Here is a 55,655-nt window from a genome sequence, read left to right as displayed (position 1 = left end):
TTGGATGTAAAAGTAATTGGAGAGGAAATCGGAGAAATTGAGTTGAAAGAATCAGTTGACGATGACCTTACGGACCTTGACCTAATGGGTGGAGATGCTCCAAGGGAAAAGCTCTTTGTAGATGACAGAGGAAAAGAAGACGGCGATGAAAATGACAAGGAAGAAACAGGAGAAAAAAGGGAAGAAGATTCTACAGAAGAGATTCCCGCAGGTTTTATAATCGAGGAAGAAGATGATGACTCTGACTCCTACAACGATGAGGATATGGACTAGGCTATTAACAAACTTTATTATGAAAGGAGAGAATGCTCCTTGTTTGAATTAAACACATTTGATTCAATTAAAATTGGGCTAGCTTCCCCTGAAAAGATCAGACAATGGTCAAAGGGAGAAGTAAAAAAACCGGAAACAATAAACTACCGTACTCTTAAACCGGAAAAAGAAGGTTTATTCTGCGAAAAGATATTCGGACCTACAAAGGACTGGGAATGTCATTGCGGAAAGTACAAAAGGGTAAGATATAAGGGAGTAGTATGTGACAGATGTGGAGTTGAGGTCACCAAAGCTAAGGTGAGAAGAGAGAGGCTTGGACATATTGAACTTGCAGCTCCAGTTTCACATATTTGGTATTTTAAAGGAATTCCAAGCAGAATGGGACTTATTCTTGATATGAGTCCTCGAGCTCTTGAAAAAATATTGTATTTTGCATCCTATGTAGTGATTGAACCTGGGGATACCCCCATGTATGAAAAGCAGCTCTTAACTGAAGCTGAATACAGAGATGCAGTAGATAAGTATCACAACAGCTTCAGGGCAATGATGGGTGCTGAGGCAGTTAGATCGCTTCTTGAGAAGATCGATCTGGAATCAGAATCAAAGGAACTAAGGGGACAGCTTAAGGATGCGACAGGACAGAAAAAGGTAAGGATTACAAGAAGACTTGAGGTTGTTGAAGCCTTTAGAAATTCAGGGAACAGACCTGAATGGATGGTCCTGGATGTTATACCGGTAATTCCACCTGACTTAAGACCAATGGTACAGCTTGATGGAGGTAGGTTTGCAACATCAGACCTTAATGATCTTTACAGAAGAGTCATAAACAGAAATAATAGATTAAAGAGACTACTTGATCTTGGAGCTCCAGACATCATTGTAAGAAATGAGAAAAGGATGCTTCAGGAAGCGGTGGATGCTCTAATAGACAACGGTAGAAGGGGAAGACCTGTAACAGGTCCTGGAAACAGACCTTTGAAATCACTTTCTGACATGCTTAAAGGAAAGCAAGGTCGTTTCAGACAGAACCTTCTTGGTAAAAGGGTTGACTACTCGGGACGTTCAGTTATAGTTGTTGGTCCAGAGCTTAAATTCTACCAGTGTGGTCTTCCTAAAAAGATGGCATTGGAACTGTTCAAACCATTTGTTATGAAAAAACTTGTATCAGATGGACATGCGCACAACATCAAGAGTGCAAAGAGGATGGTAGAGAGAATCAAGCCACAGGTATGGGATGTACTTGAGGAAGTAATAAAGGATCATCCGGTACTTCTTAACCGTGCACCTACTCTTCATAGACTAGGAATCCAGGCATTTGAGCCGGTTCTTGTGGAAGGAAAGGCAATTAAGCTCCACCCACTGGTATGTACGGCATACAATGCTGACTTTGACGGAGACCAGATGGCAGTTCACGTTCCACTATCATCAGAGGCGCAGGCAGAAGCCAGGCTTCTAATGCTTTCAACAAACAATATCCTTGCACCAAAGGATGGTAAACCAATAACCACACCTTCACAGGATATGGTTCTAGGTGCATACTATCTTACTGTTTACAGGGAAGGCGAAATCGGAGAAGGCAAAATATTCAAGGATTACGATGAGTTGCTTCACGCCTATGCAAACGGAGATGTTGGAATTCACGCAAAAGTCAAGGTTAGAATGAAGCATGGAAAAGATGACCGTGGCCAACTTGTAGAAAGTACAGTTGGAAGATTTATCTTTAATGAAAACCTACCTCAGGACCTTGGATTTGTAGACAGAAGTGAAAACGAGTATGGTCTTGAGATCGACAAGGTAATTGACAAGAAGCAGCTTGGTATTATTATTGACAAGTGCTTCAGAAAACACGGAAATTCTGTAACTGCTGAAATACTTGACCATATCAAAACAATGGGCTTTAAGTATTCAACAATAGGTGCAATTTCGATTTCCATGGGTGATGTTGTAATCCCTCAGGAGAAATACGAAATGATTAAAAAAGCGGAGATTGTCGTCGACAGGTTTGAAAAATCATATCGAAGAGGACTTATATCCGACGAAGAGAGATACGAGAGGGTTATCGAGACCTGGAACCAGACAACTGAGGATGTAACGGAAATCCTGATGGATGGTCTTGACCCTATGAACAATATATATATAATGGCTATCTCAGGAGCTAGAGGTAGCAAGAACCAGATCAGACAGCTTGCAGGTATGCGTGGTCTTATGGCCAGTGCATCAGGTAGAACTATCGAGGTTCCTATCAAGTCAAACTTCCGTGAGGGACTTTCAGTGCTTGAATTCTTTATTTCAACACACGGTTCCAGAAAGGGACTTGCTGATACGGCACTAAGAACAGCTGACTCAGGATATCTTACAAGGAGACTTGTAGATGTCAGTCAGGATGTAATTGTAAGGGAAGAGGACTGCGGTACCGAGCAATACTTCCTTGTTAAGGCCTACAAGGATGGTAAGGAGATTCTTGAGGAACTTAAGGACAGACTCGACGGAAGATATTCATTCGAAGATATAGTTCATCCTGAAACAGGCGAGGTAATTGTCAAGAAGAATGAAATGATCACCGATGAACAAGCTGAGTTTATACAGGAAATTGGAATTGAGGAAGTCAAGGTAAGATCTGTACTTGGATGTAAGGCTAAGTTCGGAGTATGTGCCCACTGCTATGGAAGAAATCTTGCTACAGGCAAGGAAATGCATATCGGTGAAGCTGTTGGTATCATAGCAGCCCAGTCAATCGGAGAGCCGGGAACACAGCTTACCATGAGAACTTTCCATACTGGTGGAGTTGCAGCTGCGGCTGACATCACTCAGGGTCTTCCAAGGGTAGAAGAGCTTTTCGAAGCTAGAAAGCCAAAGGGACTTGCAGTTATATCTGAGATTGATGGTAAAGTTGAAATAAAAGACAATAAGAAGAGAAAAGAGATTGTCATAAGAAACGAGGATGGCGAAGAGGCTAGTTACAACATCGTGTTTGGCTCAAGAATAAGGGTTAAAACAGGAGATGTAGTCGAAGCCGGAGACGAGTTGACTGAAGGATCTGTCAATCCACATGACATTCTGAAAATAAAAGGCGTTAAAGGAGTACAAAATTATATTGTAAAGGAAGTACAAAGGGTATATAGATTACAAGGTGTAGATATAAATGACAAGCACATAGAGATTATCGTAAGGCAAATGCTGTCAAAGGTTAAGATTGAAGAATCCGGAGATACTGAATTGTTGCCAGGTAGCCTTGTAAATGTAATGGAATTTGAAAAAACCAATGAAAAAACAGTCAAAGAAGGTGGAGAGCCTGCGGTAGGAAGAATGACACTTCTTGGAATCACCAAGGCATCTCTTGCAACTGATTCATTCCTGTCAGCTGCATCCTTCCAGGAGACAACCCGAGTACTGACTGAAGCGGCAATCAAAGGTAAAGAGGATTTCTTGGTGGGTCTTAAAGAAAATGTTATTATCGGTAAGCTTATCCCAGCGGGTACCGGAATGAGAAGGTACAAGAATGTGGAAGTTATTGATGATGAGATAATCCCCCAGAAGGAGGAAAATTTAGTTGACACTGATATTCTACAATGATAGAATACTATAGTGTGCGAACTTAAGAAGACTCTTGATGACATAAAGATTATGTGGTCTTTTGGCCACATAATCTTTGATATGTTTAAAGGAGGATAGAGTAATGTTTACAGAATTGAATACAGAGGGCAAGGTAGTAGGGGCCAAACAGGTCAAAAGAGCCTTGTCAAAATCAGAGGTCCAGACGGTCTTCATAGCTCGGGATGCCGAAAAAAAGGTAACTGAGGAAATTGAGGATTTGTGCAAATCAAAGGAAGTCGTGGTTCAGTATATTGATACCATGGAAGAACTTGGAGAGGCCTGCGGAATCGATATTAATGCAGCAGTCGCTGCGTTATTAAATAAAAATTAGAAGGAGGTGCCTTAATGCCAACTATTAACCAACTTATTAGAAAAGGAAGAGAAAAGGTTGTTTACAAATCAAAGTCACCAGCTCTTGGTATGAATCTTAATACCTTGAAAAAAAGGGAGACTGAATCCAATTCACCTCAAAAAAGAGGAGTTTGTGTTGCTGTTAGAACAATAACACCAAAGAAGCCTAACTCAGCGCTTAGAAAAGTCGCAAGAGTAAGACTTACAAACGGAATGGAAGTAGCTGCCTATATTCCAGGAATTGGACACAATCTACAAGAGCACAGTGTCGTTCTTATCAGAGGTGGAAGAGTTAAAGACCTACCAGGTGTGAGATATCACATTGTAAGGGGTACTTTAGATACTGCCGGAGTGGAAAACAGAGCTCAATCCAGATCTAAGTATGGTGCTAAGAAACCTAAGGTTAAGAAGTAAACGACAAGAAGTGCTTGAAATGCTAATAATACTTTAATATAGATGCATTTTGAGGCACAACGGCGCACGCCGAGTACCAATGAATCTACTCTATATAGTTAAGGAGGGAAGAAAAGTGCCTAGAAAAGGACATATACCAAAAAGAGAAATCATGCCAGATCCAATTTACAATGATGTGGTAGTAACAAAATTAATCAACGGCATTATGCTGGATGGGAAAAAAGGAATATCACAGAATATAGTTTACGGGGCTTTTGATCAGATTGCTGAAAAGACAGGTGAAGACCCATTGGAGGTATTCTACAAAGCAATGAATAACATCATGCCTGTTCTTGAGGTTAAAGCAAGAAGAATAGGTGGAGCAAACTATCAGGTGCCAATAGAGGTTAGACCTGAAAGAAGAGAAACCCTTGGTCTTAGATGGTTAGTAACCTTCTCAAGAAAAAGAGGAGAAAAGACTATGGTTGACAAGCTTGCAAAAGAGCTTATGGATGCATCAAATGGTCTTGGAGCAAGTGTTAAAAAGAGAGAAGAAACACATAAAATGGCAGAGGCTAATAAAGCTTTTGCGCACTACAGATTCTAGTAGAACGTTTAAAATGTGTGGATGGGATTTATTAATTAGTACGTAAGGAGGAAAAATTGTGCCAAGACAAGTGTCACTTGAGAAAACTAGAAATATCGGCATAATGGCTCATATAGATGCAGGAAAAACAACCACCACAGAAAGAATATTATTTTATACCGGTAAAATACACAAGATAGGCGAAACCCACGAGGGTGGAGCCCAAATGGACTGGATGGAACAAGAGCAAGAGAGAGGAATCACTATCACCTCCGCTGCGACAACAGCTTTCTGGAAAGATCACAGAATCAACGTTATAGACACACCAGGACACGTGGATTTCACCGTTGAGGTTGAAAGATCACTGCGTGTACTTGATGGAGCCGTTGCATTGTTCTGTGCAAAAGGTGGAGTAGAGCCTCAATCTGAGACCGTTTGGAGACAAGCTGATAAATATCACGTACCACGATTAGCTTTTGTTAATAAGATGGATATACTGGGTGCAGATTACTTCAGGGCAATAAATATGATGAAGGACAGGCTTAAGGCCAATGCAGTCCCAATTCAATTGCCAATAGGAAAAGAAGATTCATTTGTTGGTATTGTTGACCTTGTAGATATGCATGCCAGAATATACAAGGATGACCTTGGACAGGAAATTGAAATTACAGATATTCCTGCTGATATGGTCGAACTGGCTAATGAATACAGAGAGTATCTTATTGAATCTGTATCAGAGTCAGATGAAGAGCTTATGATGAAGTACCTTGAAGGAGAAGCGCTTACTACCGAAGAGATTATGAGCGGTATTAGAAAAGCTACCCTAGAGGTTAAGATGACACCAGTACTTTGTGGTTCATCATACAAGAACAAGGGAGTTCAGATTCTACTTGATGCTGTAATAGCTTATCTTCCATCACCTTTGGATGTTCCTGCAATTCAGGGAATTCTTCCAGATACAGAAGAGGTAGTAGAAAGACATGCTGATGACAGCGAGCCTTTTTCAGCGCTTGCTTTCAAAATAGTAACAGACCCATTTGTTGGTAAACTTGCATACTTCAGAGTTTACTCAGGAAGCGCAAAAGCCGGAAGTTATGTTTACAATTCAACTAAAGGCAAAAGAGAAAGAATCGGTAGAATTCTTCAGATGCACGCCAATAAGAGGGAAGAAATAGATGAAGTATTTGCAGGAGATATAGCAGCGGTTGTTGGTTTTAAGGATACTTCTACAGGAGATACGCTTTGTGGAGAAACAGATCAGGTAATCCTTGAGAAAATGGTATTTCCAGAGCCGGTAATTCACGTAGCTATTGAGCCTAAGACCAAAGCCAGCCAGGAGAAGATGTCAGTTGCACTTGCAAAACTTGCAGAAGAGGATCCGACATTCAGAACATATACTGATGATGAAACCGGACAGACAATCATCGCTGGAATGGGAGAGCTTCACCTTGAGATCATCGTAGACAGACTTCTTAGGGAATTCAAGGTCGAGGCAAATGTAGGTAACCCTCAGGTTGCTTACAAGGAATCAATCCAAAAGCCAGCTGACGCAGAAGGTAAATATGTCAAGCAGTCTGGTGGTAGAGGACAGTATGGACACGTTAAACTTAAAGTTGAGCCACAGGAGCCAGGTAAAGGTTATGAGTTTGTTAATGCAATAGTCGGAGGATCAATTCCGAAGGAGTATATCAACTCAATAAACAATGGTATTCAGGAAGCGCTGGAGACAGGAATTCTTGGAGGCTACCCAGTTCTTGACATTAAGGTAATACTTTATGATGGATCATACCATGACGTTGACTCTTCAGAGATGGCGTATAAAATAGCAGGTTCAATGGGAGTTAGAGAAGCTTTGAGAAAAGCCGGTCCAACATTGCTTGAGCCAATGATGAAGGTTGAAGTTACAGTTCCTGAAGAATACATGGGAGATGTAATCGGAGACATCAACTCAAGAAGAGGAAAAATGGAAGGTATGGAGCTTGTAAGTGGAGCTCAGATAATCAGAGCACATGTGCCATTGGCAGAAATGTTCGGTTATGCTACTGACCTGAGATCAAATACTCAGGGAAGAGGCCTTTATACAATGCAATTCGACCATTACGAACCAGTACCAAACAGTATATCTGAGAAAGTATTGGGCGGAAAATAATTTTTAATTAGGAGGAATTGAGAAATGGGTAAGAAAAAGTTTGAAAGAAACAAACCACACGTTAACGTAGGAACAATTGGTCACGTAGACCATGGTAAGACAACTCTTACAGCAGCTATAACATTTGTACTGAACAAGAGATTCGGTTCAGGAGAATTCATAAGCTATGACAACATAGACAAGGCACCAGAAGAGAGAGAAAGAGGAATCACAATCTCAACAGCACACGTTGAGTACGAAACAGATGCAAGACACTACGCACACGTAGACTGTCCAGGCCATGCTGACTATGTAAAGAACATGATTACAGGAGCAGCACAGATGGACGGAGCAATATTGGTAGTAAGTGCAGCAGACGGTCCAATGCCACAGACAAGAGAGCACATTCTTCTTTCAAGGCAGGTAGGAGTACCTAAGATAGTAGTATTCCTGAACAAGGAAGACATGGTGGATGACCCAGAACTGATCGAGCTTGTAGAGATGGAAGTAAGAGAGCTTCTTAGCGAATACGAATTCGACGGAGACAACGCTCCAATAGTAGTGGGATCAGCACTTAAGGCCCTAGAAGATCCAGACGGAGAATGGGGAGACAAGATTGTTGAATTGATGAAGCAGGTAGACGAGTACATTCCACAGCCAGTAAGAGACACAGACAAGCCATTCCTAATGCCAGTAGAGGATGTATTCTCAATAACAGGTAGAGGAACAGTAGCAACAGGAAGAGTGGAAAGAGGAGTCGTTAAAACTGGAGACAACGTAGAAATAGTTGGACTTACAGAAGCACCAAGAACAGTAGTAGTAACCGGAGTAGAGATGTTCAGAAAGCTACTTGATGATGCACAGGCAGGAGACAATGTAGGACTGTTGCTAAGAGGAGTACAGAGAACAGAGATCGAAAGAGGTCAGGTACTTGCAAAGCCAGGATCAATCAAGCCACACGTAAAGTTTGATTCAGAAGTATACGTATTGAGCAAGGAAGAGGGAGGAAGACACACTCCATTCTTTAACGGTTACAGACCACAGTTCTACTTTAGAACAACAGATGTAACAGGCGATATCCAGCTAGAAGAAGGAATAGAGATGGTAATGCCAGGAGACAACGCAAGATTTGCAATTGAGCTGATTACACCAATCGCGATGGAAGAAGGACTAAGATTCGCAATCAGAGAAGGTGGAAGAACAGTAGGAGCAGGCGTTGTAACAAAGGTTTACGAATAATATAAAGCGACATAAGGAACGACACTTGGAAGAAGGAGATAGCTCCTTCTTTTAGTGTCGTAATAAACCTTATGAGAATTGCTCTGAAATCTTGCAATTTAGATAAAAAAGTCTTGTATTATGGTTGCATATGGTATAAACTATACTAGTGTTTAAATTTATGACATTGCGATGATGCAAAAGGTTGCTGCCCATGCAGGGAATTTTTGCTGAGAATGTCCGGTTTTAAATCGGGCGGCTGGGATACTGGAAATATTTTAAAAAAAATATAGAACACCCGGGAGGGTGTATCGGTGTCTCGAGTCGCATGTATAGTGTTAACATGCGATAGAAGGAGGGAAATAACATGTCAAACAAACAAAAAATTAGAATTAGGTTGAAAGCGTATGATCATGAGTTATTGGACTCTTCAGCTCAAAGAATTGTTGAGACTGCCAAGAGAACAGGAGCAACTGTATCAGGTCCAGTACCATTGCCGACAGAAAAAGAGATAGTTACTATCCTTAGAGCGGTTCATAAGTACAAGGATTCCAGAGAGCAGTTTGAACAAAGAACTCACAAAAGACTTATAGACATTCTTAATCCTAATCAAAAGACGGTTGATTCACTAATGAAGTTGAATTTACCTGCAGGCGTAGACATAGAGATAAAATTATAATAATTTATATGATTGCTTAGGCAATCCGCTATAAAACGGAGGTGTAACAATGAAAAATATGCTAGGTAGAAAAGTTGGCATGACTCAAATCTTCAAGGAAGATGGTGAAGTTGTACCTGTTACAGTAATCTCAGCAGGACCACTTTTCGTAGTACAGAAGAAGACAATGGAAAAAGACGGATATAACGCAATTCAGATTGGATTCGGAGATATCAAGGAAAAAAGAGTTACAAAACCTTTGAAAGGACATTTTGAGAAAGCTAATGTTGCTTACACGAAGTTCCTTAGAGAATTCCACGTTGAAAATCCAGATGAATTTGAAATAGGACAGGAAATCAAGGCAGATGTTTTCGCTGAGGGAGATATGGTTGATGTAACAGGTACTTCCAAAGGTAAGGGAACAGCCGGAGTTATAAAGAGACACCACTTTTCAAGAGGTAGAGAGACTCACGGTTCAAAGCACCACAGAATGCCAGGAGGTATGTCAGCTGGTACTTATCCAGGAAGAGTATTCAAAGGCCATAAGATGATGGGTAGAATGGGTCACGAAAGAGTTACCGTTCAAAATCTGGAAGTTGTCAGAGTAGATGCAGAAAAGAATCTTATCCTTGTCAAGGGAGCTATACCTGGACCCAAGAAAGGACTTATATCAATAAAAGCAACTGTGAAAAAGTAATAATCCAGGCGGAAAGGAGGATGCAAAATGCCTAAAGTTAATGTATATAATATGTTAGGTGAACTGATTGAAGAAATGGAATTAAGCGATGCTGTATTCGGAGTAGAAGTGAATGAGCATGTAGTATATGAAGTGGTAAAGAATCAACTTGCCAACAAGAGACAAGGTACTCAGTCAGCTAAAACAAGAGCTGAAGTTAGAGGAGGGGGAAGAAAACCCTGGAGACAGAAGGGTACCGGTAGAGCAAGACAAGGAAGCATAAGATCACCACAATGGAAAGGTGGAGGAGTTGTATTTGCACCGAAGCCCAGAGATTATAGTTACAGCGTGCCTAAAAAGGTAAGAAGACTGGCTATGAAATCAGCGTTGACTGACAAGCTTCAAAACAACGAAATAATCGTAGTTGATGGAATGAACTTTGACGCTCCAAAGACTAAGGAAATGAAAAACATGCTGAGCAATCTGAAAGCTGACAAAAAAGCTCTTATCGTAATGGATGAGAAAAACGTAAATGTGATCAGATCGGCAGGAAACATTCCAAATGTTGCAACTACACTTGTTAATACTTTGAATGTTTACGACATATTGAAATACAATTCATTTATTATTACCAAGGAAGCTGTTAAAAAAGTGGAGGAGGTGTATTCATAATGCGTAATCCACACGATATTATCATTAAACCGATAATTACTGAAAAGAGTATGGAAGACATGGCATTCGGGAAATATACTTTTGCTGTAGACAAGAGGTCAAACAAGACTGAAGTTAAAAAAGCTGTTGAAAGTATATTTGGAGTAAAGGTTGAAAAGGTAAACACTATGAATTATCTTGGAAAGGTCAAGAGACAAGGCATTCACAGTGGTAGAAGATCAAGCTGGAAGAAAGCAATCGTTAAACTAACAGATGACTCCAAGAAGATAGAATTCTTCGAAGGGATGGAATAATTAGGAAGATAAAAGGAGGGACAACCAATGAGTATCAGGAAATTCAAACCTACTTCCCCTGCTAGAAGACAAATGAGTGTTTCAACATTCGAAGAAATCACTAAAAAAGAACCAGAAAAGTCACTAGTGATTAGTTTAAATAAAAACAGCGGAAGAAACTCACAAGGTAGAATAACCATCCGTCACAGAGGCGGTGGAGCAAAGAAGAAGTACAGAATAATAGACTTCAAGAGAAACAAAGATGGTGTGCCAGGAAAGGTTGCTGCAATAGAGTACGATCCAAACAGATCTGCTAATATAGCATTGATTCACTATGTTGATGGAGATAAGAGATACATTCTTGCACCTTACAAAATTAAAGTTGGCGACATGATTGAATCAGGTGAAGAAGCAGACATCAAAATTGGAAATGCACTTCAGTTGAAGCACATTCCAGTAGGTACAACTATACACAATATTGAATTAAAGCCTGGAAAAGGTGCTCAACTTGTTAGATCAGCTGGAGCCGAAGCACAGCTTATGGCAAAAGAGGGTAAAAATGCTCAGCTTAAGTTACCTTCAGGCGAGTTCAGACTGGTATCTGTAGATTGTAGAGCTACTATCGGACAAGTTGGAAACATCGATCATGAGCTTGTTACAATAGGTAAAGCTGGACGTTCAAGACACATGGGAATCAGACCTACTGTTAGAGGTAGTGCCATGAACCCAGTTGATCACCCACACGGTGGTGGAGAAGGTAGAGCTCCAATAGGAATGCCTTCACCAGTAACTCCATGGGGTAAACCTGCTCTTGGATACAAGACCAGAAAGAAAAACAAGAAATCTGACAAATATATCGTAAGAAGAAGAACAAAATAGTACTTCTGAAAGGAGGAATTAAGTATGGGTAGATCCCTTAAGAAAGGACCATTTATCGATGATCATCTACTTAAGAAAGTAGAGGAGCTTAATAAAACAAATGATAAGAAAGTTATAAAGACTTGGTCACGTCGTTCAACTATTTTCCCTCAAATGGTAGGGCATACGATTGCGGTATACGATGGTAGAAAACACGTGCCAGTATATGTTACCGAGGACATGGTAGGACATAAATTAGGAGAATTTGTAATGACCAGAACATTCAGGAGTCACATGGGCAAGAGTGAAAGATCATCTGGTTTAAAAAAATAGATGAAGGAGGTAGAATTCGTGGAAGCTAAAGCTATAGCTAAATACGTTAGGATTTCACCATTGAAGGTTAACTTCATATGTGCAGAAATCAGAGGCAAGCAAGTGGATGAAGCTCTTTCAATATTAAAATTTACACCAAAAAAAGGTGCAAAAGCTCTTGAAAAGGTGCTTAACTCCGCAGTTGCAAACGCAGAGAACAACTTTAATATGGATAGAGAGAATCTTTATGTATCAGAAGCATACGCAAACGAAGGTCCAAGAATGAAGAGATTCAGACCTAAGGCAAGAGGTATGGCATATCCGATAATAAAAAGAAGCAGTCATATAGGAATAGTTGTAAAAGAAAGCAATTAGAAAAGGAGGGATAGTTAATGGGTCAAAAAGTAAACCCACATGGTCTTAGGGTCGGTATAATCAAAGATTGGGATTCAAAATGGTATGCTGACAAGAAGACTTTCAATTTATACTTGGTGGAAGATTTCAAAATAAGAGAATATCTGAAAGAGAAATTATATATATCAGGAATATCAAAAATAGAAATTGAGCGTGCTGCCAGCAAGATCAAGGTTTCCATCTTCACTGCAAAGCCAGGAATGGTAATCGGTAGAGGCGGATCTGGAGTTGAAGAACTTAGAATTGCTATCGAAAAGATGACTAATAAGAGCGTTGTAATCAACGTTGAGGAAATCAAGGTTGCTGAACTTGACGCACAATTAGTCGCTGAAAACATTGCATCACAGCTTGAAAGAAGGGTTACCTTCAGAAGAGCAATGAAGCAAGCAATCCAAAGAACAATGAGATTCGGAGCTAAAGGTATTAAAACACAGGTGGCAGGAAGACTTGGTGGAGCTGACATGGCTAGAACAGAGGGCTATAGTGAGGGAACAATTCCTCTACAAACACTGAGAGCTGACATTGACTACGGTTTTGCGGAAGCTATGACAACTTACGGGAAAATCGGTGTTAAAGTTTGGCTGTACAAAGGAGAAGTACTTCCTACCAAAAAAGTGGATAGAAGCAACAAAAGAGAAGGATCAGCAAAATAGATTAACGTCGTAGGAAGGAGGAAAGTTAACATGTTAATGCCTAAAAGAGTGAAATACAGAAGAGTTCATAGAGGTAGAATGAAGGGAAAGGCAATCCGTGGAAACTCAATAACATATGGTGAGTTTGGTTTGCAAGCTCTTGAGCCAATATGGATTACTTCAAATCAAATAGAGTCCGCAAGACGTGCTATGACAAGATACGTTAAGAGGGGCGGAAATATCTGGATCAAGGTTTTCCCAGATAAACCAGTAACTGAAAAGCCTGCTGAGACTCGTATGGGTTCAGGTAAAGGTTCACCTGAGTACTGGGTAGCAGTAGTTAAACCAGGCAGAATATTATTTGAAATGGGTGGTGTATCTGAAGAAGATGCAAGAGAAGCAATGAGACTTGCAGCTCACAAACTACCTATCAAAACAAAATTTGTTACACGTGAAGAAACGCAAGATAAGGGTGGTGAAGCTAATGAAAGCTAAAGAAATTCGCCAAATGTCAGACAAAGAACTAAATACAGAACTGCTGGATCTTAAAACAGAGCTATTTAACTTGAGATTTCAATTGGCTACTGGTCAATTAGATAACCCTATAAAAATAAGTTCTGTAAGAAAAGATATTGCTCGTGTAAAAACTATCGTTCGAGAAAGAGAATTATCTATAGGGAAGGAGGTTTAATCTCTAATGGAAAGAGGAAATCGTAAAGTAAGAATAGGTACTGTTGTAAGCGATAAAATGGACAAGACGGTTGTTGTTTCAATAGAGACTTTCAAAACTCATCCATTGTATAAGAAGCAATCAAAAAGAACTACAAAGTTCAAGGCTCACGATGAGAACAATGAGTGCGGAATTGGCGACAAGGTTGAAATCATGGAGACTAGACCACTAAGCAAAGACAAATACTGGAGAGTTATAAACGTAATAGAAAAAGCAAAATAAGATATATTAGGCGAAGGGAGGTATTCTGAATGATTCAAACGGAAAGCCGCATGAGAGTAGCTGATAATTCCGGAGCAAAGGAAGTATTGGTTATCAGAGTGCTCGGAGGTACCAATAAGCAGTACGCCAGCATCGGAGATGTAGTTGTATGTACGGTTAAAAGTGCAACACCTGGTGGGGTTGTAAAAAAAGGACAAGTTGTTAAGGCGGTTGTTGTAAGAAGCAAATTCGGGGTTAGAAGACAAGATGGTTCATACATCAAATTTGACGACAACGCAGCTGTTATTATAAAAGATGATAAGAATCCAGTAGGAACTCGTATTTTCGGACCTGTAACAAGGGAACTGAGAAGAGGTAACTACATGAAGATTATATCCTTGGCACCGGAAGTACTATAAGAGGAGGTGTATAGTATGAATGTTAAAAGTGGAGATATAGTAGTTGTAATTTCAGGAAAAGACAAAGGTAAGACCGGAAAAATCATGAAGGTTATGCCTAAAGATAATAGAGTAATTGTTGAAGGCGTTAACATGTTAACTAAGCATAAGAAACCTGCAGGACCTAAAAAACCAGGTGGAATCATTAAGCTTGAAGGCCCATTGAACAGTTCAAAGGTAATGTTTTACTGCCCAAAGGACAAGCAGGGTGTAAGAGTGGGATATCAGGTAAAAAGCGACGGACGAAAAGTTAGAGTCTGCAAGAAGTGCGGAGAAGTATTAGATAAATAATCACATGAGAGAGGAGGTAATGGAATGACTTCCAGATTAAAGGTAAAATATAATGAAGAAGTTGTAAATGCTTTAATGGAAAAGTTCGAGTACAGCAGTGTTATGGAAGTTCCGAGACTAGAGAAGGTTGTTATCAATATGGGAATCGGAGAAGCAAGAGACAATCCTAAAGCTCTTGAGTCAGCAGTAAAGGAACTTGAAATAATTACTGGTCAAAAGCCACTTGTTACTCAAGCAAAAAAATCCATAGCGAACTTTAAACTTAGAGAAGGCATGAAAGTTGGAGCAAAGGTTACCCTTAGGGGAGAGAGAATGTTCGACTTTTTAGATAAATTGATGAATATAGCCCTACCTAGAGTAAGAGACTTTAGAGGCGTTAGCGCTACTTCCTTCGATGGAAGAGGTAACTATGCCATGGGATTGAAAGAGCAGTTGATTTTCCCAGAAATAGAATATGATAAAGTTGATTCTATCAGAGGTCTTGACGTTGTTATTGTAACCACTGCACAATCAGATGAGGAAGCTAAAGTATTCTTAGAGAAAATGGGAATGCCCTTTAAAAAGTAGACAAAGGAGGGGAAAATCTTGGCAAAGAAATCAATGATTGCTAAACAAAAGAGAAAGCAGAAGTTTAGCACACAGGAATATAATAGATGTAAATTATGTGGTAGACCTCACGCCTACCTGAGAAAATATGGCATTTGCCGTATATGCTTCAGAGAATTGGCTTACAAGGGTCAAATACCCGGAGTTAGAAAAGCTAGCTGGTAATTCCAGGATTATGAGAGGAGGTAACAAACATGATGACAGACCCAATCGCGGATATGTTAACTAGAATTAGAAATGGTAATAATGCCAAGCACGATTCTATTGATGTTCCTGCGTCAAAAATAAAAAAAGAAATCGCTCAGATTCTTCTCAACGAAGGTTTCATCAAGGGATTTGATGTTATTGAAGACGGAAAGCAAGGAATCATGAGAGTAGATTTGAAATATGGTCAAAACAATGAGAAGGTTATAAGTGGTATCAAGAGGATATCAAAACCTGGTCTTAAAGTTTATGTAAAAAACAACGAGATACCTAAGGTACTTGGTGGTTTAGGAATAGCTGTAATATCCACATCAAAAGGAATGATGACAGACAAGTCTGCTAGAAACGAAAATGTGGGTGGAGAAGTAATTTGTTACGTTTGGTAATAAATTACTAGATTATTGGAACAGGAGGTGCACTCATGTCAAGAATAGGATTAAAACCAATTGATCTACCAGCTGGCGTTGAAATAACAGTAAGCGAAAAGAACCTGGTAGAGGTAAAAGGACCAAAAGGTCAACTAAGTCAACAAATTGATCCAGAAATGGTAATTAATATAGAAGATGGCGTTCTTAATGTTGCAAGACCATCAGAACAAAAAAGACACAAGTCCGTGCACGGATTGTCCAGGACTTTGATTTGGAATATGGTTGTTGGTGTAACTGAAGGCTACCAAAAGTCATTGGATATTGTCGGTACAGGATACAGAGCTGCAAAGCAAGGAAACAAACTGGTACTTTCACTGGGATATTCACATCCGATTGAACTTGATGACCCTAAAGGTCTGGAAGTAGAAGTTCCTGCGCAAAACAAGATTGTTGTTAAGGGAATCGACAAGCAACAGGTTGGCAACTTTGCTGCAAAAATAAGAGACTATAGAAAGCCTGAGCCATATAAAGGCAAAGGAATAAGATATACTGGAGAACACGTTAGACGTAAGGTTGGTAAAACAGGTAAGTAGAAGGGAGTGAACAAATTTGCTTAAAAAAATAGATAAAAATAAAACCAGAAAAGTCAGACACGCAAGAGTAAGGCAAAAAGTATATGGCACTCCTGCCAAGCCAAGACTAAACATCTACAGAAGCGGTAGCCATATTTACGCTCAGATCATTGATGATGCAGCTGGTAGCACATTGGCAGCAGCTTCTACTCTGGATAAGGACCTAAGCCTTACTTCAACGAAGAATAAGGAAGCAGCTAAAGCAGTAGGAATGGCAATTGGCAAAAAAGCTCTTGATAAAGGTATCGAAGAAGTTGTTTTCGACAGAGGCGGTTACCTATATCACGGAAGAGTTAAAGAACTTGCTGATGGAGCCAGAGAAGCTGGACTTAAATTTTAATAGAAGGAGGGAAAATTATGGAACGCTCATATGTTGATGCAAGCGAATTAGATTTACAAGAGAGAGTTGTTAATATAAATCGTGTTACAAAAGTAGTTAAAGGCGGTAGAAACTTCAGATTCAGTGCATTGGTCGTTGTTGGAGACGGGAACGGTAATGTTGGAGTCGGAATGGCGAAAGCTCTTGAAGTACCTGAAGCTATCAGAAAAGCAGTTCAGGATGCCAAGAAGCACATAATAAAAGTGCCATTGGAAGGAACTACAATCCCTCACGAGATTACTGGAGTTTATGGAGCAGGAAGAGTATTGATGAAGCCATCAAACGAAGGTACCGGAGTTATCGCAGGTGGAGCTGTTCGTGCCGTATGCGAGCTTGTTGGAATCAGGGATATCAGAACTAAATCACTTGGAACTAATAACCCAAGAAATGTTGTAAATGCTACAATGGAAGCTCTTAAAGGCCTTAAGACTGCAGAAGAGGTTGCCAGATTAAGAGGTAAGACAGTAGAAGAAATACTAGGTTAGGGGGGAGAATAATGACTATGCTTAAAATCAAGTTGGTTAAGAGTCCCATCGGGAGACCTGATACCCACAAAAAAACAGTCAAAGCCCTTGGATTAAGGAAAATCGGACAAGTAGTTGAAAAGAATGATACCCCTCAAATCAGAGGTATGATACATCAAATAGACTACATGGTTGAGCTAATAGACTAATAAAGGAGGTGTACGGATTGAAACTTAATGATTTAAGACCAAATGATGGTGGCGGATCCAAAGCCAGAAAAAGACTTGGTAGAGGAATTGGATCAGGAACTGGTAAGACATCAGGTAAAGGACATAAAGGTCAGAACGCAAGATCAGGTGGAGGAGTAAGACCTGGATTCGAAGGTGGCCAAATGCCTTTGTTTAGAAGGATGCCAAAGAGAGGATTCACTAACATCTTCGCTACAGTATATGCGATAGTTAATCTTGAAGATTTGAATAGATTCGAAGAAAACACCGTTGTTACTCCGGAGCTTCTTTTTGAAGAAGGCGTCGTTAAAAAGGGTAAAGCCAAGGATGGAGTAAAAATTCTTGGAGACGGTGAATTAAATGTGAAATTGACAGTACAAGCACATAAATTTAGCAAATCTGCTGCTGAGAAGATCGAGGCTGCAGGAGGAAAGGTTGAGGTGATTTAATATGCTTTCAACCTTAAGGAATGCTTGGAGAATTCCAGACATCAGAAAGAAGATGACCTTTACGATTCTTATGTTATTGGTTGTAAGATTGGGGGCAGCAGTGCCCGTACCATTTATGAACAAAGACATAATCGAAGGTATATTCAATGCCAGTCAGGGTGGAATATTGCAATTCCTTGATATGATGGCCGGAGGAACATTCAGTGACTTCAGTATTTTTGCCACAAATATCTACCCATACATCACTGCTTCCATTATTCTTCAGCTTTTGACAATAGCAATCCCTAAACTTGAGGAGCTGGCTAAGCAAGGAGAAGAAGGAAAGAAAAAAATCAATCGTTACACCAGATATGGTGCGGTTGTGCTGGCAGCTGTTCAGGCAATTGGATATACATTTGGTCTGTTCAGAAATGCTCTGGAAACTCAAAATAGTATGCAGACAGTTATAGTAATATTGTCTATGGTTGCTGGAACAGCATTTCTTATGTGGATTGGTGAGCTAATTACTGAGAAGGGAATCGGAAATGGTATATCACTGCTAATATTCATTGGAATAATATCAAAATTACCGTCTGATCTAATCAGTACATTCAAGCTGGTGAGCATAGGACAATTAAACTTGTTTACAGTATTGTTGTTTGGACTCGTAATGCTTATTATCATTGCTTTCGTAGTTGCTCTTCAGGAAGGACAGCGTAAGATTCCTGTGCAGTATGCAAAAAGAGTTGTAGGTAGAAAAATGTATGGTGGACAAAGTACTCATATTCCCATCAAAGTATTGATGGCAGGAGTTATCCCTGTAATATTTGCTTCCTCACTTCTAGCATTACCACAGACATTCGCACTGTTCTCACAGGGGGGGATTACTCAGTGGGTGGAGAAGTACCTTACACCGGCAGGAAGTGTCGGAATATGGGTATACTCAATTCTGAACATATTGCTGATTGTATTCTTCACGTATTTCTACACAGCTGTACAATTTAATACTGTAGAATATTCAAAGAATCTTCAGCAAAACGGTGGTTTTATTCCGGGTATCAGACCTGGAAGGCCTACATCAGACTATCTGAATAAAGTTGTAAATAGAATAGTATTTGTTGGTGGTATGTCACTTGCATTACTTGCATCAATGCCAATATTTCTGTCAAAGATTTTTGGAATGAACGTAAACTTTGGTGGAACTGCTATAATAATTGTAGTAGGTGTTGCGTTGGAGACTGTAAAACAAATAGAATCACAAATGTTGATGAGACATTACAAGGGATTCTTGAACTAACCTATAGGAGATGATTTAAAATGAGATTGGTATTACTAGGTCCTCCAGGAGCAGGTAAAGGAACTCAAGCATCAGCTATAGTAGAAAAGTATAATATTCCGCACATATCAACAGGGGATATTTTCAGAGCCAATATAAAAGAAGGTACGGAATTGGGGCAGGAGGCTAAGGGATATATGGACAAAGGTCTCCTGGTACCTGACGAATTAGTGGTATCTATAGTAAAGGATAGGCTGCTTAAAGATGACTGCAAAGATGGATTCCTTCTGGATGGCTTCCCAAGAACTGTAAAGCAGGCAGAAGCGTTGGATTCCGAACTAGACAAAATGGGTATAAGTTTAGACAGGGTTATAAATATCAATGCAGATCCTGAAATTCTTATTGAGAGAGCCGTGGGGAGACGCATCTGCAAGGAATGCGGTGCAACTTACCATGTTAAATACAACCCACCAAAGGTTGAAGGCGTATGCGATAAGGATGGAGGAGAACTCTATCAGAGAGATGACGATACAGAAGAGACTGTTACCACAAGGATTAACGTATACATGGAACAAACGGAGCCATTGATAGATTATTACAAGAACCAGGGATTGCTGTTTGATGTTGACGGAACTAAAAAAATTGATGAAGTTTTCAATGACATAACTAGCGAACTCGACAAAGAAAGGGTTTAAGCCCTTACTCAGCAGAACGAAGAGGTGAATATAATGGATTCCACTAGTGACATATCCATCGGACAGGTGGTAAAGTCAAGAGCTGGCCGTGATAAAGGAAGAATATTCTTGATATACGATGTAGCAGATGATCAATACGTATATGTAGTTGATGGAGACTTAAGAAAGCTTGACAGTCCGAAAAAGAAGAAAATCAAGCACTTGATTGTATTCAATACTGTTATGCCTGAATTCAAGGATAAGATTGAGAATAGCTTAAAGATAAATAACTCATATATTAGAAAAATTTTGGAACCTTTCAATAAGAGTTTCTAAATGAGAGTTGAACAGGAGGTTCGAAATCCATGGCTAAAAAAGATGTAATAGAGGTTGAAGGTACGGTAATTGATGCATTGCCTAATGCCATATTTAAAGTAAGGCTTGAGAACGGACACGAAATTTTAGCCCATATTTCCGGTAAACTCAGAATGCACTACATCAGAATATTACCAGGAGATACCGTAACAATAGAACTGTCGCCCTACGATTTAACAAGAGGTAGGATAACTTGGCGAAACAAGTAGCATAGGAGGGATTATTATGAAAGTCAGACCATCTGTGAAGAAGATGTGTGAAAAATGCAAAATCATAAAAAGAAAAGGAAGAGTAATGGTTATCTGTGAAAATCCTAAGCATAAACAAACACAAGGTTAATAAGGAGATTTAAAAATAGGAGGTGCAAACGTTAATGGCAAGAATTGCAGGCGTAGACTTACCAAGAGATAAAAGAGTAGAAATTGGTTTGACATATATATATGGTATCGGTAAAACAAGCTCAAATGAGATTCTAGTTAAAGCTGGAGTAGACAAAGATACAAGAGTTAAGGATCTTACTGAGTCAGAAGTATCAAACCTTAGAGCGCTTATCGACGATTATCATGTTGAGGGAGATCTTAGAAGAGATATCGCCCTAAACATTAAGAGACTAAAGGAAATCAACTGCTATAGAGGACTAAGACATAAGAGAGGACTTCCTGTAAGAGGTCAAAGAACAAAGACTAATGCAAGGACAAGAAAAGGTCCAAGAAGATTAGTGTCCAAGAAGAAATAGGTAAAGGAGGGGAACTTAATGGCACCTAAAAAAGGTAAAGCAACACGTGTAAGAAGAAGAGAACGTAAGAATATTGAGAGAGGTCAAGCTCATATTTCTTCAACCTTCAACAATACAATGGTAACACTTACAGATACCCAAGGTAATGTAATATCATGGGCAAGCGCAGGACAGCTTGGATTCAGAGGGTCAAGGAAATCCACTCCTTATGCCGCACAACAATGTGCAGAGGAAGCTGCAAGAAAAGCTATGGAACATGGTCTTAAAGTTGTAGAAGTATTTGTAAAAGGACCTGGATCAGGAAGAGAAGCAGCAATAAGGTCACTTCAAGCATCTGGACTGGAAGTAAACATGATTAAGGACGTTACTCCAATTCCACATAATGGATGTAGACCACCGAAGAGAAGAAGAGTTTAATAGGAGGTGTAAATAAGGATGGGAAGATATACAGGGCCAGTTTGTAGATTGTGCCGTAGAGAAGGTGTTAAGCTTTTCCTGAAGGGAGACAGATGTTATACAGACAGATGTGCTCTTAACAAGAGAAACTTTGCTCCAGGTCAACACGGACAATCCAGAAAGAAAGTAACTGAATATGGAATGCAGTTAAGAGAAAAGCAAAAGGTACGTAGATTCTACGGACTTTCAGAGTCACAAATGAGTAAATATTTCATGATGGCAGATCAAATGAAGGGCGTAACCGGTGACAACATGTTCAAGATTCTTGAGTCAAGACTTGACAATGTAGTTTACAGAATGGGATTTGCAGCTTCAAGAGCAGAAGCAAGACAACTTGTAACACATGGACACTTCCTGCTGAACGGAAATAAGGCGACAATACCTTCACTAATGACTACAGTAGGAGATGTTATCGAAGTTAAGGAAAAAAGCCGTGGTAGTGAGAAATTCAAGTCTTTGGTTGAAAACCATAGCGGAAATACAACACCATGGATAAACATAGATCTTGAAAAACTAAGAGGAACAATAGTAGCTGAATCAACCAGAGAAGACATAGATCTTCCAGTTGAAGAACATTTAATCGTCGAGCTATATTCAAAATAATCGATAGAGTAGTATCAGTTGCCCTCGTCCGTTAAAAATAAAAAGATCAAGGAGGGTTATGCTTAATGATGGAAATTGAAAAGCCTAGAATTGAGATCATGGAATTAAGTGAAGATGGAAGCTATGGTAAATTTGTTGTAGAACCTCTTGAAAGAGGCTACGGAACAACTTTGGGAAACTCTTTAAGAAGAGTTTTGCTTTCATCATTGCCCGGTGCGGCAATATCATCAATAAAGATCCAGGGAGTATTGCATGAATTTGCTACAATCCCAGGTGTGTTGGAAGATGTGCCCGAGATAATACTCAATATCAAGGAAATTGCAGCAAAGATGTATACAGAAGAACCGGTTACAATGATAATTGATGTAGAAGGGCCTCAGGTAATTACTGCTGGCGACATTGCGACTGGAATGGAAGTCGAAATAGTAAATAAGGATCAACATATAGCTACTGTCAATGAAGATGGAAAACTATATATAGAGCTTGAACTAATAAGAGGAAGAGGCTACTCAGTTGCCGAAAAGAACAAGAAGGAAGGCCAGCCTGTGGGAGTAATTCCCGTAGACTCGTCCTATACTCCTGTAAGTAAGGTAAATTATCAGGTTGAAAATACAAGAGTTGGTCAGATAACTGACTATGACAAACTTGTGTTGGATGTCTGGACGAATGGAACAATGAGTTCTGATGAAGCTACCTCATTGGGAGCCAAGATTCTTACAGAACACCTTAACTTGTTTATTGGACTTACTGACCATGTTAACGAAGTTGAGATCATGGTTGAAAAGGAAGAGGACAAGAAGGAGAAGGTTCTTGAAATGACAGTAGAAGAGCTTGACCTTTCAGTTAGAAGTTATAACTGCTTGAAGAGAGCAGCAATAAATACTGTAGAAGAGCTTACTGAAAAAACTGAGGAAGACATGATGAAGGTTAGGAATCTAGGTAAGAAATCCCTTGAAGAAGTACAGAAGAAACTTGCTGAATTGGGATTAGGTCTTAAATCAAGTGATGAATAACCTAAGCAAGAAGGAGGGATAAATGTGACAACACTAAGAAAACTTGGTCGCCCTACTGCTCATAGAAAAGCAATGTTGAGAAATCAAGTTACATCATTACTAAGGGAAGAAAGAATTGAAACCACAGTAACCAGAGCCAAAGAGACAAAGAGAATGGCAGAGAGAATGATAACTTTGGCAAAGAAAGGCGATCTTCATGCAAGAAGACAAGCACTTGCATTCATATATGATGAAGATGTGGTGAGGAAATTGTTTGATGAAATTGGTCCTAAGTATGCTGACAGAAATGGTGGTTATACAAGGGTATTAAGAGTTGGTCCTCGTCGCGGAGATGCCGCAGAAATAGCTATATTAGAACTTGTTTAATAGGGAGGGGGATTAAGTTGACACTTAGTCCCTTTAATTTTGTAAGTTTCACTTGTTTACCGGGAAAGGTCAATTGAAATAACATTTTTCTTGTGTTATATTTAACTGGTAATAGTAAATTTAAACCGAGGTATATTTATGAATGAAAAAAACAACAACATAATGATAGACATACAAAATGTGAGCTATGAATATAGCTCCTATATTGACGAGAGTATTCAATTGGCTGTAAAAGACTTGAGTCTCCAAATAGAAAGAGGAGAATTTTTTGTGGTACTTGGACATAATGGATCCGGAAAATCCACTCTTGCCAAGATGATTAATGGACTTATTCTACCATCAAGGGGAGAAGTACTTGTAAATGGAATGAACACAAGGGATGAAGACAAGATCTGGGATATAAGATCAACAGCAGGCATGGTGTTCCAGAATCCTGACAACCAAATTGTTGCAACAATCGTGGAAGAGGATGTAGCATTTGGACCTGAAAATCTTGGCATACCCCCTGCAGAAATACGGAAGCGAGTTGATGATGCTCTTGAGGTTGTTGAAATGACAGAGTATAAAAAGCATGCTCCTCATCTTTTGTCAGGCGGTCAAAAACAAAGGGTTGCAATAGCAGGGATACTTGCCATGGAGCCCGATTGTATAATTTTTGATGAGCCGACTGCAATGCTTGATCCTTCTGGCAGACTTGAGGTAATGGAGACAATCAAGAAGCTTAATGAGGAGAAGAACAAGACAATCATTCTTATCACTCACTATATGGACGAAGCAGTGGAAGCTGATAGAGTGATGGTGTTAAACGAGGGAGAATCTGTAATGTTGGGTACTCCAAAAGATATCTTCAGACAGGTTGATAAATTAAAATCTCTCGGACTGGATGTACCACAGGTCACAGAGCTTGTATATGAATTGAACAAAGAAGGGTATAATATCAAGGACGATATATTATCTGTTGAGGAGCTGGTGGATACACTATGATTATTCAATTAAAGGATGTTGACTATATATATAATCCGGGAACACCTTTTGAAAAGAAAGCTCTTGATGGAATAAACCTGGAAATTGAAGAAGGTGAGTTCATAGGTCTGATTGGTCATACCGGGTCTGGTAAATCAACATTGGTACAACACCTAAATGGTCTGATGAAGCCTACAAAGGGCAAGATTATCATTGACGGTCAGGATCTTTCAAGTAAAGAGACTAAAATGAAGATTGTAAGACAGAAGGTTGGATTGGTTTTTCAGTATCCAGAGCATCAACTATTTGAAGAGACTATTTATAAGGATATTGCTTTTGGACCTAAAAACCTGGGCTTGAAAGAGGATGAAATAGATCTGAGGGTAAGAGAGGCAATGGAACTTGTGGGACTTGACTTCGAAGAACTTAAGGAGAGGTCTCCATTTGAGCTATCCGGAGGTCAGAAGAGAAGGGTTGCAATTGCAGGTGTTATCGCCATGAAGCCTAAGGTTCTTATTCTGGATGAGCCTACGGCAGGGCTTGATCCCAAGGGTAGAGATGATATCCTGGATGAAATAAGAAAGATTTACGATAAGGAAAAGATTACTATTATTTTAGTTTCTCATAGCATGGAGGATATTGCCAGACTTGTTAACAGAATATTTGTTATGCATAAGGCCACAGTAGCTCTTGATGGACCTACCAGAGAAATCTTCAATAGAACCGATGAGTTGGAGGAAATGGGTCTTGGAATACCCCAGATTACAAAATTTATGAAGATTTTCAAGGGTAAAGGGCATGCAATTAGGGACGATATATTGACAATTGAAGAGGCCAAGGTAGAGATATTAAATTATTTAAGGAGTAAAAAGAATGCTTAAAGATATTACAATCGGACAATATTTTCCTGGAACATCTATAGTTCACAAATTAGATCCAAGAGTGAAAATAATCATTGTAGCATTGTTTATTGCATCTCTCTTCTTTGTGACCAGCTTCGTTCCCTATATTTTCATACTGGCATTTATAGCAGCGGTTATTTCGATAGCCAAACTTCCTGTGAAGTTTATTATCAAAGGATTGAAACCCTTGATGTTTATAATTCTGATAACCTTTGCCATCAACCTCTTTATGACAAAGGGTGAGGTTCTTGTTGAGCTTGGTCCATTGGCAATAACTAAAGAGGGTTTGAGACAGTCTGTATTTATGGCTCTTAGGTTGATATTTCTAATAACGGGTACATCACTCCTAACATTGACGACTTCTCCCATAGCATTGACTGATGGGATAGAAAGACTTCTTTCACCATTCAACAGATTTGGATTGCCATCGCATGAACTTGCCATGATGATGACCATCGCGCTTAGGTTTATACCTACCTTGCTGGAGGAGACAGACAAGATAATGAAAGCTCAGATGGCAAGAGGAGCTGATTTTGAATCAGGCAACATCCTAAGCAGGGCAAAGAATCTGGTTCCCTTGCTTGTACCTCTATTTATCAATGCCTTCAGAAGGGCTGATGAATTGGCAACTGCAATGGAAGCAAGATGCTACAGAGGTGGAGATGGAAGGACCAGATTGAACGAATTGAAGTTTGTAACCAGAGATTATGCTGTGTTGACAGGTATGACCTTGTTCTTTGCAGCAATAGTATCCACCCGTTATATATGGTGATAATATGAGAAATATTATGCTTGTAATTGAATATGACGGAACAAATTACTGGGGATGGCAGAGCCAGGAGAATTTCCCCTCGATACAGGAGGAAATTGAGAAAACTATCAAAAAAGTAACGGGAGAGAAGGTTGTTCTATACGGATCAGGCAGGACTGATGCCAAAGTTCATGCCCTTGGGCATGTAGCAAATTTTCAGACAGAATCTACCATACCTGGTGAAAGATTCAAGTATGCACTCAATCTTAAACTTCCGGATGATATTAGAATCATAAGCTCTCAGGAAGTACCTATTGATTTTCATGCAAGGTACAGCGCCACTCACAAGAGATATGTCTACAAAATATATAATGGCGAACCTGAAAGGCCTTTATTAAGAAATCATACCTGCCATGTAAGATATCCACTGGATATTAAACCAATGAAGGAAGCAGCTGAGTTTTTTATTGGAACCCACGACTTCAAGTCATTCAGAGGAAGAAAGACTTCCATAAAATCATCTGTAAGAACAATTCATTCACTAGATATCAAAAGGAATGGCGATATAATTGAGATTACAGTAGAGGGCAACAGTTTTCTTCGCAATATGGTTAGAATAATTGTCGGTACATTGATTGAAGTTGGTGCAGGTAAAAGAAACAAGTATGAAATACCGGAGATTATTGAAAAAAGAGAACGAAAGTCTGCTGGAAGAACGGCACCAGCTCAGGGACTATTTTTAGAAAAAGTATTCTACAAGTAAAATCAGCCTTGACATTGATTATCACTTGTATTAGAATATATAAGAGTGTTTAATGAGAAGTCCGGAAACTTTTTAGTAGACACCTTAAAACGAATGTTGTTGTAAGGAGGGAAATAGATGAAAAGTTTTATGGCAAAAGCCAATGAAGTCGAAAGAAAATGGTATATAATAGACGCAGAAGATAAAGTATTGGGAAGACTGGCCACAGAGATTGCAACTATCCTTAGAGGTAAGAACAAGCCCATCTACACACCACATGTTGATACAGGTGATTTTGTTATTGTAATAAATGCTGGTAAAGTAAGACTTACTGGAAAGAAATTGCAGCAAAAGAACTACACATACCATACAGGTTATCCAGGAGGCTTGAGACAAGTATCATACGGCGAGCTAATGGAGAAGAATCCCGAAAAGATAATAGAGCTGGCTGTTAAAGGAATGCTGCCTAAGAATAGTCTGGGAAGAAAAATGTACACAAAACTTAAGGTTTACAGAGGTACAGAGCACGGACACGAGGCGCAGAAGCCAGAAGTTTACGAAGTATAATTAATTGATGAAGGGAGGACTGTAAATGGCTGCAACACAATTTTTAGGAACAGGAAGAAGAAAGACATCCGTTGCAAGAGTAAGACTTGTAGCAGGTAATGGAAAGATTACAATCAACAAGAGAGATATCGAGGACTTTTTCAACTACGAGACACTAAGAGTAATTGCAAAAGAGCCTTTGACTATAACAGAAACAGCAGATAAATACGACGTAATCGTAAATGTTCACGGCGGTGGATTCACAGGACAAGCCGGAGCAATCAGACATGGTATTGCAAGAGCACTTCTAGAAACAGATGGAGAGCTAAGACCAATACTTAAGAAGGCGGGACATCTTACCAGAGATTCAAGAATGGTTGAGAGAAAGAAATATGGTCTCAAGAAGGCAAGAAGAAGTCCACAGTTCAGCAAGAGATAATACAGAAGCACCAGAAAAAGATCTGGTGCTTTTTTAATACTCATTTTTAACGTAATAGTAGTTTATCCCCTGTGGTCTGTGGATAATGTGGATAAAGTGGATAACTCCTCGAACGTTTGTATTGCACGCCATTTTTTAGCGGTATAGGTCGCTCTTGGCTTCCTTAAGATACTGAATTATTCTCAGATTCTGTGGACACTTTTCCTCACATAATCCACACTCTATACATTTGGAACTATCAGACTCCTTCTTAACTAGGCTTGAGTATGAATTTATGGATTCCTCCATGGTCCCATAAACATGTGCATTGTTGTAAAGCTCGAATATATTAGGTATTTCAACATTTTGCGGGCATGGAATACAGTACTTGCATCCTGTGCAATCAACCTTTGTTCTACTTCGATAGATGTCAGCTGCTTCCTTTACAATATCCATATCATCAAGAGACATTGAATTGTCATAAGAACTGATTCTGATATTTTCATCCAGCTGATCCATTGTAGACATCCCACTTAAGACAACGGATATGCCCGGGAGACTGTATAGCCAGTTTAGGGCCCACTGTACGGGCGTACGGGATGTTTTAGCCTTGTTCCATACCTGGAGCACATCGTCGGGAGAGTTTGCCAGCTTACCGCCTTTCAGAGGCTCCATGACAACCACATCAATTCCTTTATTTCTTGCATACTCAAGCCCTGAAAGGCCAGCTTGATAATCAACATCCATATAGTTAAGCTGGATCTGACAGAACTCCCAAGGATAATAATCGATTATTTCCTTAAAAACGGGCAGTTCGTCATGAAATGAAAACCCGATGTGCTTAATTTTTCCCTCTTTTTTTGCCTGATTAACAAATTTTTCAAATTCAAGAGATTTTATTTTTTTGAAGCTATCCATATTTAAGGCATGAAAAAGGTAAAAATCGACATAGTTTGTCTTTAAATTAACCAGTTGTTCATCCAGATATCTCATAAAATCATCGTGATTCTCCATTAACCAAACAGGAGATTTTGTTGCCAGATGGTAATCCTCCCTCCGAATTCCTTCCAGTGCATATCCAAGAAAAGCCTCAGATTCTCCACCATGGTAAGGATAAGCTGTATCAAAATAATTAATTCCCTTATCAAAAGCGTGTCTTACCATTAGAGTAGCTTTGTCCACGTCGATTCTTGAATTGTCATCCTCAAGAACCGGAAACCGCATACAACCCAGCCCTAATAGTGAAACATTTAACTTGTCTCTAGTAATTTCACGGTATTGCATAAAAAATCCCCCTTATGTATAATTGAAGTATACTACTGAAATACCACGGATGTTGGTAAATTCATGTAATCCTGTGTAGTTTAACTACCATTCAGTGGGGTAGTTATAGGATAGTATACGGAAATTATACCACAAAAAACAGGAAGGAGTGATTGAATGGACGCAAAAAAAACCCCCCTATATGAGGAGCACATCAAGTTAGGGGGTAATGTCGTCGACTATGCAGGTTGGTTTCTTCCAGTGCAATACGAAGGACTTGTGCCTGAGCATGAGGCAGTAAGAAATGCAGTAGGTCTTTTCGATGTTTCACATATGGGAGAGATAACTGTCAAGGGAAAGGATGCTCTTGCCTTTGTTGATTATCTTATGACTAATGATATAACCACTATAGTTGACAACCAAGTTATTTACACATTCATGTGCCACCCAACAGGAGGCGTCGTGGATGATTTGCTTGTGTACAGATATGATGGGGAATTCTTCTATCTGGTTGTTAATGCAGCAAATATTGACAAGGACCACAAGTGGATTTTGGAGAACAAGGGAGATTTCAACGTTGAAATCGAGAACATCTCCGATTCAGTAGGTGAGGTTGCAATTCAGGGGCCAATGGCGGAAAAGGTTCTTCAGAAGCTTACTGAGTATGACCTTTCACAGATTAAATTCTTCCATCTTAAGAGAGACATCGAAGTAGCAGGAGTGAACTGTATGGTATCAAGAACCGGCTATACCGGAGAAGATGGTTTTGAGGTTTATGCCGACAATGAGGGTATCGTAAAAGTATGGAATGCAATTCTTGAAGCTGGTAAGGATGAAGGAATAAAGCCAACAGGACTTGGCTGCAGAGATACATTGAGATTTGAAGCATCGCTTCCATTGTATGGACATGAGATGGATGACGAAATCACTCCTCTTGAGGCTGGATTCAAATACTTTGTTAAGCTTGACAAGAAATCTGATTTTATAGGCAAGGAAGCATTGAATAAAATGTGGAGCGAAGGTCTGGAAAGAAAGCTTGCAGGAATTGAGCTTCTTGACCGAGGAATTGCTAGAGAAGGATATGAAGTATACAAGGATGGCGAAAAGATTGGCCATGTAACAACTGGATACAAGAGTCCTACGCTAGACAAGGTAATAGGTAATGCTCTTATCAAGACAGAGTTCACAGATTTGGGAACAGAGGTTGATGTAAAGATCAGAAATAAATTTGCTAAAGCAAAAGTTATAAGCAAGAAATTTCTTAAAAAATAAATTTTAGGGGGTAATTAAATGAAAGTAGCAAAAGGATTATTTTACACAAAGGATCATGAGTGGGTTAAGGTTGACGGAGAAATGGCGCTAATAGGTATTTCAGATTATGCACAGCATCATCTAGGAGACATAGTATATGTTGAGCTTCCTGATGTAGATGACGAATTCGAAAAAGGTGAAGACTTTGCAGCAGTTGAGTCAGTAAAAGCAGCTTCTGATGTATATATGCCTGTCGGAGGGAAAGTAGTTGCCATAAATGAGGAGCTTATGGATGATCCTGCATTACTTAACACTGATGCATTTGAGAACTGGTTGATAAAAGTTGAGTTAGTTGATAAGGCAGAAATTGAAGAATTAATGAATGATGAGGATTACGAAAAGTTTTTAGCTGAGGAGGAATAAGATGCATCCATATATTGCTAATACACCTGAAGATATCCAGGAGATGCTCAAAGCAATAGGTCTTGAAAGCATAGACCAGTTATTTGACGACATACCAAAGAATATCAAACTAGGGAGAGAGCTTGATCTTCCCAAGTCAAAGAGTGAGCTTGAGGTAACATCATATCTGAAGAAACTGGCAGATAAGAACTGTTCCATGAGTGATTTAACAAGCTTCCTGGGAGCAGGTGCATACGACCATTATATACCATCAATAGTAAACCATATAATATCAAGAAGTGAGTTCTATACCTCATATACACCATATCAACCTGAAATCAGTCAGGGAACATTGCAGTATATATTTGAATTCCAGACATTGATTGCAGACCTTACAGGTATGGACTCTGCTAATGCATCCCTTTATGACGGAGGAACTGCAGTTGTAGAGGCAGCGCTTATGTCAGCTGCATATTCAAAAAAAGACGAAATAGTAATATCCAAGTCAGTTAAGCCTGACGCAAGAAAAATCCTTCACACATATGCACACGTTCAGAACCTGAAGGTGATAGAGATTGATGTGAAAGATGGAGTAACTGATATGGAGGCTTTGGAAGGTGTTGTCAATGACAATACTGCGGCAGTTATAGTACAAAGCCCTAACTTCTTCGGAATAATCGAAGACTTGGAATCAATCGGAAAAATTGCTCACAAAGGCAAGAAGACTACATTTGTAGCTTCTGTTGATCCAATATCACTGGGAATTCTTAAGAAGCCAGGAGATATGGGTGTTGATGTAGTTGTTGGAGAAGGCCAGTCTCTAGGAATACCTGTAAGCTTTGGTGGACCTTACCTAGGATTTATGGCAATCAGAAATGAATATATCAGAAAGTTACCTGGAAGAATTGTAGGACAGACAGAAGACCTTGATGGCAAGAGATCATTTGTATTGACTCTTACAGCCAGAGAGCAGCACATAAGAAGAGAGAAGGCGACTTCAAACATCTGTTCCAATCAAGGACTCAACTCATTGGCAGCTGCTGTATACATGGTTACAATGGGCAAGCAAGGTCTTAGGGAGGTTGCTATGCAATCAACCAAGAAAGCTCACTACGCTTATGAGCAGCTGACTAAATCAGGTAAATTCAAGCCGGTATTTGATAAGCCTTTCTTCAAAGAGTTTGTATTGACATCAGATATTGCACCTGAGAAGATAAATGAAGAGCTTAGAAAAGAGAATATCATCGGAGGCTATGGTCTAGGCGAAGAATATCCCCAATTTGAAAATAGCATCCTTTATGCAGTGACAGAAAAGAGAACGAAAGATGAAATAGATAAACTGACCAGCGTAATGGAGGGGATATAATGAGAAACTATGATAAACTAATCTTTGAACTTTCCAAACCTGGTAGAAAGGCATATATGTTACCTGCCAATGATGTGGAGGATGTTTCTTTAGATAGCCTGATACCAGGGGATTTTTTAAATGACAAGGAACTTGATCTGCCTGAAGTATCAGAGGTAGATATTATTAGACACTATACAAACCTATCGAACAAGAACTATGGAGTTGATACAGGGTTCTATCCTCTTGGTTCATGTACAATGAAGTACAATCCAAAGATAAATGAGGATGTAGCAAGATATGATGGTTTTGCAAATCTACATCCACTACAGCCAGCGGACTGCATCCAGGGTTCACTGCAGTTGCTTCATGAATTGGAAGAAAGCCTTTCAGAAATTGCAGGAATGGATAGAACAACACTTCAGCCAGCTGCCGGTGCACATGGTGAGCTTACTGGAGTTATGATAATAAAAGCATACCATGAGAAAAGAGGGGAAGCTCATAGAAACAAGATTATTGTTCCTGACTCAGCACATGGTACTAACCCTGCGACTGCAGGAATGGCCGGATACAAGATAGTTGAAATCAAATCAACAAAGGATGGACTTGTTGATCTTGATGCATTGAGAGCAGCAGTTGGAGATGATACAGCAGGGCTTATGCTTACAAATCCAAATACCCTGGGAATATTTGACAAAGGAATTCTTGAAATTGCATCAATAGTCCACGAGGCAGGAGGCCTTCTATATTACGATGGAGCCAATGCCAACGCTATAATGGGATATGCAAGACCAGGAGACATGGGATTTGACGTGGTTCACTTCAATCTTCACAAGACATTCTCAACACCACACGGTGGAGGGGGTCCAGGATCAGGACCAGTAGGAGTTAAGAAGGAACTGGTTCCATTCCTGCCTGTACCAATGGTTGAGAAGAAGGATGACGAGTATTTCCTTGACTATGACTATCCGGATACAATCGGAAAAGTGAAGGACTTCTACGGACATTTCGGTATCCTTGTAAGAGCCTACACTTATATATTGACAATGGGATCAAATGGATTAAAGAGTGCTTCAGAGATGGCTGTATTAAACGCAAATTATATTTGCAGTCAGTTGAAGGATTACTATTATCTTCCAATTGATACAATCTATAAGCATGAATTTGTATTTGGTGGTTTGAAGGACACATTAAGCGAGGTTACAACACTGGATATTGCCAAGAGACTACTTGACCTTGGATATCATCCACCAACAATCTACTTCCCATTGATCATCAACGAAGCATTGATGATCGAGCCAACTGAGACAGAAAGCAAGGAAACTCTTGATGAATTTATTCAGGCAATGATTCAGATTGCCAAGGAAGCGGAATCTGACCCAGCAATATTGAAGTCAGCTCCAAACAGAACAATTGTAAGAAGACCAAATGAAGTCAAGGCGGCACGTGACATCAATGTAAAATACGAAGGGTAGGTGTATTGCTTGACTAAGAGAATAGCTATTATCGGTGCAGGACCGGGTGGCTATGTTGCAGCTATTAAAGCTGCACAACTTGAGGCAGAGGTTATTCTTATAGAGAATAGAGAAATAGGGGGTACATGCCTTAACAGGGGGTGTATCCCCACTAAAACTTATTTCAGAAACGCTGAAATAATGTCCTCGCTCAAGAGAGCAGATGAATTCGGTATAAAAGTAGAAGGGTATAGTCTTGATGGCAAAGCACTTTTGGAAAGAAAGAACAAAGTGGTAAATGACCTTGTAACTGGAATCGAGAAGCTAATATCGTCCTACAAGAATATCGAGTTTGTACCAGGGAAAGCATCCTTGAAAGACAGTAAGACATTAACAGTTGAGCTTCTTGAAGGCGGAACTAGAGAAATAGAAGCTGACAACATTATTATAGCAACAGGATCCTATCCACAGATGACGGAGACAAAGGGAGTGGATTTACCAGGTGTTATCACATCAGATGACATTCTGGAACTGAACCATATTCCAGAGACTCTAATTGTAGTGGGTGGAGGAGTAATCGGACTTGAGTTTGCAAGCATCTATCAGGAGCTTGGCTCTCATGTAATACTTCTTGCTTCAAGAATACTCAAGGACGGTGACAAGGAAATCGGCAAGAGACTTCTTCCTACGATTAAAAAGCAGGGTATTGAGACCTATGTTAATATCCGTGCGAAAGAAATTTCCAAGGAAGGCGACAAGCTGAAAGTACTTGCAAAATACAAGGAAAAAGAAGAAGAAATTGAAGTCGTTGGTGACTATGTACTGATAGCATCAGGAAGAGGGCCGCTTGTAGAAGGACTGGGTCTTGATAATGTTGGTGTGGATTACTCAAAGAGAGGGATTCAGGTTGACGACAATTACGAGACTACAGTGCCTGGAATCTATGCAATCGGTGATGTAAACTCAAAAGGCATTCAGCTGGCTCATGTTGCTTCAGCACAAGGTGAATATGTCGTGGAGAAGGTAATGGGTCACGAGCCTGATATAAATCTGGAACATTGGCCGTCATGTGTCTTTACAATGACTGAAGTAGCCCAGGTAGGCTACACTGAGGAGCAGCTCAAAGAAAAAGAAATAGACTATAGGTCAAGTAAATTTATGTTCTCCGCAAATGGGAAAGCACTTGCGCTGGGTGAGCCAGAAGGAATCATCAAAATTCTTGCTTCAAACGGGGATAACAGGATTCTTGGTGTTCACATACTTGGGCCGCATGCCAACGACCTTATCCATGAGGGGGCACTGGCAATATCCAACGGAATGGACGTAGCTGCAATTAAAAGAACCATACATGCACATCCAACTCTTTCAGAAGCATTTTTTGAAGCGACATTGGGACTTGACGAAGCAGCAATTCACATTGCACCTAAGAGAAAAAGAAGAGGATAATTTGGGCAACGGGGCAACCCGTTGCTTGATTTTATCTAGGAGGAGTTATATGAGCACAGGAAGAAAATCCTTGATTGGATTGAGCTTAATTGTATTTTTGGTTTTAGGATTTATGGTTTCAGGAAATCCTGAGGGAGTTTTATTGGACCAATTAATAATGGATTTAGTACACGGAAATAATAATATTCTTGTTATAAGGATAATGGAAGTAATATCATTTCTTGGTTCCGAAGTTTTTCTGTTTCCTGTAATGGGTACTGCGATAGCTTATTTTACGATAAAAAAGAGATATTATATTGCAACGCTACTATTGGTGTCATCACTTGGCAGTTTTATTGTGAACCATATACTTAAACAGATTTTTCAACGCCCACGACCATTTGAGTATTTTTTGGTGGAGCAAGGGGGATTAAGTTATCCCAGCGGACATTCAATGGTTTCAATGACAATGCTGCTTACCATAGCATATCTCCTAATCAGAAAGACTGTGGACAAAAAACAGAAAAGCAGAATCTGGACAGCGGCTTTGATTTACATTTTTTTGATGGGAGTAAGTAGGGTTTTTCTAGGAGTGCATTGGCCATCCGACATAATCGGAGGCTATGCTGCAGGATATGTATTTTTCGAAGCCTATATTCCATTTGTAAACAAAAAGCTATTAAAAAGAGATTCCGCTTAAGCTTGATGGAATCTCTTTTTATGAATCTATATTTTGTTGATGCCTTCTTCATCCAGATATTGATTTGTATACAATCTGTAATAGTATCCCTTCTTTGCCAGGAGCTCCTTGTGGGTACCATCTTCTGTAATCTCACCTTTTCTAATAACAAGAATCCTGTCTGCACTTCTTATGGTGGATAGTCTATGTGCAATAACAAAACTGGTTCTGCCTGTTAGGACCTTCGTGATTGCATTCTGTATTATTTTTTCTGTTTCAGTATCAATTGAAGAAGTCGCTTCATCCAAAACAAATAGGGATGGGTTTCTTATTATTGCCCGTGCAAATGAAATCAATTGCTTCTGACCTGTTGACAGCAGGCTCCCACCTTCACCTACCTGAGTATGATATCCATTTTCAAGCTCAATTATAAAATCATGTGCATTTACGATTCTACATGCTTCTTCGATTTCATCCTGAGTTGCATCTAACTTTCCATACCTGATATTATCCATAATTGATCCACTGAACAAATGTGGACTTTGTAATACATAGCCAAGATTGTTGTGAATCCACTGAATAGGCATTTTACGATAGTCAGTTCCATCAACGAGTATACTCCCTGAGGTAGGTTCATAGAATCTGCAGAAAAGATTTACAATTGTCGACTTTCCAGATCCTGTCTCACCTACAAGGGCAACGGTCTCACCAGGCTTTACTGAAAGGTTAAAATTCTTCAGCACTGGCTCCTGAGGCTGATATGAGAAAGTTACATTTTCAAAACGGATATTTCCCTTAATCGGTGGAAACAGGTCTGTTTTTTGATCAAAAATATTTCCAAACTTCTCAAGTACATCGCTTTCGTCCTTAATTTCTGGAGTTTCCTTTAGCAGTGAAAATACTCTCTCAGCCGATGCCTGAGCACTTTGAAATTCTGCAAATATTACAGCCATTTGTCTTATTGGCTCGAAGAATTGTGCTGTATAGGAAATAAATGCAACTAGTGTACCGTAGGTTATTATTCCCTCCATAATATATCCTGAACCATAAGAAAAAGCGAGTGCTGTACCTACACTTCCCAGTCCAATTACAAGTGGAAGATAAATTGATGAAATTATGGCTGCCTTGATGGATTGATTCTTCATTGAGCCTGTAAGATGCGAGAATTCAAAAAGATTTTTATCTTCTCTTACGAGAGTTTTTGTAGTCTTGGCGCCTTGGATATCTTCATTGAATGCACCGGTAATCTGTGAATTAATCTTTCGTATTTTCCTCTGTGCACCGAGAATCTTTTTTTGGAAAACAACACTTAAAACAGCAAGAGCAGGAACAACGGATAGGGTAATGAGGGCTAGAACCGGATTAAGAATTATCATATACACAGATATTCCAGTCATAATAGCCAGGCCCCACGCAAGATCTACGATTCCCCATGAAATTGTTTCACTCAACCTTGTTACATCAGAGGTCATTCTAGCCAATAACCAGCCCACTGCCTTGTTGTCATAGTATGCCAGTGGAAGTTCTTGAAGACGGATAAATCCGAGTCTTCTAATATCATGAGCCATTGTTGTTTCTAACCTGCCTGCCAATCTTATAAACAAGAATATCAACAGGGTCAGTGAAATTACAGCGGCAGAGTAGGCTACAATAAACCATGGGAGTCCTTCCATGGTTCCTTTCCTGACATACTCATCTATTGCATACTTGGCAAGCATTGGAAAGGTAGCATCAATAATCCCAAGAAGAACCATCAGAACAATCAATTTAACAAATCGTTTTTTATATGGCTTCAGGTAAGTATAGAAATCTCTCCATACTCCTAGACTCAATTTTTTGGTGGTATTGAAATTTGTCTCATCCATGATGATTCCTCCTAAGCTTTCATTACATCATACTCAAGTGAGGCTTGAATATCATAAATTCTTTTATATAACCCTTCCTGAAGAAGAAGCTCCTTGTGAGTTCCACGCTGAACTATGTTACCTTTATCCAGGACGATTATCATATCAGCATCTGATACTGTAGAAATTCGATGAGAGATAACAAAAGTTGTCGCCACATTCTTTCTTTTTTCGAGGGCTCTTCTTATCTCCATATCTGTTTCGGAATCCACTGCTGAAAGTGAATCGTCGAATATAACAATTGGAGTTTCGCTGATTATTGCCCTTGCGATAGCCATTCTTTGTTTTTGGCCACCTGACAGCGATACTCCACGTTCACCAACCAAGGTTTCATACTGTTTGTCAAATGACAATATATCATTGTGTATTGCTGCAACCTTGGCAGCATTAAATACTGATTTATCCTGTTTCTGGGGATCCGTAAAGCGAATATTTTCCTTGATCGACCTAGCATAGAGGAATGATTCCTGTAGAACAAGGGCGATATTACTTCTAATCCAGTGCCTGTCGATATTTTTGAGTTCTAATCCATCAATTTTTATGGATCCAGATGAATAGTCATAAAGCCGAGGCAACAGATTTACCAATGTAGTCTTGCCTGAGCCAGTTGGGCCCATTATGGCAATAGTATCGCCCTTATTCACATGAAAACTGATGTTTTGAAGCACCTGTTTACTGCCATCATAGGAAAAACATACATTTTGGAAGTCAATCTCACCAACAATCTTAGGTTCATAGCCGTTTTCTACAAGTGGTTCGACCGGGATACTTAGAATTTCACTTACTCTGTCAATGGATACAGTTGCCTTTCCCATATCCGTGAGAATCCTGCCAAGCTGACGGACTGGCCAGATCAACATGTTTACATAGCTTATGAAGGCGACGAGTACTCCTATTGTAATCCTTCCGTTTATTACCATAAAGGTACCTGCCACTATTACAACTCCAACCTGTAACATACTTAGAAAGTCAGACAATGACCAATAAATTGCCAGGTTGTCTATAAGCTTATTTACCAGCCGTCGATAAGTGGAATTGTCCTTATCAAACTTATCTAACTCAAATGATTCCCTTCCAAAGGCTTTAACCACCCTAATACCTGTAAGATTCTCCTGCAAAGTAGTTGATAATCTAGCTTCAGCTTCATCTGCATCTTTGAAATCTCTTTGAATTCTTTTAAAGAAAGCATATGCAAAACCAAATATTACAGGTACCAGAGCCATTGAGTAGATTGTCATACCAACATGTAGTGACAGCATAGACCACAGAATAAAAGCCAGCATGGACAATGAGCCAGCTACTTCGACAAGCTGTATTCCCAAAAACCGTTTTATGGTTTCAACATCTGATGTGCATCGCTGAATAAGGTCTCCTGTGTCTGTTTTTACATGGTAACTGTATGGAAGCTTTTGAATATGGTCGTAGAGTTTATTTCTAAGGTTCATTGAGATATTTTCAGATCCCTCAGCTGACAAATAACCTTTGAAATAAAGGAAAATACCTCGTAAAGCTGTATTCAATACAATAACAAGACCAATAATCCACAAACTCCTTCGCAACAGCTCAGTTCCTCCAAGTGCATTTACTAATATATTGGCGAGACCATTTGTGATTGGTTCACTTCCGATTACAGAGTCTATTGCTGTGCTTAGTATAATAGGTCCTGCAGCATAAAAAAGCTGGGAAATTGTAATTGTAAGCATCGCAAGAATAAATATTATTCTGTACCCTTTGAGAAAGGGATATAGTTTTATAAACTGTTTCATAGTTTTCCTCCAAAAAAAAGCCATAGGTCAAAAACCTATGGCTCAAGTATCATTTCATGTTTTTAAAAATCATAGGCGAGCACCTATAATGGACAGGTCAAAAAAATCAGTCCAGGGTATAGGCCATAGTATTCTCTGCAATTAGTTAAATTATTTTTTGTTGATCCATTAATCAATATCATTATCATGGCCTCCCTTCTTAGATTTTACCTACTAGTATATTTTATAACAAAGCGTTGAAATGTCAACATTTATTTTTAGTGCTATTTTAGCTCTTCTTCAAGATTATTTAGATCTAGAATTTTAATCCTATTTTTGTAAAAATCTATAAGCCCTTCCTCACGCATCTTCATAAGCTCTCTGGAAAGTGAGGGTCTTGGGATGTTGAGCAGCTCTGCCATTTTTTTTCTGCTGTAGGGTAGAAGAAGATATTGAGATTTCTGCCTTCCAAGCTCCAGGAGTAGTATATTGACAATTTTCTTTCGAGTGCTATCCAAGGAAAGACTTGTAATTCTATCATTTAGCATATGAATTCTTCTGGAAAGCACACCTGCAAAATTTTCAAGAACCTTTGGATGTCTGCTGAGCATCTGTATAAGCTCGAATCTTGGGATGTTCATAATACAGCTTTGTGAGCTTGATACAACTGTTGCAGGATACTCCTTAACATCTGAAAAAACAAGTGATTCAGCAAATATATTTCCAGATTTAAAATGGCTGATTGTAACGATCTTGCCTGATGAGAAAGGCTTGTGTATTTCAACATCTCCGGACAGTATAATTGAAAGACTGCTGCAAGGATCGCCTTCTATTGCAATTATGTCCCCATCATCGTAGCATCTTATGGAGTAGTTTATACCATCCATTAATGATGCTATCTCTTCTATAGCAATATCATTGAAAAGTATGCATTTTGATAGCGCATCCATTGAATAACTCAAATTTACATCACCCCAATTTAGTAGACAAATTTTATATACCCGAAATAAAAAAAGTAACTCAAAAATCAATAATTGCGTTATCCTTGTAAAGTTAGGGGTATAAACCTACAAGGTGTATATAACGAAATAGAATAAAAAAGGAGCATCGCTAATGAAGGATATTCTGTTGGTCAATAAAATCAATCACAAGGATTACAGCAGTGAAAAGCAAAAGGTGTTTTTCCAAATTGGAGGAATACATATTCCAAGGGTGGAAGGAAGGCTCATGGAACTAATAGGTAGCAACAGACTGATTGATGAGAAAGATGTTGTTTACAAGTACAACGGATTTGAAGTGAATATTCTGACCCAGTCAATACCGATACTTGTAAAGATTTTAGCGGAGAACAACATACCAATTTTTGGTGTATATGCCATTTACATTCCTAGGCTGTAACTGACAAAGAGCTTTTTTGCTTAAAAAGTGGAATGATTACAAATAATTTAGTCTGTGATTATATTAAGAAAATATGGGTATTTATGAGAAGCGAGATTAAATAAACTATGGAGGGATTATTATGAGTGAAAAATTAATTAATGCATTGAATGACCAGTACAACTTTGAAATGCTGTCAGGGTATTATTACCTGGCGATGGCATCCTACTTTGATTCAGAAAACATGAGAGGCATGTCACATTTTATGGTAGAGCAGGCTAAGGAAGAATATGAGCATGCAATGAAGTTCTATGGCTTCATAAACGATATGGATGGAAGAGTTACAATGCAGGCAATTCCTGAACCAAAGAACGATTATGGTTCATTCCTTGAGGTTTTTGAAACAGCACTTGAGCATGAAAAGAAGGTAACAGGAAGAATATATGATCTTTTGAAGTTGGCTGAAGAGGAGAAGAATTACCCAACGGTACAATTCCTGCAGTGGTTTGTTGCAGAGCAGGTTGAAGAAGAGAATACTATGAAGGATATACTGTTCAAGCTTGAGAGAGTACAAAACCAATTCCATGGTCTGATGATGGTGGACAGAGAGTTAGGTGCAAGATAAGTAAAAAATGGAAGGCACGGTTGGACCGTGTCTTTTTTTTGAATTGGATAGATATTTTCTTGACAAGTATATCCAAGTATTCTAATATATAAATATACAGAAGCAGGAGGGGTCAAATGAAATTTGATAGAGCAGTGTTGGAAGAAAAAGCGGCTATCCTTAAATTGATATCCCATCCAATAAGACTATGCATACTCAGGGGATTGTCTGAAGAAGGAGAAAACAATGTTTCATACATTCAGGGATGTCTTGATGTACCACAATCCACATTGTCACAACATTTGGCAAAGTTAAGACTTTCTGGGGTTGTAAAGGATGAGAGAAGGGGAACAGAAGTTTATTATTCCCTGGCAGACGATGAAGTTAGAAGAATTATCAACTTGTTATTTAAATCAGAGGAGGAATAGAATTGGGTAAAAAAGTATTGATTGTTGGTGGAGTAGCCGGAGGAGCTACTGCATTGACACGACTTAGAAGATTGGATGAAAAAGCAGAAATCATAATGTTTGAAAGAGGAGAGTACATTTCCTTTGCAAATTGTGGACTACCTTACTATATAGGTGGGACCATTGAGGAAAGAGATGCTTTGATAGTAAATACACCTGAAGCACTTATGAAAAAATATAATGTAGATATCAGGAACTTCTCTGAAGTAACTGATATTGACAGGGAAGCCAAGGCTGTTAAGGTAAAGAACAGCAAAACTGGCGAAGAATACACAGAGAGCTATGACTATCTTATTCTATCGACAGGATCCAGTCCAATAAAGCCACCTATACCAGGAATAGATTCACCAAATATCTTTAGTTTATGGAATATTCCTGATACAGATATGATTAAGAACTACGTAGACAAAGAGAAGCCAAAAAGAGCAATTGTTGTAGGTGGAGGATTTATAGGTCTTGAGATGGCTGAAAACCTACATGATCAGGGAATGGACGTATCTGTCGTTGAAATGCAGGACCAGGTTATGGCTCCAATAGATTTTGAAATGGCTCAGATTGTACATGAGCACATGAAGTCAAAGGGAGTTCATCTTCACCTTAAGGATGGGGTAAGCACCTTTGAATACAAGGATGGAGTTACAACCATTACACTTCAATCCGGAGAAAAGATTGAAGGAGACATCATTATCCTATCAATAGGAATCAGACCCAACGGTGAGCTTGCAAAGGCATCTGGACTTGAGCAGAACCAAAGAGGCGGAATAATCGTAGACAAATACATGAAGACCTCAGATGATTCCATCTATGCAATTGGTGATGTAATAGAGGTTGAGGATTATATTAACAAGGTTCAAACAATGATTCCATTGGCTGGACCTGCAAACAAGCAGGGTAGAATTGCTGCCAACAATATTCTTGGAGATTCCAAGCAGGAGTACAATGGAACTCAGGGTACAAGCATTGCGAAGATATTTGATCTTGATGTTGCAAGTACAGGAGTAAATGAAAAAACTCTTATAAGAATGGGCAAAGAATACAAGAAGGACTATGATATAGCTTTCATCCATCAGAATTCACATGCAGGATACTATCCTGGAGCACTTCCAATGACCATGAAGATGTTGTTTGATATGGAAGGCAAAGTTCTAGGATCCCAAATTGTAGGTTATGCTGGAGTTGACAAGAGAATTGATGTTCTTGCAACTGCAATCAGATTCGGCGGAAAAGTGGAGAATCTGATCGACCTTGAACTGGCATATGCACCACCTTATGGATCAGCTAAGGATCCAGTTAATATGATTGGATTTGTTGCAGATAACATTATGAATGGAATGACTGAGCAGGTTCTATGGAGAGAACTTGATGATCTTGACAAGGATGAGTATAAGATTCTGGACATCAGGGAAGATGTTGAAATGGAGCTAGGAACAATAGAAGGCTCAACTCATATTCCACTGAATGAACTGAGGAGCAGACTTGACGAGTTGGACAAGGAAAAGACGTATGTGGCATTCTGTGCAATTGGACTTAGAGGGTATCTGGCCGAAAGGGTTTTGAAGGATAACGGATTCAAGGCAATGAATCTTGCAGGTGGCTTCAACACTTATAAAAACATGTATATGCAAAGCGAGACTGGGTTAGACCAGGAGCCAAAGACATTCAATGAATCAGGAATGGTGGAAACAAATGTGGGAAAGCAGTAACCCCGGTAGGAGATTCAATTAAGCTTAATGCTTGTGGACTATCCTGTCCGGGGCCGATAATTCAGGTTGCAGAGAAAATGAAAACATTAAATGATGGTCAGGTGCTTGAGGTTTCTGCAACAGACCCAGGTTTCATAAGTGATATTAGGGCTTGGTGTAGAAATACCAGCAACACATTTATATGTGATGAGAAGCTTGATACAAAATGGGTTGTTGAAATTCAAAAAGGTTTATCAAGTCATGCTGTCGCAAATAAAGAGTCGGCTCCAGCAGAAGTCAAATCCAAAGAGAAGACCATGGTGGTTTTTTCAGGAGAGCTTGACAAGGCAATAGCATCATTCATAATTGCCAACGGGGCAGCTGCCATGGGGAACAACGTTACAATGTTCTTCACTTTCTGGGGGCTGAATGTCCTTAGAAAACCTGAACCTGTAAGTGTTAAAAAGGATTTCATGGCAACAATGTTCTCAAAGATGATGCCAAGAGGAAGTAAAAAGCTTGGACTATCTAAGATGAACATGGCAGGTATGGGTCCTAAGATGATCAGAAAAGTAATGGCTGACAAGAATATTTCATCTCTTGAAGAGCTTATAAAGACAGGAATGAATTCTGGTATCAGAATGGTAGCCTGCCAAATGTCAATGGATGTAATGGGAATAACCCAGGAAGAACTGATTGAAGGAGTTGAAATCGGTGGGGTCGCAACTTATCTGGATGCTGCTGACGACTCAAATGTAAATTTGTTCATCTAGTAATTTATTAGTGGAGGCAGTCCCTTGAGGACTGTCTTTTTTTTATGTAAAATCATTTTGATTCCAATACTATTCAGGAATCAAAAAAATTCTTAAAAAAGTGTGAAGAGCATAACTTATTGGGTATAATAGATTTTGAGTCTGGTAAATAGATGTAATACTATAGACTTAAACAGGTATATCCTGTATAATGTAAATTGTAATGATTTCAATTTTAGCAGTGGAATCATGTTCAACAAAGACAAAAAAAGGAGGAATTTCAATGAACGCTATGACACAAGACAACTTAAGGTCAGCTTTTGGTGGAGAGAGCCAGGCGCATATGAGATACAGAATATGGGCTGATAAAGCTACAAAGGATGGATTTCCAGTGGTAGCCAGATTGTTTATGGCAACATCAGATGCCGAGCAAGTGCATGCTACACTACACTTCAAGGCACTTAGAGATGTTGAAGGAGCTTTTTCAGTAGTATCAGGAGGAGAATTTGGACTTGGATCAACATCACAGAACCTTGCAGGTGGAATTGAGGGTGAAATGCATGAAGTAACTCAAATGTACCCAGCTTACATACAGGTAGCAGAGATGCAGGGAGAAAAAGAGGCAATCAATGCAATGAGATATGCGGTTGCAGCTGAGCAGGTTCATGCTGATTGTTATACATTAGCAAAAAGATTTGTTGATGGAGGAAAGGATCTTGAGGCAAAAGTAATAGAAATGTGTCCAGTATGCGGGTATATTACTCTTACTGGCGAAGAGGATATTTGTCCAATTTGCAACGCTAAAAGATCAGTATTTGTAGCATATTAATAAGGACGCCTACGGGCGTCCTATTGTTGTATAAAAGGCAGGGAGATATAGTTATGATTATTGAAACTTTGGTGATAAGTATAATAGTGGGGAAGTTAAGAGGTGGAAAACTAACAAATCTGGCAGATATATCTCTTTTAAAATGGGGATTTATTCCTGCTGCTTTCTTTTTATCATACATATCGATCTATCTCATAACTCAGGGAAATGTGATTCTTATGGAAAACTTTACAATTATTCAATTAACTTCCAATTCTCTTCTTCTATTGACATTGTACTTTAACAGAAAGACCAAGCCTTTTAAACTTGTATCAATTGGTATCCTATCAAATATTATTCCTATGACATTTAACGGAGGCAGAATGCCTGTAAGTCGATGGGCTCTAGAGAAGGCGGGACTTTTGGAAGAACTCTCACTTATTGCAGATAACCGAATTGTAACCCACACAATAATTGACTCAGATACTGAGTTTGTATTTCTTTCAGATATTATTCCTCTAATATACAAAGCCATAAGCATAGGAGATATCTTTATAGCTTTAGGGATATTTCTGATAATTCAGAACTATATGACTTCTACTGAGCCGTTGCAGAGAAATTGATTTAGATGTAAAATAAAGACGAAGACAAATGGGAAAGGGACTTATTATGAAAAAGTGGATTGTTGTTACAGTGTTGCTAATCTCAATTATTATTGCAGTATCTGGCATGAGCATGCAAATTGGAGAGGGTATGGGTAAAGTTGGTAGCGAAAGCGACCATAGTGAAAACGTTTCCATGGAGGATAGCTTAGAAATTGATGACCCTTGTAAATCAAAAGAATTACAAGCTGAGCAACTGTATTCAAACCAGAACAACACATTGAAAATATTGGCAGTAGGAGATTTGATGTTTCATATGCCCCAGGTAAACTCCGCGAGAACAATAAATGGAACCTATGACTTTACGCCTCCTTTTATTTACATTAAGGATTATGTTCTGAACGCTGATTTGGCAATTGCAAATCTAGAGACTGTAATAGCTGGTGATGAAATGGGATTTAGTGGATATCCAAGATTCAATAGTCCCGTGGCTGTTCTGGATGCAATAGTAGAAACCGGATTTGACATTCTGGTAACATCAAATAATCATGGTCTTGATAAAGGCAAAGTCGGAATAGAAAAAACCATAATGAATATAACTGCAAGAGGACTGGAATACGTCGGTACAAGTTTGGATAAAAGAAGGCCTTATGTCATTAGGGAAGAAAACGGAATTAGGATAGGACTGATGTCTTACACCTACGGTCTAAACGGCTTGGATTCATTACTGACAGATGATGAGAGAGATCGAATGATAAATCTGATTGATCAGGATAAAATAGCTGCTGATATACAGAAACTCAAGACTGAAAATGTTGATTTTATAATCGCATACATGCACTGGGGTAATCAGTACTACAAGAATCCATCCAAGGAACAAAAGGAGCTAGCTGGATTTCTTTCTGAAAAGGGTGTTGATCTAATACTTGGTACGCATCCCCATGTAGTACAAGAAATCGAAGAAATCAGCATTGGATCGGGCAGAACCCATGTTATCTATTCTATGGGGAATTTTCTCTCAAACCAGAGGTACGATACCATGGGAGTTTCTTCCACTGAAGATGGAGTTATTTTTGAAATTATCATTGAAAAGAATGTAATGGAACAGCAAACTGGAGTTAAGAGTATAAAAACAATACCTACCTGGATTGACAGGAGATGGAACGGAAATTCATATGACTACAGAATTCTACCTGTAGAAAGGGCACTTGAAGGTAAACTGGACATTGAAATTGATGTTGAAACTATGGATAGATTAAAAAAATCCCTTTCCAATACCATTTATAACCTGTACAATTGATAATTTATATTCAAATGTACATATATATGGGGTATAATGAATAGTAGAGACTAAACTAAAAGGCGGGGTTCTATTGCAATTCATAAATGATTTATTCATAAACATCAGAATACGAGATATTGTTGACATATTGATTGTTGCAGTTGTGTTGTATAAGCTGTACGCGTTGATAAAGGAAACCCGAGCTGAGCAGTTGTTAAAGGGCATAGGGGTTCTTTTAGTGCTGACAAAGGTTAGTGAATGGCTTGAACTATACACAATAAACTGGATATTGGCAAACGCAATGACTGTTGGAACATTGGCAATTTTGATTGTTTTTCAACCTGAACTTAGAAGAGGACTTGAATACATAGGCAGAAGCAGGTTTTTCTCAAAATCTCTAATAGAGATCAGGGGAGAGAATATATCCAAGATTGTTGATGAAATTGTTGAGGCTACGGCATCTTTGGCAAGACAAAAAATTGGAGCTCTTATTGTCCTGGAAAAGCAGACTGGTCTTAATGAAGTTGTTGAAACCGGAACAAAAATCGGGGGCAAAGTAAGTAGTGACCTTCTGATAAACATATTTATTCCAAATACACCTCTTCATGATGGTGCAGTAATAATAAAGGATGATATTATAAAAGCTGCAGCTTGTTTTTTACCTTTAACTGACAGTTCTTCTGTGAGCAAGGAACTTGGTACAAGACATCGCGCTGCACTGGGAATATCTGAAAGATCTGACAGCCTTTCAATTATAGTATCTGAAGAAACAGGAGCCATTTCCATAGCGGAAAATGGAACCATATCCAGATATCTGGATGCAAAAACACTTAAGCAGATACTTCTGGAGATGTATAAGCCAAAGAATAGTGACCAGAGTTTTTTAACAAGATGGAGGAATAAGGATGAAGATGAGAAAAAGTAATGTTACAGCAAAAGTTCTTACTCTTGTTATTGCAATTTTTTTGTGGAGCTATGTAATGAGTGAGACCAACCCTGATCAAACTCAGGAATATAGGAATATTACGGTTAACTATTCAAACACAGCTGCATTGGACCGTCAGGGGCTTGTGATAATGGAACCTGAGGAGGTTAAGATTAACGTTAGGGTTAGTGGAAAAAGATCGGACATGACAAAGTTCAGTGCATCAAGTATTTATGCTGAGGTTGATCTTAGCGGCTATAATGAGGGACAGGTAAAGATACCTGTGACGGTAGGGCTACTTGACCAATCATCCGGGATACGAGTTGTCAACCATGAGCCTAAAGAAGTACTGTTCTCTTTTGACAAGATAGTAAGCAGGGAAATTCCGGTTTCAATTGAATATCAGGGGGAATTGCCAGAAAACTATATCCAGGGTACAGTATCTTCAAGACCACAGAGCATATTGATAAGTGGTCCGAGAACTTGGATAAATGAAGTTGAAAAGGCTCAGGGAATTATCAATCTTGAAGACAAGACTGAGAGCTTTACAATATCCACACCAATAAAGATTTTAAATGGTAGTGGCGAGGAGGTCCGGGGGGTATCAAAAGATCCTGGATTCGTAGATGTTACACTACCTATTTACAGAGCTGTAGAGCTTCCTGTTGAACTTGTTACAGTTAACGAGCTTCCAGACAACTATGCCATAACTGATATTGAAATCAGTCCGGAAATGGTTGCTGTAAAAGTTGATAATACAGTTACTGGGCTCACTGAGTTAAAGACCGTGGAAATTGATATAAACTCAATGCTTGAAGCTGAGAGCATGGAAGTTGAACTCGATTTACCAGAAGGAGTAAGCTTATTAGATGAAAATCAGAAGATTACAATTGATTATATTATCAGGGAAGTCGTAACAAGTACTCTTGAGTTTTCATTCGAAGATATTGAATTAATAAATATTCCAGAAGGAATGGAAATAAACCCTGTTCTGCAGCAACAGACATTTACACTTCAACTGACGGGGTATGATGCTGAAACCGAGGAGATAACCATAGAGGATTTGAATCTGTATATGGACTTTGAGGGTTATGAGGCTGGTGAATACGAGATTGAAGTGCTATGGGAGGAAATTGAAGATATTAGTGTTGTAAGTGTAGAGCCACCTGTAGTTCTGATTAATATAACAGAAGAAGAATAATTACTATTTATTTCAAGGGGGATGCTATGGAAAGGAAATACGTATTGGCAATAAATCCGGGATCCACATCTACAAAAGTATCAGTTTTTAAGGGTCAGGATGAGATTAAGACCAAGAAGCTGGATCATATGCTTGAGGAACTAAATAAGTTCGATACAATTACCGATCAGTATGAGTACAGAATGGATATTATACTTGACTGGCTGCAGGAAGAGGAAATTCTACCAAGTCAGCTGGAGTGTGTTGTAGGTAGAGGCGGATTGTTAAAATCTATGCCTAGCGGAACTTACAAGGTAACTGAAACCATGGCAGAAGATTTGAAAATAGGAGTACAGGGACAACACGCATCAAATCTCGGAGGACTTCTAGCCAGGGGGATAGCGGATAGAGAAGAGATTCCCTCATTTATAGTTGATCCTGTAGCTGTTGATGAGTTTCATGATGTAGCAAGGATATCCGGGCAAAAAGCAATTGAAAGGAAATCACTGGTGCATGCATTGAACATAAAGGCAGTTTGTCATAGATATGCAATTGAAAACAAAACCACTGTTGATAAGCTTAATGTAATTGTAGCACATCTTGGAGGTGGGATAACTGTTTCACCAATACTAAAAGGGAAAATTGTCGATGCCAATAATGCCAATCAAATGGGTCCGTTTTCACCTGAAAGAGCTGGAGGGTTACCAGTTGGAGATGTAGTGAAGATGTGTTTCTCAGGAGAGTATACTGAGGCAGAGATGAAGAAAATGATTCAGGGCAGGGGAGGACTAATGTCCTATCTGGGCACCTTTGATGGTAGGGAAGTCATTGAAAGAATTGAATCAGGTGATGAATATGCAAAGCTTGTCTATGACGCAATGGCGTATCAGATAGGTAAAGAGATAGGGCTTTGTGGGCCTGTACTTAAAGGAGACATCCAAGGAATCATACTTACTGGAGGCCTTGCTTATTCACAATACCTGGTTGATTATATTAAAGACATGGTATCATTTATGGCTCCAGTTACGGTATATCCAGGTGAAGATGAAATGATGGCGCTTAACAAAGGAGCCAGAAGAGTACTCGATGGAGAAGAGAATTTCAAGATATACGAGGAAGAGGTGGAATAATGGCTAAGAATTTTGATAGTTTATTCAAGCTTGCCCAGGAAAGGGGACCTAAGACAATAGCTGTTGCTGTTGCTCAGGATGAAGATGTATTGGGAGCAATAAAGCTCGCTTATGAGAAAGGAATAGTTGATCCGATACTGGTAGGAGACAAGGAGAGCATTGAAAAGATTGCTGGCAAGATTTCCTTTAACCTGGATAAAATCACGATTGTTGATGAAAAGGATGGAGTTGAAGCAACTAGGATAGCTACAGCTTTGGTAAGTAGTGGAAAAGCTCAGGTCCTTATGAAGGGTTTAATTGACACATCAGTTATCATGAAGGCCGTTCTTGACAAGGAGATTGGCTTGAGAACAGACAGTGTTATAAGTCATGTTGCAGTATTTGATGTGCCGACATACCACAAGGTATTTATTGTGACGGATGCGGCCATGATAATTGCTCCGGATCTGAATCAAAAGAAGCAAATAATTGATAATGCAGTAAAGCTTGCTCATTCATTGGGTATTCCTGAACCAAAGGTTGCTGTTTTGGCGGCAAAAGAGAAGGTAAGTCCAAAAATGGAAGCGACAGTTCATGCCAAGGAATTGGCAGATATGAACAAAGCAGGGGAAATCAAGGGATGTATTGTTGATGGACCATTCGCTTTGGATAATGCAGTTAGCAAGGAATCAGCAAGAATAAAGGGAATAGACAGTGTAGTTGCTGGAGATGCTGATATTTTACTTGCACCGGATATCGAAGCAGGTAATGTTCTTTACAAGGCATTGAGTTTTTTAGCCAATGCAAAGTCTGCAGGTCTGATTGTAGGAACCAGCAAGCCAATTGTACTGACATCAAGAGCTGACAACGAGGAAGCTAAGCTTAATTCAATTGTTCTTGCCACATTAATGGCATAACAGGAGGGATGTATGAAGAAATTTAAATTATTAGTAATAAACCCCGGATCAACATCCACAAAAATTGGTGTTTATGAAGCTGAGAAACTGGTGTTTGAGGAAACGTTAAGACATGATGTCGATGAGCTTTCAGAATTTGACAGAATGATAGACCAATTAAAGTTTAGAAAAGACATTATAATTGATGCACTCAAGAAAAATAATGTTGGGATAGAAAGTTTTGATGCGATAGTAGGTAGAGGTGGACTCCTTAAGCCCATTGAAGGAGGAACCTATGAGGTTAACGAAGAAATGCTCAAGGACCTACAGGAAGGCAGTAGAGGGGAACACGCTTCAAATCTTGGAGCAATCCTGGCATATGAAATTTCCAAAACTGCAGATGGAAGAGCATTTATTGTGGATCCAGTAGTGGTTGATGAACTGCAGGATGTTGCGAGGATTTCAGGCCTGAAGGAAATTGAAAGAAAGAGTATACTTCACGCCCTTAACCAAAAGGCTGTTGCAAGGAGATATGCCAGAGAGCAAAATGTTAAATATTCAGATCTTAATCTTATAGTCGCCCACTTGGGTGGTGGAATTTCTGTGGGAGCTCACAAAAAAGGTAGAGTTGTGGATGTTGGAAATGCACTTGATGGAGAAGGTGCTTTTTCACCGGAAAGATCAGGTGGTCTTCCTGTTGGAGACCTTATCAAGCTTTGTTTCTCAGGTAAGTATACTCTGGATGAAGTAAAGAAAATGATTAAGGGAAATGGTGGGTTGGTATCCTATCTTGGAACAAATGACGCCCGCGAAGTTGTTAAGAGAATAAAAGAAGGCGATGAGTACGCAGAACTCATATTTAAAGCTATGGCTTATCAGGTTGCTAAGGATATTGGAGCATCTGCAGCGGTTCTCAAAGGAGATGTGGATCAGGTAATAATTACAGGAGGTATTGCATACGACGATATGTTTACTGGCTGGATAAAGGAAATGGTCAGCTACATCAGCGGAGTAACAATATATCCAGGAGAAGATGAGCTTCAGGCCCTTGCAGAGGGTGGACTGAGAGTTCTTAATAATGAGGAATCTCCGAAAGTTTATAGTTAGGAGCAGAGAATGTTAAATGACAATAGAATCAGAATTATCATAGGGCATTATGGAAGTGGAAAGACCGAATTTAGTGTAAATTATGCAGTGAAATTGGCTGAAGAGGGCAAGAAAGTTGCTTTGGCGGATTTAGATGTTGTAAACCTGTACTTTAGGAGCAGAGAAAAAGCAGAGATTCTTGAAGCTATGGGAATAAGGGTAATAGGTGGAGCAATCAAAGGTTCTGGTGTTGACCTTCCTGCAATAACAGGAGAAGTATTGACGCCATTACAGGATAAATCCTATGAAGCTGTACTTGATGTTGGAGGAAACCCTCAGGGAGCAAGAACTCTTGGAAGATATCACAGCTACTTCGAGGAAGGTGAGTACGATATGTTTTTCGTACTTAATGCCAACAGACCTGAAACTGGGACAGTTGAACAGGCTATAGAATATATTGTAAAGATCCAGGATGTTGCAAGAGCAAAAGTGACAGGAATAATCAACAATACACATCTTCTGAAGAGCACAACTGTAGAGGATGTTATGAAAGGCTATAATTTGGCCAAGGAGGTTTCAAAAGAGACTGGCTTGCCAATTAAGTATAATGTTTGTCTTGAGACTTTGGTAGATAAGCTGCCGGAGGAACTTGGAGACAACGTTTTCCCAATAAATTTGTATATGAGGGATGAATGGATGCTATAAGAAAAGGAGGATCAGGAATATGGCTAAAGTAAAAGGCAATGTAACATTTGAGGAGGACCTTTGCAAGGGATGTGGTCTTTGCGTGACGGTTTGTCCTGTGAACATTATTTCACTTGATACTGCTAGAATCAACAAGAAAGGGTATCACCCAGCAGCTATAGAAGAGATGGACAAATGCATAGCATGCACTAATTGTGCTACTATATGTCCAGATGTTGTCATTACTGTAGAAAGATTATAAGGGAGGGATTACATATGACAAAAGTTCTTATGAAAGGGAATGAAGCTGTAGGAGCAGCTGCAATTGCGGCTGGATGCCATTATTTCTTTGGATATCCAATTACTCCTCAAAGTGAAGTCCCTGAATATATGTCAAGAGAGTTACCAAAGGTTGGTGGAGCTTACGTTCAGGCAGAATCAGAAGTAGCGGCAATAAACATGGTATACGGAGCATCTGGATCAGGAGCAAGGGTTATGACATCATCATCAAGTCCTGGAATCGCTCTTAAGCAAGAGGGAATTTCCTACTGTGCGGGAGCAGAGTTACCATGTGTTATAGTTGATATGATGAGAGGTGGACCAGGGCTTGGAACAATTCAGCCTGCCCAGGGAGACTACTTCCTTGCTACAAGAGGAGGCGGAAATGGAGATTACAGACTAATTGTTCTCGCGCCTGCAGATGTTCAGGAACTAGTGGATCTTGTAATGGAAGGATTTGACCTGGCTGATATTTACAGAACACCTGTCATGATTCTAGGTGATGGAATGATTGGTCAGATGATGGAGCCAGTTGAATTTAGATATCAGCAAAGAACTGATTTGCCAGAAAAAGACTGGGCAACAAGAGGAAAAGGAAAAGGCAAGCAAAAAAATGTCATCAATTCACTTTACCTTCAGGCAGAAGAGCTTGAAAAACACAACCATAAGCTTCAGGCAAAATATGCCAAGATCAGAGAAAACGAGAAGAAAGTTGAAGTATATAACGTTGAGGATGCAGATGTTGTAATAACAGCATATGGTACAACTTCTCGAATTGCCAAGACAGCAATTGCAAAGCTTGAGAAGGAAGGGTACAAGGTTGGAATGATAAGACCAATCAGTCTATATCCATTCCCTAATGAAGCTTATGATAAGATTAGTGACAGCTGTAAAGGAGTACTTACTGTTGAGATGAGTACTGGACAGATGATTGACGATGTACAACTTTCACTAAAGGGAAGAATTCCGACTTACTTCCACGGACGTTCAGGTGGAATGGTTCCTGGTCCTGAGGAAATTGTTGAAAAGGTAAAGGAAATTCTTGGAGGTGGAAAATAATGGCAATTATATTTGAAAAAACAAAAGGATTAACTGACAAGCCTACCCATTATTGTCCAGGTTGTACCCACGGAATAATCCACAGAATTGTTGCCGAGGTATTGGAGGAAATGGATCTATTGGATGAAGCCATAGGTGTTGCACCTGTAGGATGTTCAGTATTGGCATATGACTATTTCAACGTAGATATGCATGAGGCGGCTCATGGTAGAGCTCCTGCTGTAGCCACTGGTATCAAAAGGGTTCACCCAAATAATTTTGTATTCACCTATCAGGGAGATGGGGACCTTGCTTCAATCGGTACTGCAGAAATTATTCATGCAGCACACAGAGGAGAGAAATTCACAACAATATTCGTTAATAATGCTATTTACGGTATGACTGGCGGACAAATGGCTCCAACTACACTTATTGGACAAAAGACGACCACTTCTCCTTATGGTAGGGATGAAGCCACAACCGGTAAGCCAATCAAGATGTCAGAGCTTTTGGCAACAATTGATGGAGCTAAATTTGTTGAGAGAGTTGCGGTAAACACACCTGCAAATGTCAGAAAAGCAAAAAAAGCTATCAAAGAGGCATTCAAGGTTCAGTTGGATGGTAAGGGATTCGGTATTGTTGAGGTTCTATCAACTTGCCCAACAAACTGGGGTCTTACACCTGTGGAAGCAATGAAATGGTTGGAAAAGGATATGATTCCTTACTACCCATTGGGTAACTTCAGAAAGCCAGAGGAGGTAGAATAGAAATGGATGAAAGACTGATTATCGCCGGATTTGGTGGACAGGGTGTAATGGCTATGGGGCAGTTGTTGACTTACTCTGGAATGATTGAAGGGAAAAACGTATCATGGTTGCCTTCATACGGACCAGAGATGCGTGGAGGAACTGCAAACTGTAACGTAACAATATCAACAGAGCCAGTTGGATCACCAGTTGTATTGGAAGCAACAACTGCAGTAGTTTTAAACCTTCCTTCATTGGATAAATTTGAGGAAAGTGTTGTACCAGGTGGAAATCTAATGATTAATTCATCACTGATTGAAAAGAAGGCAGAAAGAGATGATATTAACGTTTACTATATTCCTGCAAATGACATAGCAAATGAAATAGGGAATACAAGAATCGCAAACATGGTAATGCTGGGAGCGTATATTGAGATTACTGGGGCAATAAAGATTGATTCTGTATACGAGGCTTTTGAGAAGGTATTTGGAGAGACAAAAGCTCATCTACTACCAGTTAACAAAGATGCCCTTAAAAGAGGAGCAGAAGTAGTAAGAGAGCAAATAAAAGTAAACGCATAGCATTTAAAAGCCAGATCAATGTGATCTGGCTTTTAGATGTTATGGTAAGAATATAATCATTATTCGTTGTGATATACTGTCTTGTATTTTTCACCTTCCATTTCAAATACCTTTTCTACTTCATTATCAACTAAATGAAGTATACCAGCTTCATAAAAAACTTTTGCACCGATTCCACAATTTGAACTGAGAGATCGGGGTACAGGCATAAGAGTGCAAGAAATCATAAGTTTCTCAAGCTTT

Annotated in this window: 73 protein-coding genes (2 of these 73 cut by a window edge); 68 read left to right on the top strand and 5 right to left on the bottom strand. The window is 39.3% G+C overall.

Going from position 1 to position 55,655, the window contains the following annotated elements:
• The 44 genes from ACOEN1_RS00905 to rpsI form a co-directional block, all read left to right on the top strand.
• Window positions 1-273, top strand: the final stretch of a protein-coding gene (locus ACOEN1_RS00905; protein WP_422484653.1) for a DNA-directed RNA polymerase subunit beta. 3,456 nt of this gene lie to the left of the window's left edge; only the last 273 of its 3,729 coding nucleotides appear in the window; its start codon lies off the left edge, out of view; it ends in the stop codon at window positions 271-273.
• Window positions 274-312: 39 nt separating this feature from the next.
• Window positions 313-3,846: a DNA-directed RNA polymerase subunit beta' gene (gene rpoC / locus ACOEN1_RS00900; protein WP_422484528.1), complete on the top strand. Its 3,534-nt coding sequence runs from the start codon at window positions 313-315 to the stop codon at window positions 3,844-3,846.
• A 103-nt stretch (window positions 3,847-3,949) separates the two neighbouring features.
• Window positions 3,950-4,198 (top strand): ribosomal L7Ae/L30e/S12e/Gadd45 family protein, encoded by a 249-nt coding sequence (locus ACOEN1_RS00895; RefSeq protein WP_422484527.1) that lies wholly within the window; start codon window positions 3,950-3,952, stop codon window positions 4,196-4,198.
• A gap of 14 nt (window positions 4,199-4,212) precedes the next feature.
• Window positions 4,213-4,632 carry a 30S ribosomal protein S12 gene (gene rpsL / locus ACOEN1_RS00890; protein WP_422484526.1) on the top strand — a complete coding sequence of 140 codons (420 nt, stop codon included), beginning with the start codon at window positions 4,213-4,215 and terminating at the stop codon, window positions 4,630-4,632.
• A gap of 115 nt (window positions 4,633-4,747) precedes the next feature.
• On the top strand, window positions 4,748-5,218 hold the full coding sequence (rpsG, locus tag ACOEN1_RS00885) for a 30S ribosomal protein S7 (RefSeq protein WP_422484525.1): 471 nt from the start codon (window positions 4,748-4,750) through the stop codon (window positions 5,216-5,218).
• Window positions 5,219-5,276: 58 nt separating this feature from the next.
• The gene (fusA, locus tag ACOEN1_RS00880) at window positions 5,277-7,346 is read left to right on the top strand and encodes an elongation factor G (protein WP_422484524.1); all 2,070 of its coding nucleotides are present in this window, start codon (window positions 5,277-5,279) and stop codon (window positions 7,344-7,346) included.
• 24 nt (window positions 7,347-7,370) lie between these two features.
• Window positions 7,371-8,564 carry an elongation factor Tu gene (gene tuf, locus ACOEN1_RS00875; protein WP_422484523.1) on the top strand — a complete coding sequence of 398 codons (1,194 nt, stop codon included), beginning with the start codon at window positions 7,371-7,373 and terminating at the stop codon, window positions 8,562-8,564.
• Window positions 8,565-8,910: 346 nt separating this feature from the next.
• Window positions 8,911-9,222 (top strand): 30S ribosomal protein S10, encoded by a 312-nt coding sequence (gene rpsJ / locus ACOEN1_RS00870; RefSeq protein ID WP_409228981.1) that lies wholly within the window; start codon window positions 8,911-8,913, stop codon window positions 9,220-9,222.
• 49 nt (window positions 9,223-9,271) lie between these two features.
• Window positions 9,272-9,898, top strand: coding sequence for a 50S ribosomal protein L3 (rplC, locus tag ACOEN1_RS00865; RefSeq protein WP_422484522.1), 627 nt, complete (start codon window positions 9,272-9,274; stop codon window positions 9,896-9,898).
• 27 nt (window positions 9,899-9,925) lie between these two features.
• Window positions 9,926-10,549 carry a 50S ribosomal protein L4 gene (rplD, locus tag ACOEN1_RS00860; RefSeq protein ID WP_422484521.1) on the top strand — a complete coding sequence of 208 codons (624 nt, stop codon included), beginning with the start codon at window positions 9,926-9,928 and terminating at the stop codon, window positions 10,547-10,549.
• Window positions 10,549-10,842: a 50S ribosomal protein L23 gene (rplW, locus tag ACOEN1_RS00855; protein WP_422484520.1), complete on the top strand. Its 294-nt coding sequence runs from the start codon at window positions 10,549-10,551 to the stop codon at window positions 10,840-10,842. Before rplD ends, rplW begins: the two co-directional genes overlap by 1 nt.
• Before the next feature lie 27 nt (window positions 10,843-10,869).
• Entirely contained in the window at window positions 10,870-11,700 is an 831-nt protein-coding gene (gene rplB, locus ACOEN1_RS00850) for a 50S ribosomal protein L2 (RefSeq protein ID WP_422484519.1), read from the top strand.
• 24 nt (window positions 11,701-11,724) lie between these two features.
• Window positions 11,725-12,012: a 30S ribosomal protein S19 gene (gene rpsS, locus ACOEN1_RS00845; RefSeq protein ID WP_422484518.1), complete on the top strand. Its 288-nt coding sequence runs from the start codon at window positions 11,725-11,727 to the stop codon at window positions 12,010-12,012.
• Window positions 12,013-12,030: 18 nt separating this feature from the next.
• Entirely contained in the window at window positions 12,031-12,366 is a 336-nt protein-coding gene (gene rplV, locus ACOEN1_RS00840) for a 50S ribosomal protein L22 (RefSeq protein WP_422484517.1), read from the top strand.
• Between the two features lie 17 nt (window positions 12,367-12,383).
• Window positions 12,384-13,058 carry a 30S ribosomal protein S3 gene (gene rpsC, locus ACOEN1_RS00835; RefSeq protein ID WP_422484516.1) on the top strand — a complete coding sequence of 225 codons (675 nt, stop codon included), beginning with the start codon at window positions 12,384-12,386 and terminating at the stop codon, window positions 13,056-13,058.
• A gap of 30 nt (window positions 13,059-13,088) precedes the next feature.
• Window positions 13,089-13,532, top strand: a complete 444-nt coding sequence (rplP, locus tag ACOEN1_RS00830; protein ID WP_422484515.1) for a 50S ribosomal protein L16 — start codon at window positions 13,089-13,091, stop codon at window positions 13,530-13,532.
• A complete protein-coding gene (rpmC, locus tag ACOEN1_RS00825; RefSeq protein WP_422484514.1) occupies window positions 13,522-13,728 on the top strand; it encodes a 50S ribosomal protein L29 in 207 nt (68 codons plus the stop codon). Before rplP ends, rpmC begins: the two co-directional genes overlap by 11 nt.
• Before the next feature lie 6 nt (window positions 13,729-13,734).
• Window positions 13,735-13,989, top strand: coding sequence for a 30S ribosomal protein S17 (rpsQ, locus tag ACOEN1_RS00820; RefSeq protein WP_422484513.1), 255 nt, complete (start codon window positions 13,735-13,737; stop codon window positions 13,987-13,989).
• Between the two features lie 29 nt (window positions 13,990-14,018).
• The gene (rplN, locus tag ACOEN1_RS00815; RefSeq protein ID WP_422484512.1) at window positions 14,019-14,387 is read left to right on the top strand and encodes a 50S ribosomal protein L14; all 369 of its coding nucleotides are present in this window, start codon (window positions 14,019-14,021) and stop codon (window positions 14,385-14,387) included.
• A 15-nt stretch (window positions 14,388-14,402) separates the two neighbouring features.
• Window positions 14,403-14,717 carry a 50S ribosomal protein L24 gene (gene rplX, locus ACOEN1_RS00810; protein WP_422484511.1) on the top strand — a complete coding sequence of 105 codons (315 nt, stop codon included), beginning with the start codon at window positions 14,403-14,405 and terminating at the stop codon, window positions 14,715-14,717.
• A gap of 24 nt (window positions 14,718-14,741) precedes the next feature.
• Complete coding sequence (rplE, locus tag ACOEN1_RS00805) at window positions 14,742-15,284, top strand: 50S ribosomal protein L5 (RefSeq protein WP_422484510.1); 543 nt, start codon at window positions 14,742-14,744, stop codon at window positions 15,282-15,284.
• Between the two features lie 18 nt (window positions 15,285-15,302).
• Window positions 15,303-15,488: a type Z 30S ribosomal protein S14 gene (locus tag ACOEN1_RS00800; RefSeq protein ID WP_422484509.1), complete on the top strand. Its 186-nt coding sequence runs from the start codon at window positions 15,303-15,305 to the stop codon at window positions 15,486-15,488.
• A 29-nt stretch (window positions 15,489-15,517) separates the two neighbouring features.
• The gene (gene rpsH, locus ACOEN1_RS00795) at window positions 15,518-15,913 is read left to right on the top strand and encodes a 30S ribosomal protein S8 (protein ID WP_422484508.1); all 396 of its coding nucleotides are present in this window, start codon (window positions 15,518-15,520) and stop codon (window positions 15,911-15,913) included.
• A 35-nt stretch (window positions 15,914-15,948) separates the two neighbouring features.
• The gene (rplF, locus tag ACOEN1_RS00790; protein WP_422484507.1) at window positions 15,949-16,488 is read left to right on the top strand and encodes a 50S ribosomal protein L6; all 540 of its coding nucleotides are present in this window, start codon (window positions 15,949-15,951) and stop codon (window positions 16,486-16,488) included.
• Between the two features lie 16 nt (window positions 16,489-16,504).
• A complete protein-coding gene (rplR, locus tag ACOEN1_RS00785) occupies window positions 16,505-16,867 on the top strand; it encodes a 50S ribosomal protein L18 (protein WP_422484506.1) in 363 nt (120 codons plus the stop codon).
• A gap of 17 nt (window positions 16,868-16,884) precedes the next feature.
• Window positions 16,885-17,391, top strand: coding sequence for a 30S ribosomal protein S5 (gene rpsE / locus ACOEN1_RS00780; protein WP_422484505.1), 507 nt, complete (start codon window positions 16,885-16,887; stop codon window positions 17,389-17,391).
• Window positions 17,392-17,402: 11 nt separating this feature from the next.
• On the top strand, window positions 17,403-17,579 hold the full coding sequence (rpmD, locus tag ACOEN1_RS00775) for a 50S ribosomal protein L30 (protein WP_422484504.1): 177 nt from the start codon (window positions 17,403-17,405) through the stop codon (window positions 17,577-17,579).
• A gap of 17 nt (window positions 17,580-17,596) precedes the next feature.
• Window positions 17,597-18,046, top strand: a complete 450-nt coding sequence (rplO, locus tag ACOEN1_RS00770) for a 50S ribosomal protein L15 (RefSeq protein ID WP_422484503.1) — start codon at window positions 17,597-17,599, stop codon at window positions 18,044-18,046.
• A 1-nt stretch (window position 18,047) separates the two neighbouring features.
• Window positions 18,048-19,322, top strand: a complete 1,275-nt coding sequence (secY, locus tag ACOEN1_RS00765; protein ID WP_422484502.1) for a preprotein translocase subunit SecY — start codon at window positions 18,048-18,050, stop codon at window positions 19,320-19,322.
• Window positions 19,323-19,342: 20 nt separating this feature from the next.
• Window positions 19,343-19,996 carry an adenylate kinase gene (locus ACOEN1_RS00760; RefSeq protein ID WP_422484501.1) on the top strand — a complete coding sequence of 218 codons (654 nt, stop codon included), beginning with the start codon at window positions 19,343-19,345 and terminating at the stop codon, window positions 19,994-19,996.
• 33 nt (window positions 19,997-20,029) lie between these two features.
• A complete protein-coding gene (locus ACOEN1_RS00755; RefSeq protein ID WP_422484500.1) occupies window positions 20,030-20,311 on the top strand; it encodes a hypothetical protein in 282 nt (93 codons plus the stop codon).
• 29 nt (window positions 20,312-20,340) lie between these two features.
• On the top strand, window positions 20,341-20,559 hold the full coding sequence (infA, locus tag ACOEN1_RS00750) for a translation initiation factor IF-1 (protein ID WP_422484499.1): 219 nt from the start codon (window positions 20,341-20,343) through the stop codon (window positions 20,557-20,559).
• Between the two features lie 16 nt (window positions 20,560-20,575).
• Window positions 20,576-20,689, top strand: coding sequence for a 50S ribosomal protein L36 (gene rpmJ, locus ACOEN1_RS00745; RefSeq protein ID WP_422484498.1), 114 nt, complete (start codon window positions 20,576-20,578; stop codon window positions 20,687-20,689).
• Window positions 20,690-20,723: 34 nt separating this feature from the next.
• Window positions 20,724-21,086: a 30S ribosomal protein S13 gene (gene rpsM, locus ACOEN1_RS00740; RefSeq protein WP_422484497.1), complete on the top strand. Its 363-nt coding sequence runs from the start codon at window positions 20,724-20,726 to the stop codon at window positions 21,084-21,086.
• Window positions 21,087-21,104: 18 nt separating this feature from the next.
• Window positions 21,105-21,503 carry a 30S ribosomal protein S11 gene (gene rpsK / locus ACOEN1_RS00735; protein ID WP_422484496.1) on the top strand — a complete coding sequence of 133 codons (399 nt, stop codon included), beginning with the start codon at window positions 21,105-21,107 and terminating at the stop codon, window positions 21,501-21,503.
• 18 nt (window positions 21,504-21,521) lie between these two features.
• On the top strand, window positions 21,522-22,145 hold the full coding sequence (gene rpsD, locus ACOEN1_RS00730; protein WP_422484495.1) for a 30S ribosomal protein S4: 624 nt from the start codon (window positions 21,522-21,524) through the stop codon (window positions 22,143-22,145).
• Window positions 22,146-22,210: 65 nt separating this feature from the next.
• Window positions 22,211-23,158: a DNA-directed RNA polymerase subunit alpha gene (locus ACOEN1_RS00725; RefSeq protein WP_422484494.1), complete on the top strand. Its 948-nt coding sequence runs from the start codon at window positions 22,211-22,213 to the stop codon at window positions 23,156-23,158.
• Window positions 23,159-23,182: 24 nt separating this feature from the next.
• Window positions 23,183-23,524, top strand: a complete 342-nt coding sequence (rplQ, locus tag ACOEN1_RS00720; RefSeq protein WP_422484493.1) for a 50S ribosomal protein L17 — start codon at window positions 23,183-23,185, stop codon at window positions 23,522-23,524.
• A 138-nt stretch (window positions 23,525-23,662) separates the two neighbouring features.
• A complete protein-coding gene (locus ACOEN1_RS00715) occupies window positions 23,663-24,508 on the top strand; it encodes an energy-coupling factor transporter ATPase (RefSeq protein WP_422484492.1) in 846 nt (281 codons plus the stop codon).
• The gene (locus ACOEN1_RS00710; RefSeq protein WP_422484491.1) at window positions 24,505-25,368 is read left to right on the top strand and encodes an energy-coupling factor transporter ATPase; all 864 of its coding nucleotides are present in this window, start codon (window positions 24,505-24,507) and stop codon (window positions 25,366-25,368) included. The genes ACOEN1_RS00715 and ACOEN1_RS00710 overlap by 4 nt, the downstream gene beginning before the upstream one ends.
• Window positions 25,361-26,161, top strand: a complete 801-nt coding sequence (locus tag ACOEN1_RS00705) for an energy-coupling factor transporter transmembrane component T family protein (protein ID WP_422484490.1) — start codon at window positions 25,361-25,363, stop codon at window positions 26,159-26,161. Before ACOEN1_RS00710 ends, ACOEN1_RS00705 begins: the two co-directional genes overlap by 8 nt.
• Window positions 26,162-26,165: 4 nt before the next feature.
• On the top strand, window positions 26,166-26,903 hold the full coding sequence (gene truA, locus ACOEN1_RS00700) for a tRNA pseudouridine(38-40) synthase TruA (RefSeq protein ID WP_422484489.1): 738 nt from the start codon (window positions 26,166-26,168) through the stop codon (window positions 26,901-26,903).
• Between the two features lie 117 nt (window positions 26,904-27,020).
• On the top strand, window positions 27,021-27,449 hold the full coding sequence (gene rplM / locus ACOEN1_RS00695) for a 50S ribosomal protein L13 (RefSeq protein WP_422484488.1): 429 nt from the start codon (window positions 27,021-27,023) through the stop codon (window positions 27,447-27,449).
• Between the two features lie 25 nt (window positions 27,450-27,474).
• A complete protein-coding gene (gene rpsI / locus ACOEN1_RS00690; RefSeq protein WP_422484487.1) occupies window positions 27,475-27,867 on the top strand; it encodes a 30S ribosomal protein S9 in 393 nt (130 codons plus the stop codon).
• A 135-nt stretch (window positions 27,868-28,002) separates the two neighbouring features.
• Here rpsI and ACOEN1_RS00685 read toward each other — a convergent pair whose 3' ends face one another.
• Entirely contained in the window at window positions 28,003-29,130 is a 1,128-nt protein-coding gene (locus ACOEN1_RS00685; protein WP_422484486.1) for an aldo/keto reductase, read from the bottom strand.
• A 156-nt stretch (window positions 29,131-29,286) separates the two neighbouring features.
• Here ACOEN1_RS00685 and gcvT point away from each other — a divergent pair, with 156 nt between their 5' ends.
• From gcvT to ACOEN1_RS00655, 6 genes are read left to right on the top strand one after another with little or no spacing between them, the layout of a single operon-like run.
• Entirely contained in the window at window positions 29,287-30,381 is a 1,095-nt protein-coding gene (gene gcvT, locus ACOEN1_RS00680) for a glycine cleavage system aminomethyltransferase GcvT (RefSeq protein ID WP_422484485.1), read from the top strand.
• Window positions 30,382-30,399: 18 nt separating this feature from the next.
• Complete coding sequence (gene gcvH / locus ACOEN1_RS00675; RefSeq protein ID WP_422484484.1) at window positions 30,400-30,783, top strand: glycine cleavage system protein GcvH; 384 nt, start codon at window positions 30,400-30,402, stop codon at window positions 30,781-30,783.
• A gap of 1 nt (window position 30,784) precedes the next feature.
• Complete coding sequence (gene gcvPA, locus ACOEN1_RS00670) at window positions 30,785-32,128, top strand: aminomethyl-transferring glycine dehydrogenase subunit GcvPA (RefSeq protein WP_422484483.1); 1,344 nt, start codon at window positions 30,785-30,787, stop codon at window positions 32,126-32,128.
• Window positions 32,128-33,582, top strand: a complete 1,455-nt coding sequence (gene gcvPB, locus ACOEN1_RS00665) for an aminomethyl-transferring glycine dehydrogenase subunit GcvPB (RefSeq protein ID WP_422484482.1) — start codon at window positions 32,128-32,130, stop codon at window positions 33,580-33,582. The genes gcvPA and gcvPB overlap by 1 nt, the downstream gene beginning before the upstream one ends.
• Window positions 33,583-33,591: 9 nt before the next feature.
• Window positions 33,592-35,007: a dihydrolipoyl dehydrogenase gene (gene lpdA, locus ACOEN1_RS00660; RefSeq protein WP_422484481.1), complete on the top strand. Its 1,416-nt coding sequence runs from the start codon at window positions 33,592-33,594 to the stop codon at window positions 35,005-35,007.
• A gap of 49 nt (window positions 35,008-35,056) precedes the next feature.
• Window positions 35,057-35,686, top strand: coding sequence for a phosphatase PAP2 family protein (locus ACOEN1_RS00655; protein WP_422484480.1), 630 nt, complete (start codon window positions 35,057-35,059; stop codon window positions 35,684-35,686).
• Between the two features lie 26 nt (window positions 35,687-35,712).
• Here ACOEN1_RS00655 and ACOEN1_RS00650 read toward each other — a convergent pair whose 3' ends face one another.
• From ACOEN1_RS00650 to ACOEN1_RS00640, 3 genes are all read right to left on the bottom strand, one after another.
• Entirely contained in the window at window positions 35,713-37,530 is a 1,818-nt protein-coding gene (locus tag ACOEN1_RS00650) for an ABC transporter ATP-binding protein (RefSeq protein ID WP_422484479.1), read from the bottom strand.
• Between the two features lie 11 nt (window positions 37,531-37,541).
• On the bottom strand, window positions 37,542-39,335 hold the full coding sequence (locus tag ACOEN1_RS00645) for an ABC transporter ATP-binding protein (protein ID WP_422484478.1): 1,794 nt from the start codon (window positions 39,333-39,335) through the stop codon (window positions 37,542-37,544).
• 263 nt (window positions 39,336-39,598) lie between these two features.
• A complete protein-coding gene (locus ACOEN1_RS00640) occupies window positions 39,599-40,276 on the bottom strand; it encodes a Crp/Fnr family transcriptional regulator (protein WP_422484477.1) in 678 nt (225 codons plus the stop codon).
• 151 nt (window positions 40,277-40,427) lie between these two features.
• Between ACOEN1_RS00640 and ACOEN1_RS00635 the strand changes: the two genes are divergently transcribed.
• The 18 genes from ACOEN1_RS00635 to ACOEN1_RS00550 all read left to right on the top strand — a co-directional run bounded on the left by ACOEN1_RS00635 (window position 40,428) and on the right by ACOEN1_RS00550 (window position 55,412).
• Window positions 40,428-40,712, top strand: coding sequence for a hypothetical protein (locus tag ACOEN1_RS00635; protein WP_422484476.1), 285 nt, complete (start codon window positions 40,428-40,430; stop codon window positions 40,710-40,712).
• A gap of 121 nt (window positions 40,713-40,833) precedes the next feature.
• A complete protein-coding gene (locus ACOEN1_RS00630) occupies window positions 40,834-41,316 on the top strand; it encodes a ferritin (protein WP_422484475.1) in 483 nt (160 codons plus the stop codon).
• A 116-nt stretch (window positions 41,317-41,432) separates the two neighbouring features.
• Window positions 41,433-41,723, top strand: a complete 291-nt coding sequence (locus tag ACOEN1_RS00625) for an ArsR/SmtB family transcription factor (protein ID WP_422484474.1) — start codon at window positions 41,433-41,435, stop codon at window positions 41,721-41,723.
• Between the two features lie 2 nt (window positions 41,724-41,725).
• A complete protein-coding gene (locus ACOEN1_RS00620) occupies window positions 41,726-43,465 on the top strand; it encodes an FAD-dependent oxidoreductase (RefSeq protein ID WP_422484473.1) in 1,740 nt (579 codons plus the stop codon).
• Between the two features lie 77 nt (window positions 43,466-43,542).
• Window positions 43,543-44,217: a DsrE/DsrF/DrsH-like family protein gene (locus ACOEN1_RS00615; protein WP_422484472.1), complete on the top strand. Its 675-nt coding sequence runs from the start codon at window positions 43,543-43,545 to the stop codon at window positions 44,215-44,217.
• Between the two features lie 262 nt (window positions 44,218-44,479).
• Entirely contained in the window at window positions 44,480-45,025 is a 546-nt protein-coding gene (locus ACOEN1_RS00610; RefSeq protein WP_422484471.1) for a rubrerythrin family protein, read from the top strand.
• A gap of 53 nt (window positions 45,026-45,078) precedes the next feature.
• Window positions 45,079-45,627, top strand: coding sequence for a DUF5317 domain-containing protein (locus ACOEN1_RS00605; RefSeq protein ID WP_422484470.1), 549 nt, complete (start codon window positions 45,079-45,081; stop codon window positions 45,625-45,627).
• A 46-nt stretch (window positions 45,628-45,673) separates the two neighbouring features.
• Window positions 45,674-46,906, top strand: a complete 1,233-nt coding sequence (locus tag ACOEN1_RS00600; RefSeq protein WP_422484469.1) for a CapA family protein — start codon at window positions 45,674-45,676, stop codon at window positions 46,904-46,906.
• A 73-nt stretch (window positions 46,907-46,979) separates the two neighbouring features.
• On the top strand, window positions 46,980-47,813 hold the full coding sequence (cdaA, locus tag ACOEN1_RS00595; protein WP_422484468.1) for a diadenylate cyclase CdaA: 834 nt from the start codon (window positions 46,980-46,982) through the stop codon (window positions 47,811-47,813).
• A complete protein-coding gene (locus tag ACOEN1_RS00590; protein WP_422484466.1) occupies window positions 47,794-49,014 on the top strand; it encodes a YbbR-like domain-containing protein in 1,221 nt (406 codons plus the stop codon). The genes cdaA and ACOEN1_RS00590 overlap by 20 nt, the downstream gene beginning before the upstream one ends.
• A 26-nt stretch (window positions 49,015-49,040) precedes the next feature.
• Window positions 49,041-50,123 carry a butyrate kinase gene (gene buk, locus ACOEN1_RS00585; protein WP_422484465.1) on the top strand — a complete coding sequence of 361 codons (1,083 nt, stop codon included), beginning with the start codon at window positions 49,041-49,043 and terminating at the stop codon, window positions 50,121-50,123.
• Window positions 50,123-51,019, top strand: a complete 897-nt coding sequence (locus ACOEN1_RS00580) for a phosphate butyryltransferase (protein WP_422484463.1) — start codon at window positions 50,123-50,125, stop codon at window positions 51,017-51,019. Before buk (ACOEN1_RS00585) ends, ACOEN1_RS00580 begins: the two co-directional genes overlap by 1 nt.
• 12 nt (window positions 51,020-51,031) lie before the next feature.
• On the top strand, window positions 51,032-52,105 hold the full coding sequence (buk, locus tag ACOEN1_RS00575) for a butyrate kinase (protein ID WP_422484461.1): 1,074 nt from the start codon (window positions 51,032-51,034) through the stop codon (window positions 52,103-52,105).
• 9 nt (window positions 52,106-52,114) lie between these two features.
• The gene (locus ACOEN1_RS00570) at window positions 52,115-52,789 is read left to right on the top strand and encodes an ATP-binding protein (RefSeq protein ID WP_422484459.1); all 675 of its coding nucleotides are present in this window, start codon (window positions 52,115-52,117) and stop codon (window positions 52,787-52,789) included.
• 19 nt (window positions 52,790-52,808) lie between these two features.
• The gene (locus ACOEN1_RS00565; RefSeq protein WP_422484458.1) at window positions 52,809-53,030 is read left to right on the top strand and encodes a 4Fe-4S binding protein; all 222 of its coding nucleotides are present in this window, start codon (window positions 52,809-52,811) and stop codon (window positions 53,028-53,030) included.
• A 14-nt stretch (window positions 53,031-53,044) separates the two neighbouring features.
• Window positions 53,045-54,106 carry a 3-methyl-2-oxobutanoate dehydrogenase subunit VorB gene (locus tag ACOEN1_RS00560; RefSeq protein WP_422484456.1) on the top strand — a complete coding sequence of 354 codons (1,062 nt, stop codon included), beginning with the start codon at window positions 53,045-53,047 and terminating at the stop codon, window positions 54,104-54,106.
• Window positions 54,106-54,852: a thiamine pyrophosphate-dependent enzyme gene (locus tag ACOEN1_RS00555; protein WP_422484454.1), complete on the top strand. Its 747-nt coding sequence runs from the start codon at window positions 54,106-54,108 to the stop codon at window positions 54,850-54,852. Before ACOEN1_RS00560 ends, ACOEN1_RS00555 begins: the two co-directional genes overlap by 1 nt.
• A 2-nt stretch (window positions 54,853-54,854) precedes the next feature.
• Window positions 54,855-55,412 (top strand): 2-oxoacid:acceptor oxidoreductase family protein, encoded by a 558-nt coding sequence (locus tag ACOEN1_RS00550; RefSeq protein ID WP_422484452.1) that lies wholly within the window; start codon window positions 54,855-54,857, stop codon window positions 55,410-55,412.
• Window positions 55,413-55,471: 59 nt separating this feature from the next.
• On the opposite strand, the gene ACOEN1_RS00545 is transcribed toward ACOEN1_RS00550, so the two are convergent.
• A protein-coding gene (locus ACOEN1_RS00545) for a DUF3343 domain-containing protein (protein ID WP_422484450.1) crosses the window boundary here: on the bottom strand, window positions 55,472-55,655 show its 3' portion. 56 nt of this gene lie beyond the right edge of the window; the window shows 184 of its 240 coding nt (coding positions 57-240); its start codon lies beyond the right edge, outside the window; it ends in the stop codon at window positions 55,472-55,474.

The sequence above is a fragment of the Gudongella sp. DL1XJH-153 genome, assembly GCF_049310905.1.
In the GTDB taxonomy this organism is placed as follows: domain Bacteria; phylum Bacillota; class Clostridia; order Tissierellales; family Tissierellaceae; genus Gudongella.
The sequence above is the reverse complement of the archived record's forward strand: the minus strand, read 5'-3'. Positions and strand labels throughout refer to the sequence as shown.

Excerpts from the sequence above, each read along its gene's own strand:
- ACOEN1_RS00895 (WP_422484527.1), top strand. The coding sequence starts at position 3,950 with ATGTTTACAGAATTGAATACAGAGGGCAAGGTAGTAGGGGCCAAACAG.
- rpsL (WP_422484526.1), top strand. The coding sequence starts at position 4,213 with ATGCCAACTATTAACCAACTTATTAGAAAAGGAAGAGAAAAGGTTGTT.
- tuf (WP_422484523.1), top strand. The coding sequence starts at position 7,371 with ATGGGTAAGAAAAAGTTTGAAAGAAACAAACCACACGTTAACGTAGGA.
- rpsJ (WP_409228981.1), top strand. The coding sequence starts at position 8,911 with ATGTCAAACAAACAAAAAATTAGAATTAGGTTGAAAGCGTATGATCAT.
- rplC (WP_422484522.1), top strand. The coding sequence starts at position 9,272 with ATGAAAAATATGCTAGGTAGAAAAGTTGGCATGACTCAAATCTTCAAG.
- rplD (WP_422484521.1), top strand. The coding sequence starts at position 9,926 with ATGCCTAAAGTTAATGTATATAATATGTTAGGTGAACTGATTGAAGAA.
- rplW (WP_422484520.1), top strand. The coding sequence starts at position 10,549 with ATGCGTAATCCACACGATATTATCATTAAACCGATAATTACTGAAAAG.
- rplB (WP_422484519.1), top strand. The coding sequence starts at position 10,870 with ATGAGTATCAGGAAATTCAAACCTACTTCCCCTGCTAGAAGACAAATG.
- rpsS (WP_422484518.1), top strand. The coding sequence starts at position 11,725 with ATGGGTAGATCCCTTAAGAAAGGACCATTTATCGATGATCATCTACTT.
- rpsC (WP_422484516.1), top strand. The coding sequence starts at position 12,384 with ATGGGTCAAAAAGTAAACCCACATGGTCTTAGGGTCGGTATAATCAAA.
- rplP (WP_422484515.1), top strand. The coding sequence starts at position 13,089 with ATGTTAATGCCTAAAAGAGTGAAATACAGAAGAGTTCATAGAGGTAGA.
- rpmC (WP_422484514.1), top strand. The coding sequence starts at position 13,522 with ATGAAAGCTAAAGAAATTCGCCAAATGTCAGACAAAGAACTAAATACA.
- rpsQ (WP_422484513.1), top strand. The coding sequence starts at position 13,735 with ATGGAAAGAGGAAATCGTAAAGTAAGAATAGGTACTGTTGTAAGCGAT.
- rplN (WP_422484512.1), top strand. The coding sequence starts at position 14,019 with ATGATTCAAACGGAAAGCCGCATGAGAGTAGCTGATAATTCCGGAGCA.
- rplX (WP_422484511.1), top strand. The coding sequence starts at position 14,403 with ATGAATGTTAAAAGTGGAGATATAGTAGTTGTAATTTCAGGAAAAGAC.
- rplE (WP_422484510.1), top strand. The coding sequence starts at position 14,742 with ATGACTTCCAGATTAAAGGTAAAATATAATGAAGAAGTTGTAAATGCT.
- rpsH (WP_422484508.1), top strand. The coding sequence starts at position 15,518 with ATGATGACAGACCCAATCGCGGATATGTTAACTAGAATTAGAAATGGT.
- rplF (WP_422484507.1), top strand. The coding sequence starts at position 15,949 with ATGTCAAGAATAGGATTAAAACCAATTGATCTACCAGCTGGCGTTGAA.
- rpsE (WP_422484505.1), top strand. The coding sequence starts at position 16,885 with ATGGAACGCTCATATGTTGATGCAAGCGAATTAGATTTACAAGAGAGA.
- rpmD (WP_422484504.1), top strand. The coding sequence starts at position 17,403 with ATGACTATGCTTAAAATCAAGTTGGTTAAGAGTCCCATCGGGAGACCT.
- secY (WP_422484502.1), top strand. The coding sequence starts at position 18,048 with ATGCTTTCAACCTTAAGGAATGCTTGGAGAATTCCAGACATCAGAAAG.
- ACOEN1_RS00760 (WP_422484501.1), top strand. The coding sequence starts at position 19,343 with ATGAGATTGGTATTACTAGGTCCTCCAGGAGCAGGTAAAGGAACTCAA.
- ACOEN1_RS00755 (WP_422484500.1), top strand. The coding sequence starts at position 20,030 with ATGGATTCCACTAGTGACATATCCATCGGACAGGTGGTAAAGTCAAGA.
- infA (WP_422484499.1), top strand. The coding sequence starts at position 20,341 with ATGGCTAAAAAAGATGTAATAGAGGTTGAAGGTACGGTAATTGATGCA.
- rpmJ (WP_422484498.1), top strand. The coding sequence starts at position 20,576 with ATGAAAGTCAGACCATCTGTGAAGAAGATGTGTGAAAAATGCAAAATC.
- rpsM (WP_422484497.1), top strand. The coding sequence starts at position 20,724 with ATGGCAAGAATTGCAGGCGTAGACTTACCAAGAGATAAAAGAGTAGAA.
- rpsK (WP_422484496.1), top strand. The coding sequence starts at position 21,105 with ATGGCACCTAAAAAAGGTAAAGCAACACGTGTAAGAAGAAGAGAACGT.
- rpsD (WP_422484495.1), top strand. The coding sequence starts at position 21,522 with ATGGGAAGATATACAGGGCCAGTTTGTAGATTGTGCCGTAGAGAAGGT.
- ACOEN1_RS00725 (WP_422484494.1), top strand. The coding sequence starts at position 22,211 with ATGATGGAAATTGAAAAGCCTAGAATTGAGATCATGGAATTAAGTGAA.
- ACOEN1_RS00715 (WP_422484492.1), top strand. The coding sequence starts at position 23,663 with ATGAATGAAAAAAACAACAACATAATGATAGACATACAAAATGTGAGC.
- ACOEN1_RS00710 (WP_422484491.1), top strand. The coding sequence starts at position 24,505 with ATGATTATTCAATTAAAGGATGTTGACTATATATATAATCCGGGAACA.
- ACOEN1_RS00705 (WP_422484490.1), top strand. The coding sequence starts at position 25,361 with ATGCTTAAAGATATTACAATCGGACAATATTTTCCTGGAACATCTATA.
- truA (WP_422484489.1), top strand. The coding sequence starts at position 26,166 with ATGAGAAATATTATGCTTGTAATTGAATATGACGGAACAAATTACTGG.
- rplM (WP_422484488.1), top strand. The coding sequence starts at position 27,021 with ATGAAAAGTTTTATGGCAAAAGCCAATGAAGTCGAAAGAAAATGGTAT.
- rpsI (WP_422484487.1), top strand. The coding sequence starts at position 27,475 with ATGGCTGCAACACAATTTTTAGGAACAGGAAGAAGAAAGACATCCGTT.
- ACOEN1_RS00685 (WP_422484486.1), bottom strand. The coding sequence starts at position 29,130 with ATGCAATACCGTGAAATTACTAGAGACAAGTTAAATGTTTCACTATTA.
- gcvT (WP_422484485.1), top strand. The coding sequence starts at position 29,287 with ATGGACGCAAAAAAAACCCCCCTATATGAGGAGCACATCAAGTTAGGG.
- gcvH (WP_422484484.1), top strand. The coding sequence starts at position 30,400 with ATGAAAGTAGCAAAAGGATTATTTTACACAAAGGATCATGAGTGGGTT.
- gcvPA (WP_422484483.1), top strand. The coding sequence starts at position 30,785 with ATGCATCCATATATTGCTAATACACCTGAAGATATCCAGGAGATGCTC.
- gcvPB (WP_422484482.1), top strand. The coding sequence starts at position 32,128 with ATGAGAAACTATGATAAACTAATCTTTGAACTTTCCAAACCTGGTAGA.
- ACOEN1_RS00655 (WP_422484480.1), top strand. The coding sequence starts at position 35,057 with ATGAGCACAGGAAGAAAATCCTTGATTGGATTGAGCTTAATTGTATTT.
- ACOEN1_RS00650 (WP_422484479.1), bottom strand. The coding sequence starts at position 37,530 with ATGGATGAGACAAATTTCAATACCACCAAAAAATTGAGTCTAGGAGTA.
- ACOEN1_RS00645 (WP_422484478.1), bottom strand. The coding sequence starts at position 39,335 with ATGAAACAGTTTATAAAACTATATCCCTTTCTCAAAGGGTACAGAATA.
- ACOEN1_RS00635 (WP_422484476.1), top strand. The coding sequence starts at position 40,428 with ATGAAGGATATTCTGTTGGTCAATAAAATCAATCACAAGGATTACAGC.
- ACOEN1_RS00630 (WP_422484475.1), top strand. The coding sequence starts at position 40,834 with ATGAGTGAAAAATTAATTAATGCATTGAATGACCAGTACAACTTTGAA.
- ACOEN1_RS00625 (WP_422484474.1), top strand. The coding sequence starts at position 41,433 with ATGAAATTTGATAGAGCAGTGTTGGAAGAAAAAGCGGCTATCCTTAAA.
- ACOEN1_RS00615 (WP_422484472.1), top strand. The coding sequence starts at position 43,543 with ATGAAAACATTAAATGATGGTCAGGTGCTTGAGGTTTCTGCAACAGAC.
- ACOEN1_RS00610 (WP_422484471.1), top strand. The coding sequence starts at position 44,480 with ATGAACGCTATGACACAAGACAACTTAAGGTCAGCTTTTGGTGGAGAG.
- ACOEN1_RS00605 (WP_422484470.1), top strand. The coding sequence starts at position 45,079 with ATGATTATTGAAACTTTGGTGATAAGTATAATAGTGGGGAAGTTAAGA.
- ACOEN1_RS00600 (WP_422484469.1), top strand. The coding sequence starts at position 45,674 with ATGAAAAAGTGGATTGTTGTTACAGTGTTGCTAATCTCAATTATTATT.
- ACOEN1_RS00590 (WP_422484466.1), top strand. The coding sequence starts at position 47,794 with ATGAAGATGAGAAAAAGTAATGTTACAGCAAAAGTTCTTACTCTTGTT.
- buk (WP_422484465.1), top strand. The coding sequence starts at position 49,041 with ATGGAAAGGAAATACGTATTGGCAATAAATCCGGGATCCACATCTACA.
- ACOEN1_RS00580 (WP_422484463.1), top strand. The coding sequence starts at position 50,123 with ATGGCTAAGAATTTTGATAGTTTATTCAAGCTTGCCCAGGAAAGGGGA.
- buk (WP_422484461.1), top strand. The coding sequence starts at position 51,032 with ATGAAGAAATTTAAATTATTAGTAATAAACCCCGGATCAACATCCACA.
- ACOEN1_RS00570 (WP_422484459.1), top strand. The coding sequence starts at position 52,115 with ATGTTAAATGACAATAGAATCAGAATTATCATAGGGCATTATGGAAGT.
- ACOEN1_RS00565 (WP_422484458.1), top strand. The coding sequence starts at position 52,809 with ATGGCTAAAGTAAAAGGCAATGTAACATTTGAGGAGGACCTTTGCAAG.
- ACOEN1_RS00560 (WP_422484456.1), top strand. The coding sequence starts at position 53,045 with ATGACAAAAGTTCTTATGAAAGGGAATGAAGCTGTAGGAGCAGCTGCA.
- ACOEN1_RS00555 (WP_422484454.1), top strand. The coding sequence starts at position 54,106 with ATGGCAATTATATTTGAAAAAACAAAAGGATTAACTGACAAGCCTACC.
- ACOEN1_RS00550 (WP_422484452.1), top strand. The coding sequence starts at position 54,855 with ATGGATGAAAGACTGATTATCGCCGGATTTGGTGGACAGGGTGTAATG.